This window comes from Devosia sp. Root635 (assembly GCF_001427605.1).
In the GTDB taxonomy this organism is placed as follows: domain Bacteria; phylum Pseudomonadota; class Alphaproteobacteria; order Rhizobiales; family Devosiaceae; genus Devosia.
The window spans coordinates 57,519-102,468 of sequence record NZ_LMGZ01000020.1 but is presented as its reverse complement, the minus strand read 5'-3'; the positions used below and the strand labels follow the sequence as shown (position 1 = coordinate 102,468).

At 64.0% G+C, this 44,950-nt stretch carries 35 protein-coding genes, 1 tRNA gene and 2 pseudogenes (1 of these 38 running past the window's edge); 18 read left to right on the top strand and 20 right to left on the bottom strand.

The genetic code is table 11. From position 1 onward, the window contains the following. Positions 1-946 precede the first annotated feature (946 nt). A tRNA-Arg gene (locus tag ASD80_RS13430) sits at positions 947-1,023 on the bottom strand. Between the two features lie 565 nt (positions 1,024-1,588). Here ASD80_RS13430 and ASD80_RS19080 point away from each other — a divergent pair. Next, positions 1,589-1,927 (top strand): annotated as a pseudogene (locus ASD80_RS19080) (transglycosylase SLT domain-containing protein); the annotation flags it as partial. 52 nt (positions 1,928-1,979) lie between these two features. Here ASD80_RS19080 and ASD80_RS13420 read toward each other — a convergent pair. Further along, positions 1,980-2,354 carry a response regulator gene (locus tag ASD80_RS13420; RefSeq protein ID WP_200950321.1) on the bottom strand — a complete coding sequence of 125 codons (375 nt, stop codon included), beginning with the start codon at positions 2,352-2,354 and terminating at the stop codon, positions 1,980-1,982. Positions 2,355-2,622: 268 nt separating this feature from the next. Between ASD80_RS13420 and polA the strand changes: the two genes are divergently transcribed. The 4 genes from polA to ASD80_RS13400 all read left to right on the top strand — a co-directional run bounded on the left by polA (position 2,623) and on the right by ASD80_RS13400 (position 8,712). Then, entirely contained in the window at positions 2,623-5,538 is a 2,916-nt protein-coding gene (polA, locus tag ASD80_RS13415; protein WP_056233664.1) for a DNA polymerase I, read from the top strand. Positions 5,539-5,817: 279 nt separating this feature from the next. After that, positions 5,818-6,396 (top strand): aminoglycoside phosphotransferase family protein, encoded by a 579-nt coding sequence (locus ASD80_RS13410; RefSeq protein WP_056233663.1) that lies wholly within the window; start codon positions 5,818-5,820, stop codon positions 6,394-6,396. A gap of 276 nt (positions 6,397-6,672) precedes the next feature. Beyond that, positions 6,673-8,100, top strand: coding sequence for an RNA-directed DNA polymerase (locus ASD80_RS13405; protein WP_156460450.1), 1,428 nt, complete (start codon positions 6,673-6,675; stop codon positions 8,098-8,100). A 141-nt stretch (positions 8,101-8,241) separates the two neighbouring features. Then, on the top strand, positions 8,242-8,712 hold the full coding sequence (locus ASD80_RS13400; protein ID WP_056233659.1) for a methyltransferase family protein: 471 nt from the start codon (positions 8,242-8,244) through the stop codon (positions 8,710-8,712). 114 nt (positions 8,713-8,826) lie between these two features. Here the strand turns inward: ASD80_RS13400 and tsaE are convergent, their stop codons facing one another. From tsaE to ASD80_RS13355, 9 genes are all read right to left on the bottom strand, one after another. Beyond that, a complete protein-coding gene (gene tsaE / locus ASD80_RS13395) occupies positions 8,827-9,243 on the bottom strand; it encodes a tRNA (adenosine(37)-N6)-threonylcarbamoyltransferase complex ATPase subunit type 1 TsaE (RefSeq protein WP_056233658.1) in 417 nt (138 codons plus the stop codon). Next, the gene (locus ASD80_RS13390; RefSeq protein WP_056233656.1) at positions 9,243-11,630 is read right to left on the bottom strand and encodes a sensor histidine kinase; all 2,388 of its coding nucleotides are present in this window, start codon (positions 11,628-11,630) and stop codon (positions 9,243-9,245) included. Before ASD80_RS13390 ends, tsaE begins: the two co-directional genes overlap by 1 nt. 418 nt (positions 11,631-12,048) lie before the next feature. Further along, the gene (ahcY, locus tag ASD80_RS13385; RefSeq protein ID WP_056233655.1) at positions 12,049-13,446 is read right to left on the bottom strand and encodes an adenosylhomocysteinase; all 1,398 of its coding nucleotides are present in this window, start codon (positions 13,444-13,446) and stop codon (positions 12,049-12,051) included. Positions 13,447-13,544: 98 nt separating this feature from the next. Further along, the gene (locus tag ASD80_RS13380; RefSeq protein ID WP_082555274.1) at positions 13,545-14,051 is read right to left on the bottom strand and encodes a DUF2937 family protein; all 507 of its coding nucleotides are present in this window, start codon (positions 14,049-14,051) and stop codon (positions 13,545-13,547) included. 539 nt (positions 14,052-14,590) lie between these two features. After that, the gene (locus ASD80_RS13375) at positions 14,591-14,902 is read right to left on the bottom strand and encodes an HPr family phosphocarrier protein (RefSeq protein WP_056233653.1); all 312 of its coding nucleotides are present in this window, start codon (positions 14,900-14,902) and stop codon (positions 14,591-14,593) included. Positions 14,903-14,921: 19 nt separating this feature from the next. Further along, a complete protein-coding gene (locus ASD80_RS13370; protein WP_056233651.1) occupies positions 14,922-15,323 on the bottom strand; it encodes a PTS sugar transporter subunit IIA in 402 nt (133 codons plus the stop codon). A 175-nt stretch (positions 15,324-15,498) separates the two neighbouring features. Then, positions 15,499-15,969 (bottom strand): HPr kinase/phosphorylase, encoded by a 471-nt coding sequence (locus ASD80_RS13365; RefSeq protein ID WP_056233650.1) that lies wholly within the window; start codon positions 15,967-15,969, stop codon positions 15,499-15,501. A gap of 9 nt (positions 15,970-15,978) precedes the next feature. Then, a complete protein-coding gene (locus ASD80_RS13360; protein WP_244489005.1) occupies positions 15,979-17,790 on the bottom strand; it encodes a stimulus-sensing domain-containing protein in 1,812 nt (603 codons plus the stop codon). Positions 17,791-17,799: 9 nt separating this feature from the next. After that, positions 17,800-18,510, bottom strand: coding sequence for a response regulator transcription factor (locus ASD80_RS13355; RefSeq protein WP_056233925.1), 711 nt, complete (start codon positions 18,508-18,510; stop codon positions 17,800-17,802). A 246-nt stretch (positions 18,511-18,756) separates the two neighbouring features. Between ASD80_RS13355 and pckA the strand changes: the two genes are divergently transcribed. Then, on the top strand, positions 18,757-20,349 hold the full coding sequence (pckA, locus tag ASD80_RS13350; RefSeq protein WP_056233647.1) for a phosphoenolpyruvate carboxykinase (ATP): 1,593 nt from the start codon (positions 18,757-18,759) through the stop codon (positions 20,347-20,349). Positions 20,350-20,758: 409 nt separating this feature from the next. Here the strand turns inward: pckA and ASD80_RS13345 are convergent, their stop codons facing one another. Beyond that, the gene (locus ASD80_RS13345) at positions 20,759-21,631 is read right to left on the bottom strand and encodes a cell wall hydrolase (RefSeq protein ID WP_162247362.1); all 873 of its coding nucleotides are present in this window, start codon (positions 21,629-21,631) and stop codon (positions 20,759-20,761) included. 358 nt (positions 21,632-21,989) lie between these two features. Then, positions 21,990-22,673: an HAD family hydrolase gene (locus ASD80_RS13340; RefSeq protein ID WP_056233643.1), complete on the bottom strand. Its 684-nt coding sequence runs from the start codon at positions 22,671-22,673 to the stop codon at positions 21,990-21,992. Positions 22,674-22,992: 319 nt separating this feature from the next. Here ASD80_RS13340 and ASD80_RS13335 point away from each other — a divergent pair, with 319 nt between their 5' ends. Continuing rightward, positions 22,993-24,402 carry a protein adenylyltransferase SelO gene (locus ASD80_RS13335; RefSeq protein ID WP_056233641.1) on the top strand — a complete coding sequence of 470 codons (1,410 nt, stop codon included), beginning with the start codon at positions 22,993-22,995 and terminating at the stop codon, positions 24,400-24,402. A 10-nt stretch (positions 24,403-24,412) separates the two neighbouring features. Then, entirely contained in the window at positions 24,413-24,967 is a 555-nt protein-coding gene (locus tag ASD80_RS13330; RefSeq protein WP_056233639.1) for a gamma carbonic anhydrase family protein, read from the top strand. Positions 24,968-25,104: 137 nt separating this feature from the next. On the opposite strand, the gene ASD80_RS13325 is transcribed toward ASD80_RS13330, so the two are convergent. Then, a complete protein-coding gene (locus tag ASD80_RS13325) occupies positions 25,105-26,517 on the bottom strand; it encodes a helix-turn-helix domain-containing protein (protein ID WP_056233636.1) in 1,413 nt (470 codons plus the stop codon). Between the two features lie 119 nt (positions 26,518-26,636). Between ASD80_RS13325 and ASD80_RS13320 the strand changes: the two genes are divergently transcribed. The 8 genes and pseudogenes from ASD80_RS13320 to ASD80_RS13290 all read left to right on the top strand — a co-directional run bounded on the left by ASD80_RS13320 (position 26,637) and on the right by ASD80_RS13290 (position 37,486). After that, positions 26,637-28,169, top strand: a complete 1,533-nt coding sequence (locus ASD80_RS13320; protein WP_056233635.1) for an acyl-CoA carboxylase subunit beta — start codon at positions 26,637-26,639, stop codon at positions 28,167-28,169. 91 nt (positions 28,170-28,260) lie between these two features. Continuing rightward, positions 28,261-29,689: pseudogene (locus ASD80_RS13315) on the top strand (acetyl/propionyl/methylcrotonyl-CoA carboxylase subunit alpha); the annotation flags it as partial. After that, positions 29,689-30,258: a biotin/lipoyl-containing protein gene (locus ASD80_RS19285; protein WP_413813379.1), complete on the top strand. Its 570-nt coding sequence runs from the start codon at positions 29,689-29,691 to the stop codon at positions 30,256-30,258. The pseudogene ASD80_RS13315 and the gene ASD80_RS19285, both read left to right, overlap by 1 nt. Beyond that, positions 30,258-32,378 carry a methylmalonyl-CoA mutase gene (gene scpA, locus ASD80_RS13310; protein WP_056233632.1) on the top strand — a complete coding sequence of 707 codons (2,121 nt, stop codon included), beginning with the start codon at positions 30,258-30,260 and terminating at the stop codon, positions 32,376-32,378. Before ASD80_RS19285 ends, scpA begins: the two co-directional genes overlap by 1 nt. Positions 32,379-32,397: 19 nt before the next feature. Beyond that, positions 32,398-32,802: a methylmalonyl-CoA epimerase gene (mce, locus tag ASD80_RS13305; RefSeq protein WP_056233630.1), complete on the top strand. Its 405-nt coding sequence runs from the start codon at positions 32,398-32,400 to the stop codon at positions 32,800-32,802. Positions 32,803-32,809: 7 nt separating this feature from the next. After that, a complete protein-coding gene (locus ASD80_RS13300) occupies positions 32,810-33,574 on the top strand; it encodes a DeoR/GlpR family DNA-binding transcription regulator (RefSeq protein ID WP_056233628.1) in 765 nt (254 codons plus the stop codon). Positions 33,575-33,745: 171 nt separating this feature from the next. Continuing rightward, entirely contained in the window at positions 33,746-36,370 is a 2,625-nt protein-coding gene (locus ASD80_RS13295) for an EAL domain-containing protein (protein ID WP_200950319.1), read from the top strand. Positions 36,371-36,448: 78 nt separating this feature from the next. Beyond that, complete coding sequence (locus tag ASD80_RS13290; protein ID WP_056233627.1) at positions 36,449-37,486, top strand: Gfo/Idh/MocA family protein; 1,038 nt, start codon at positions 36,449-36,451, stop codon at positions 37,484-37,486. Between the two features lie 24 nt (positions 37,487-37,510). On the opposite strand, the gene ASD80_RS13285 is transcribed toward ASD80_RS13290, so the two are convergent. The 5 genes from ASD80_RS13285 to ASD80_RS13265 all read right to left on the bottom strand — a co-directional run bounded on the left by ASD80_RS13285 (position 37,511) and on the right by ASD80_RS13265 (position 42,902). Continuing rightward, positions 37,511-38,341, bottom strand: a complete 831-nt coding sequence (locus ASD80_RS13285; protein WP_056233625.1) for an ABC transporter ATP-binding protein — start codon at positions 38,339-38,341, stop codon at positions 37,511-37,513. Beyond that, positions 38,338-39,186 carry an ABC transporter ATP-binding protein gene (locus tag ASD80_RS13280; RefSeq protein WP_056233623.1) on the bottom strand — a complete coding sequence of 283 codons (849 nt, stop codon included), beginning with the start codon at positions 39,184-39,186 and terminating at the stop codon, positions 38,338-38,340. The genes ASD80_RS13285 and ASD80_RS13280 overlap by 4 nt, the downstream gene beginning before the upstream one ends. 3 nt (positions 39,187-39,189) lie before the next feature. After that, positions 39,190-40,092: an ABC transporter permease subunit gene (locus tag ASD80_RS13275; protein WP_056233622.1), complete on the bottom strand. Its 903-nt coding sequence runs from the start codon at positions 40,090-40,092 to the stop codon at positions 39,190-39,192. 1 nt (position 40,093) lies between these two features. Then, positions 40,094-41,101 carry an ABC transporter permease subunit gene (locus ASD80_RS13270; RefSeq protein WP_056233620.1) on the bottom strand — a complete coding sequence of 336 codons (1,008 nt, stop codon included), beginning with the start codon at positions 41,099-41,101 and terminating at the stop codon, positions 40,094-40,096. Between the two features lie 205 nt (positions 41,102-41,306). Further along, positions 41,307-42,902 (bottom strand): ABC transporter substrate-binding protein, encoded by a 1,596-nt coding sequence (locus ASD80_RS13265; RefSeq protein WP_056233618.1) that lies wholly within the window; start codon positions 42,900-42,902, stop codon positions 41,307-41,309. Between the two features lie 224 nt (positions 42,903-43,126). Here ASD80_RS13265 and ASD80_RS13260 point away from each other — a divergent pair, with 224 nt between their 5' ends. Both ASD80_RS13260 and ASD80_RS13255 read left to right on the top strand, forming a co-directional pair. After that, a complete protein-coding gene (locus ASD80_RS13260) occupies positions 43,127-43,519 on the top strand; it encodes a VOC family protein (RefSeq protein ID WP_056233616.1) in 393 nt (130 codons plus the stop codon). Positions 43,520-43,524: 5 nt separating this feature from the next. Next, positions 43,525-44,040, top strand: a complete 516-nt coding sequence (locus ASD80_RS13255) for a hypothetical protein (RefSeq protein WP_056233614.1) — start codon at positions 43,525-43,527, stop codon at positions 44,038-44,040. 113 nt (positions 44,041-44,153) lie between these two features. Here ASD80_RS13255 and ASD80_RS13250 read toward each other — a convergent pair whose 3' ends face one another. After that, positions 44,154-44,950: the 3' portion of a Gfo/Idh/MocA family protein gene (locus ASD80_RS13250; protein WP_056233612.1), read on the bottom strand. Its footprint extends 142 nt past the window's final position; the window shows 797 of its 939 coding nt (coding positions 143-939); its start codon lies off the right edge, out of view — the gene reads right to left on this strand; it ends in the stop codon at positions 44,154-44,156.

Genomic DNA, 44,950 nt, shown 5'->3' with positions numbered 1-44,950 from the left:
TTGCCGGGCGCAATGTAGTGCCAGTCGATCTACCGGTCCTGCGACCAGCGCAGGATGGCCATGCTGGTGAACTCGGTGCCGTTGTCGCTGACCACCGTCCGTGGCCGACCGCGTCGGGCGATGATGGCGTCGGGCGATGATGGCGTCGAGCTCGCGCGCCACCTCCTCTGGCACTGGATGTACTGAGACGGCATCGGCAACAGGACTAGCGCGACCGCGCCTATCGTCGGTTCGTTGTTCTGAAAAGGCGGGAGCGGAGCCGCCGCAGGCGCGGAGGTTCCAAGTTTGGTTGAAATTAATCTTGAATCTCAGTGGGTTGAGTGCGAATTTAGCGCAAATTAACCACGTCATTTGTTTGGTTTTGACTTTTCCAGCGAGGATCCGGCAGGCTAAGAAAAGATGCCAATCCCGGCATCGACTGGTTGAAACCGCCCTCTGCAAAAGGGCGGCCGACGGTAGGTCTGCAAACCCGCCGTCGACCTGACCAGCACCATACTGTAAGAGGCAGTACGATGATGGCTAACGCCACTAATAGCGGCCCCGCGGCCGCACGCAACTCTCATCTTCCTTCCAACGAAGCCACCAGGGTGGTCGATTGCGGCCCGGTTCATCCGGGTCTGGTCGGACACATCCTGCTTACGCCCAGCGTCCAGGTGCAGATTCTGTCCGTCGTCGACGCTACCGGAGCTGCAAGCATCGGCGACATTATCGCCGAACTGCCGAGTCACACGGATCCCGTCGGCACTGCCCTCGTGGGCAGCGGTCACGCAACTACGATCTTTGCGGGCGCATAGTTTGCGAGCGGAATCAGGGGGTTGGCGACTTTTTCCATCAGGATCAGTGCCTCGATTTTGGCAAAGTACCGACGCCTGGCGCTTACGCGGAGCTTGCCACGAACGCACCGCTCGCCACCATGGCCTCTAAGTAACTGAAATATCGAAACTTTTGGCGCACCCGGCGAGATTCGAACTCACGACCTCTGCCTTCGGAGGGCAGCGCTCTATCCAGCTGAGCTACGGGTGCATCCGTTGCGCGGGGCGGGCCCGGGCTGAACAGGGCGCAACCTAACCAAAGCGGGTGATCCGCGCAACGGGCGTTTTGCGCTCCCGCCGCGCGCCGGGACGATCCGCCGGTCGCCGTACGGGTCGTCCGCGGCGGCGCCCCTGGACGGATTGACGACGATGCCACCAAATCGCCATCAGGTTGCCGCGATTGGCTCCTATCGCGCCACAACGGTTCCTTGCTGAAGCGCGGCGCGATCCTTCCGATTCGCTCCGGGCGCTTTGGTTCTTGTTTAACGCATGTCCTGTCCCCAAACCGGTGCCCGCTTTGGGGAGACATGCTGTAGAGTGACGGCATGGCAAGAGTGACGACAATCGGCGATGGCGCAAGACTGCTTGGCGCGGCCGCAATGCTGGCCGTGCTGGTCTCGGGCTGTTCGATGAGCTCGTTCAAACCGGCGCCCGGTCCGGCCACTGCGGCCCTGGCCTCCTTCGCGACGCCGTCGGCGACCCCGGCCGGGCATGTGCCCGATGCGGCCGTGGTGCCGGCCGCCCCGCTGGCGCTGGGCTATGCCGGCAATGCCTATGACGGGCTGATCGCCCATTATGCCCAGCAATACAGCGTGCCCGAAGCCCTGGTCCGCCGCGTCATCGTGCGCGAAAGCGGCTATAATGCCGCCGCCCGCAACGGCCCCTATTACGGCCTCATGCAGATCAGCCACGCCACGGCGACCGGCATGGGTTATCGCGGCGCGCCCGCCGGCCTGCTCGATGCCGAAACCAACCTGCGCTATGCCGTGCGCTACCTGGCCGGCGCCTATATGACGGCCAGAGGCAATTCCGACCAGGCCATCCGCTTTTATGCCCGCGGCTATTATTACGATGCCAAGCGGGCCGGCCTGCTCGACGCCGCCGGCCTGCGCTAGCGTTTCCGAACCGCAAACCCGTCGCCACTTTTGCTGGAAACGCGCTAGCGCCTCAGGCTTCGGCCAATACCGATTTGAGATAGGCGACGAGGTCGGCCTGCAGGAAGGGCTTGTCGAGCCGTGGCAAGTCGCTGACCTCCCCATTGGGCAGGTCGCCATAGCCGGTGGCCAGCAGCACATGCAGGTCGGGCCGCAGCGTCCGGGCGCGGTCGGCCAGTTCCAGCCCGGTCATGCCGGGCATGGCATAGTCGGTGATGAGGATGCTGACCTGGCTGTTGCTGGCAAGAATATCGAGGGCCTCGGGGCCGGAATAGGCGTCCAGCGCCTGGTAGCCCAGGTCCTTCACCATGTCGACGGTGCCGATATTGATCAATGCGTCGTCGTCCACAACCAGCACCATTGCAGGCTTCATAGCGGGGAAGTCCATGCTCGGATTTTCATCAAGACGGATGGAGTCCAGCCAACAACAAACGCCGTCATCGCGTGCCATCATATCTGGCTTGGGGCCCGACCTGCTCTGACCAGCAAATGAGCCACGCCGCCACCGTATCGTGTTGTGACCGCGCTGCCTATCCTTGGAATGCAAACAAGGCGGAGGTGAGACGGGCGGGCCGCATCGTCTTCGCGCAAAACCGGTTCCCACTTTTCCGCACGATGCTTTAAAGTCGGCCTTCGTTCACGACGGAATCGGTTTCATGCATCTGCTGCTTGTCGATGGCTCGGGCTATATCTTCCGCGCCTTTCACGCTTTGCCCCCGCTCAACCGCAAGTCCGACGGGCTGCCGGTGGGGTGCGTGCAGGGCTTCTGCAACATGCTGTGGAAGCTGATGGAAGACCTCAAGGGCGAAGACGAGCCGACCCATATGGCCGTCATCTTCGATGCCAAGGGCAAGACATTCCGCGACGAATTCTTCGCCGAATACAAGGCTCAGCGGCCGCCGGCGCCGCCCGAGCTGGTGCCGCAATTCCCGCTGACCCGCGCCGCCACCCGCGCCTACAATATCGAATCCATCGAGATGGAGGGCTGGGAGGCCGATGACATCATCGCCACCTATGCCTGCATGGCGCGCGATGCCGGCGGCAAGGTCACCGTGGTCTCCTCCGACAAGGATTTGATGCAGCTGGTCGAGCCCGATGGCTCCATCCGCCTGCTCGATACCATTCCCCGCCCCGGCCAGCCGCCGCTCCGCTGGATCGGCGTCGAGGAAGTGTTCAACAAGTTCGGCGTCACCCCCGACAAGGTCATCGACGTGCAGGCGCTCTGCGGCGACAGCGTCGACAATGTCCCCGGCGTGCCCGGCATCGGCGTCAAGACCGCGGCCGAGCTGATCAACACCTATGGCACTGTCGAAAACCTGCTCGCGCATGCCGGCGAGATCAAGCAGAATGCCCGCCGCGAAAAGCTCATCGCCAATGCCGATCTGGCGCGCCTCTCCAAGCGCCTCGTGACCCTGGCGCAGGATGTGCCGGTCACCCTCGATCTTGCTGCCCTGGCCCGCCAGCCGGTCGAGCCGGGCAAGCTGTTTCCCTTCCTCAAGGCGATGGAATTCGCCACCATCACCAAGCGCCTGGCCGGGCTGATCGGCGCCGATCCGGACGCCTGGGAGCCCGATCCGGCCATTGCCGCCGTGCCCGCTTCCCCCGTCGGCTTCAACAATGAAGCCCGCGCCGAAGCCCGCGCCGCCCGCCAGGAGGCCGAGGGCCGCGCCACTTCGCCCGTGGTGCTGCATGCCGCCGCCATGCACGAGGCCACCAAGGCCATTGCCTGGACGCCGGAAAACTACGAGATCATCCGCGACGCCGCCCATCTGCAACGCTGGATCGACATGGCCTATCGCGAAGGCCTCGTCGCCGTGGATGCCGAGAGCACCGGCCTCGACAACCAGACCGCAGATCTCGTCGGCCTCAGCTTTTCCACCCAGCCCGGCAACGGCGCCTATCTCCCCCTCGGCCATTCCGTGGGCGAAGGCGACATTTTCGGCGGCGGCAAGGCCGAGGGCCAGATGGATATCCGTCTCGCCCTCGACATGTTGCGGCCGCTCCTGGCCGACCGTTCCATCCTCAAGATTTTCCACAATGGCAAATACGATCTCGGCCTGCTCGCCCGATACGATATCGTGGTCAATGCCCTCGATGACACTTTGCTGCTGAGCTATTCGCTCGATGGCCCGCAATTCAACACCATGTCCGAACTGGCCGATCACTGGCTGGGCGTGCCCGGCCAGTCGATCAAGGACCTGATCGGCTCGGGCAAGAGCCAGATCACCTTCGCCCAGGTCGATATCGACAAGGCGGCCCGCTATGCCGCCGAAGACAGCGACATGACCCTGCGCCTCTGGCGCATCCTCAAGCCCCGCCTCGCCGCCGAGGGCATGACCACGCTTTACGAAACCATCGAGCGGCCCCTTGCCCCGGTCCTCGCCCGCATGGAAGGCCGTGGCATCAATGTCGACCGCCAGATTCTCGCCCGCCTCTCGGGCGATTTCGCCCAGCGCGCCGCCGCCCTGGAGGCCGAGGCCTACGAGCTGGCCGGTTCCAATTTCAACCTCGGCTCGCCCAAGCAGCTCGGCGAAATCCTCTTCGATCGCATGGGGCTAGAAGGCGGCACCAAGACCAAGACCGGCGCCTGGTCCACCGGCGCCGATGTGCTCGAAGACCTCGCCCTCAAGGGCGTGCCCCTGGCCCGCACCATTGTCGACTGGCGCCAGCTCACCAAGCTCATGGGCACCTATACCAATGCCCTGCCCGAATATATGAACCAGCGCACCGGCCGCGTTCACACCACCTATTCCCAGCATTCGGTGCTGACCGGGCGCCTCAGCTCCAACGATCCCAACCTGCAGAATATCCCGGTTCGCACCGAAGACGGTCGCAAGATCCGCACCGCCTTCGTCGCCGCCCCCGGCAAGGTGCTGATCAGCGCCGACTATTCCCAGATCGAGCTGCGGGTCCTCGCCCATATCGCCGATATCGGGGCCCTCAAGGACGCCTTCGAGGAAGGCCTCGACATTCACGCCATGACCGCGTCCGAAATGTTCGGCGTCCCCGTCGAGGGCATGCCGTCAGACGTTCGCCGCCGCGCCAAGGCGATCAATTTCGGCATCATCTACGGCATTTCCGCCTTTGGCCTGGCCAACCAGCTCGGCATAGAGCGCTCCGTCGCCGGCGACTATATCAAGACCTATTTCGAGCGCTTCCCCGGCATCAAGGACTATATGGACGAGCAGCGCCGGCGGGTAAAAGTCGATGGCTATGTGATGACCATCTTCGGCCGCAAGATCAACTTCCCCAACGCCAATTCCAGCCACGCCGCCGAGCGGAGCTTCGTCGAACGCGCCTCCATCAACGCCCCCATCCAGGGCTCTGCCGCCGACATCATCCGCCGCGCCATGATCCGCATGGAGCCCGAACTGGCAAAGGCGGGCGTGGAAGCCGACATGCTGCTGCAGGTGCATGACGAACTGATCTTCGAAGTCCCCGAAGGCACCGAAGAGACCGCCATGCCGGTCATCAAGCGCGTCATGGAGGGCGCGGCAGAGCCGGCGGTGCGGCTAACCGTACCGATCCAGGTGGACGCGCATGCCGCGCGGGATTGGGATGGGGCGCATTAGCGCTCTTCACCTCTCCCTTTGGGGGAGAGGTCGGCGCGCAGCGCCGGGTGAGGGGGCCTTCCCACGCACCGTGCCAGGAGAAGGTCGGCTTCGCCACCGACGTTTCGCCCCCCACCGGACCCACCCTCCCCCTTGCGGGGAGGGCAGCGAAGCTTGGCCCAAAGGGCCTAGCGCAGCTGGGTGGGGGTGCGAGAGCCTCGATATCCGGGCCAAACATCCCCCACCCTTGATCCCTCCCCGCAAGGGGGAGGGTGTCGACTGGAACACCGGAGGACCACCATGTCCGATACCGAAATCCCCCTCACCGGCGGCGGCCGCACCGAAGTCAGCCGCATCGGCGACGTGGTCCACCGCCAGACCGGCCCCTGGGCGCCTGCCGTCCATGCCCTCCTCCGCCACCTCGAAGCCGAAGGCTTTGCCGGTGCGCCTCGTGTGGTTGGCAGCGGCTTCGACGCGCAGGGCCGCGAAACCCTCACCTACCTTCCCGGCGCCTCACCCCATCCCGGTCCCTGGCCCGAGGAGGCCCACTTCGCCCTCGGCCAGATGCTGGCCACTTTCCACCGCCTCAGCCGCACCTTCACCCCGCCGCCCGACGCCATCTGGCGCGACTGGTTCGGCCGCGCCCTGGGCGACGGCGCCCGCATCATCGGCCATTGCGATCTGGGCGACTGGAACATTCTCGCCCAGGACGGCCTGCCCACCGGGTTCATCGACTGGGAACAGGCCGGCCCCGTCGATCCCCGACGCGGCCAACGAAGCGGTCGAAGCCGCGCTCACCCCGGACAGCACCGCGCCGGTCGAGGCCCTTTGGGCCATGGCCTGGCGGGCGAGGAGTGCGGCTTGGATGGGAAGGCGTAGGGAAGTGTTGGAGGCGGTGCTTTTATAAGTATAGGCCGCTATGATCGCTTCTGGCCGAAGTTTTGGGGGGCAATCTTGGCACTAGACCGATTAAGCTTGCTGTGCGGAAAAGGATATTTTCCAACTGCGCTTCCCCCAACGTTCACCACTCGCGACTTTGGGACCCATGTTAGGGACATACTTGGTGACTGGAGTTCAACGGGTGTGCTTCATGCGGAGTACCGTAAGCCACCAAAATTGAAGTCCGTTGCGGAGACGGAACCCGAGACGTTTTCCATGCCCAAAGGCCATCGAGAGCGGCGACTTCTTCAAATAGTTCACCCGCTATCTCAAGCGGTGTTAAACGACCTAATTTCACGCAATTGGACTACAATATCTTCATGGATTTCAAGAAGTAAGTATGCCTTCGACGCGCTTGATCTGAATGACTCAAACGTAAGAGCAATTCCAACTCCTGATTTCGCGTTACACCGGTCGCATCAGGAAGCCATTGCATCTGTATGCAATTGGATTACCGAAACCGACATTGCTCGGTTCTATCCTTCGATTTACACACACTCCATCGCTTGGGCGGCGTATGGAAAGAATGTCTACAAACGGAATCCTAAGAAATACATCCTATCGCTCGGGGATCAATTGGACATTGCGGTAAGGAAGTGCAACCGAAGTCAAACCGTCGGGATACCAATTGGGCCAGACTCTTCTCGGATAATTGCTGAAATCATTTCGTCTTACGTCGATGAGAACGTGCAGGCTGCGACAGGCCTGACTAGCGATGAAGCAGATAGGCTTCAGGATGACTGGCTTATTGGCAGTAAGACCTTAGAGGACGCCGAGGCACGCCTGGCTGCCGTAATTAGGGCCTACCAGGAGCTCGGCCTTGACATCAATGGCAGAAAGACCGGGATACGGCATGTGTCGGAGAGTTCGTTCCCAGAATGGCGGTCGCGCCTCATCAACCTGAAGTCTGGGCGCGCTTTGACCGGTGATCGCCTTCAGGAATACCTTAAGATCGCGATCAATGAGCAGATACGATCTCCGGCCGATTCAGTGTTGGCGTATGTCTATGCGGTGTTAATAGCTTCGAGATTCAACTGGGACGACATTCCCGCCATTCAGTCGTTCGTAACCAGATCGGTTGCGGTCGATCCACGCATCATCGACAGCGCATGTATTCTGCTTCTCAACCTGAATCACGAAGGCTTCAAACTCGATAAGGACCGAATAGCGTCCCGGTTCGTGCCGATGCTTGAACAGTCGCTTGAATCTGGCCATACCTTTGAAGCCATCTGGTCCCTTCACTTACTGCGGGGCTTGCGACATGACTTGGCTCAGACTCGCGTAAGCGATCTAGCTGACGTCAACGATGGGTCAGCGCTCAAGATCGTCCTGCTGGATTTGCGCCACCTCGGCTTGCTGCCGAAGCTGCCAGAAAAATCTTGGTTGAAGCAACTCGGTACATCTCAGTTTCACGACCCGAGTTGGTTGCTTGCTTATGAGGGCGTCAGGCATGGGTGGCTCCCAGATGCCGGAGGTGTCATCAAAACCAATCCACTATTTGTGCCTATGTTTTCGCGAAATGTGCAGTTCTATGATCCTAAGCGTAACGTACAGCCTCGCGCGAATTTGCGCAGGCTCCGTTTGGCACGTGCCAAGGCTACACACAGGGCTCGTCTTGTCGATTGGTTCGGCGACTACCCGTGACAATCAATGAACCGGGGAGTAATCCCGCCCCGTAAACCGAGACAAGCATGGCGCCACCGCGCCGGCAACACCGGCTTATCCCCGCGCCCGCAATCCCGCCTATCATTGCCCCCGGCGTCCCGCCGCGCCTATCATGGAGCCATGCCCGAGACACCGCGCCAACCACTTATCCCCGATGCCTATGCCGCCATGGTGGTTGCCGGCGTGCTGCTGCTCGATTTCGTCGTGCCGGTGCCGCTGCTGCCACCGGCCGGGTTCACCGCGCCGCTCACCTGGGCCGGCATTGCCCTCGCCCTCTGTGGTTTCGCGCTCGAAATGCGGGCGGCGCAGGCGCTCACGGCGGCGGGGACGACCACCAGGCCCAATGCGGTGCCGCAGGCGCTGGTGACATCGGGCCCATTCGCCTGGAGCCGCAACCCGTTCTATATCGGGCTGCTGCTGGTATTGGCGGGCGCGTGCCTCGCCCTCAGCCTCGAATGGGCGCTGCTCGGCCTGCCGCTGCTCTGGCTACTGCTCGACCGGCTCGTCGTGCCGCATGAGGAGGCCAGGCTGGCGCAGGGTTTTGGCGCCGAATGGTTCACCTATGCCGGCGCCACGCGCCGCTGGCTCTGAAATCCCGTTCGGATAGTACAAGCCCTTGCCTCTTCCGGCAGGCGCATTTGCATTGCCAATGCGCCGATCGGCGGTGCTCGATGCTAACAGTGTGTTAACGCGAAGGCTGCAGCGCTAACGCGCCACCGTCACCCTGCGCCCCACCCCGCCGGGTGGGATATCGAGGCTCACGGTAACCGTCGCCGCCGCCACGATTTCGGGCGCCCGCGCCGCCCATTCGACCAGCACGATGGCTTCGGGATTGTCTGTCAGCCCCAGTTCATCCACCTCGCGCGGATCGCCCAGCCGGTAGAGATCGGCATGCAGCACCGGGCCCTTTGCCGTCTCATAGGGCTGCACCAGGGCAAAGGTCGGCGAGGGCACCTCCAATAGCGGATCGCCCGCCAGAGCGCGGATGATGGCGCGCGCCAGAGCTGTCTTGCCGGCGCCGAGATCGCCTTCGAGCACCACCAGATCGCCCGGTTTCAGGGCCTCTGCCAGCTCCACCCCCAGGGCTTCCGTCGCGGCATCGTCGGCCAACAGGCGAGTCATTACTCCGCCACGCCGGCCATGGCGCTGTCGCGCGGCAGGTTGACGATGATGCGGCTGCCGCGCGGCTCGCGCTTTTCGGCCGAGATGGTGCCGCCATGCAGGTTGACGAAGGTCTTGACGATGGCCAGCCCCAGCCCCGCCCCGCGCTGTCGCCCGCTGGGCGTATCGATCCGCGTCTGGATGGCGGCGCGCATTTCATCAGTGATTCCAGGGCCTTCGTCCTCGATGACGAAGAGCATGCGGTCGGCCCGCTGGCTCACCGCCAGCCTTATTTCGCCGCCCGGCGGGGAGAAGCGGGCGGCGTTGCTGAGCAGGTTATAGAGCACCTGCACGATGCGGGTGCCGTCGGCGATGAAGGGCGGCATGCCGTCCTCGATATCGACCGCCAGGTTGATCGGCTTTTCGCCCGATATTTCGGGGAAAGTGGCCGAAAGCCCGGCCCGTGCCTTGTCGACAAGCGTTGGAATATCAAGCAGTTCCGGCCGAAGCTCGGCAATGCCGGCATCGACCGAGGCCAGGTCGAGAATATTGTCGATCAGCACGCCCAACGTCACCGACGAGGCCCGGATATAGTCGATATAGGCCCGCTGCCGCTCGTTGAGGCTCCCGCCCTCGCTGCCGGCCAGCAGGTCGGCAAAGCCGATGATATTGGTCAGCGGCGAGCGCAATTCGTAGGAAACATTCTCGACGAAGGCATCCTTGAGCAGGTCGGCGGCCACCAGGGCATCGTTGCGTTCCTTGAGCACCTTGGAATAGCTGGCGCTCTCGGTCACATCGAGAAAGGTCATCATGGTCTGCCCGTCGGGCAGGCGGGTGATGGCATAGTCGAGCAGCCGACCGTCCGAGCGATTGAGCCGTCCGGTCTGGTCGGAGCGGGTGGGGTTGAGGTCGATGATGCCGCGCTTGAGATCCCGCCAGATACTGGCGCCGTCTTCGGGAATGGCGCGGCCGCTGACTTCGGCGATCTGGTCGATATGGGGGTTCTGCCCCAGTTCGTTGACCGGCAGTTTCCACAGGGCCGAAAGGCGCGGATTGCTGAGGGTCAGCCGCCCGTTGGTGCCGAACACCGCCACGGCCTCGCTCAGCGCATTGATGGTTTCGCGCTGCACGTTGGAAAAGGCCTTGTTGCTGCTTTCCAGCTTGAGCCTTTCGGTAATGTCTTCAAAGACATAGATCACGCCGCCCTGTGGGCCCGACGGGGCCGAGATCACCTTGATGGTGCGCCCGTCCGGCAGGTGCCAGGGCTCGTTCTCGTGCGGCTCCTTGCGGGTGTAGCTCTGCAGATGCTGGCTGCGCCAGGTCTGGTAATCGACCTGGCTGGGCAGCATGCCATCGGTGCGCAGCTTATCGAGGATGGCCCGCTCATCCAGCCCCGGTACCAGGAATTTGCGGCTGAGATTCCACAGCTTGGCGTAGGCCTCGTTGAACTGGATCAACTCGCGGCGGGCGTTGAAAATGGCGATCGGGGTGGCCAGGGCGCCGATAATGCCGCCGATATGGGCAAGGCCGCTTTCGGCAGGTTTGGCGTCTTCCAACGGCCGCAGGTAGCCGGCGCGACCGCCGGCTATGGCGAATTCAACCAGCTCGAACCCACCCTGCCCCGGCCAGGCCACGTTCACGGCTTCCGGCTTGTCGGTCCTTGCGCAGTTGAGCAGGTGCTGGCGCAACTGGGCCGTATCGAGCAGTTCGGGCGGCGCCCCTTCGGTGCCGGATTTACCCAACGCCTTGGCGAGCTGCAGATAGGCCTGGTTGGCGTAGATCAGCCGGTCGTCAAGATTGCGGGCGAAAGCGGGGTTGGACAGGGCCGAGAGAATGGCGCGGACGCTGGCGACATCGCCCGTGGCCGCCGCCGCGACCAGGCCCGGCTCGGCTTCCGGCTGCAGAAAGGCCGGCCGCAGCCGCATCGCCGCGCCGCCGCCCAGCACCCAGCCATTGGCCCGGATCAGCCGTCCATCGAGCGCATTGAGGCTCACCGCAAAGGCATGGCCATGCACACGCAAATCTTCGAGCAGCCGCGCCAGCTTGTCGGCATCGCCATGCGACAGCCAGCTCGGGAAATTGAGTACGCTTTCGGGCTGACGGCCCGGCGGCAGCACCGAGGCGGCCTGGCCGAGCAGGCGCGGCGCGCCTTCACCATTCTCCGCCCACAGGATGGTGACTTCGCGCGTGCCCGAGAGCAAGGCCTCATATTCATCGACCATGGCCCGCAGGCCGGCGATCTGACCGGCGGCGCGGTGGCGCGCGGCCTTGCCATCGACCAGCATGGTGCGGATCACGGCCATGGCCAGCAGGGCGAAAGCCCCCGCGCCAACGGTAATGGCGAGTGGCGCGGCGCTGACGAAGCTTGCCGCATTGAGCCCCTGGCCGAGGGCGGGGACCGCCGTCATCAGGGTAAGAGGGGCTGCCGCAAGTGGTGCGAATCCCCAATGCTTCCGGAATCGATCCGGCGCCATGCGCGGCCCTCTAGGTCAAAATCATTGTTGCCAGCCCGGTTCTCGATGAACCGGTACGCCTCAACTCAAGCGAAGGGGCCAAACGCGGAGTCCTCAGGGAATCCGGCCCTCTTCGAACCGGCTGCGTGTCCCCCAGCAACCGAATCACCATGACCATACCGGCCCAGGGAATCGGCTAAAAGAGTCTTAATGGCTGTGCATTATGGGCAAAGTATCGATATCGGGGATTGACGGAGAACGAAGCAGAAACATCCGCTTGCTATCGATCGGCCCCCACTCCCCACGCGCACCGGCCCAAAGAAAAGCGCCCGCAGCCAAAGCCACGGGCGCCCAAATTCATAATTCCGCCAGCCTAGTACCGGTATTCGCCCGACTTGAACGGCCCGTTGGTCGAGACGCCGATATAGTCGGCCTGTTCCTTGGTCAGCTTGGTCAGCTTGGCGCCCAGCTTGGCCAGGTGCAGCTCGGCGACCTTCTCGTCGAGATGCTTGGGCAGCACATGCACCTTCTTTTCCAGCTTGTCGCCATTGGTCCACAGCTCGATCTGCGCCAAGGTCTGGTTGGAGAAGCTGGCCGACATGACGAAGCTGGGGTGGCCGGTGGCATTGCCCAGGTTCACCAGGCGCCCTTCGGAGAGCAGGATCAGGCGCTTGCCGTCGGGCTTTTCGACCAGGTCGACCTGCGGCTTCACATTGGTCCACTTGAAGTTGCGCAGGGCGGCGACCTGAATTTCATTATCGAAATGGCCGATATTGCAGACGATGGCCATGTCCTTGAGGTTGCGCATGTCGTCGAGCGTCAGCACATCCTTGTTGCCGGTGGCGGTAACGACGATGTCTGCGCGCGGGGCGGCCTCTTCCAGCGTCACCACCTCGAAGCCTTCCATGGCGGCCTGCAGGGCGCAGATCGGATCGACTTCGGTCACCAGCACGCGGGCGCCGGCACCGCGCAGCGATTCCGCCGAGCCCTTGCCCACATCGCCATAGCCGCAGACCACGGCGACCTTGCCGGCCAGCATGACGTCGGTGCCGCGGCGGATGGCGTCGACCAGCGATTCACGGGTGCCGTACTTGTTGTCGAACTTGGACTTGGTCACGGAGTCGTTGACGTTGATGGCCGGGAAGGGCAGTTCGCCCTTGGCATGGAGCTGGTAGAGCCGCATCACGCCCGTCGTGGTCTCCTCGGACACGCCGCGGATGGCGGCGCGGATGGTCGAGAAGAAGGTCGGGTTCCTGGCCAGGCGCCGCTTGATGGTGGCGAAGAAGATTTCCTCTTCCTCATTGCCCGGCTTGTCGAGGATGGAGATGTCCTTCTCGGCCTTGGCGCCTGTGAGAATATACATGGTGGCGTCGCCGCCATCATCGAGGATCATGTTGGGCGTGGTGCCCGGCCAGTCCATCATGCGATCGGTGAATTCCCAGTATTCCTCAAGGCTTTCGCCCTTGTGGGCGAAGACCGGGATGCCGGCGGCGGCAATGGCGGCCGCGGCATGGTCCTGGGTCGAGAAGATATTGCACGAGACCCAGCGCACCTCGGCGCCCAGCGCCACAAGCGTCTCGATCAGCACGGCGGTCTGGATGGTCATGTGCAGCGAGCCGGCAATGCGTGCACCCTTGAGCGGCTGGGCAGCGGCATATTCAGCGCGGATGGCCATCAGGCCGGGCATTTCGATTTCGGCGATATCGAGTTCCTTGCGGCCGAAGGCGGCGAGGGAAATATCGCGGACCGCATAGTCGGTCGATTGGCTCATCAGAATGCTCCGGCAATGACAATTGGGCGTGGTTACACCTGCTATACGCAAGGGCGCGCCCTGGATCAACATAGATATAAAGGAATGTTTATATCCGGCTACCGATAGGCGGCGTAGCGTCGGCGCCTGAACGGCAGCGTCACGAAGCGCCACAGGCCCGACAGCGCCAGGTAACCGAGGATGAAGCCGCCGCCGGCATAGAGAATGCCCTCCAGGGTGACGGGCACGGCCGGCTTGTAGCTTTCCAGCGTCCGCTGCCCGATATCGCTGTCGAGATAGGCCGGCAGCGCCTGGAAGCGCTCGATGGCATCGGCATTCTCGATACGCGCCAGCGTGGCGCTGAGCTGTTCATAACGCTGGAAGGTGGCACTCATCGAGGTGCCGCGTCCAGCGAGGAAATCGTCGTTGGAGGCCTCGTAGCGTCCCAGCGCCGTCGCCCGGTCCAGCCCACCCTCGGCTGCCGCCCGGTCGAAATCCTCGGTAATGACGCGCAATTCATCCACCGCGCCGCCCAGGCGCTGGGTATATTGCTGGGCATATTCGGGAAACTGGCTCAGCACCAGCGCCAGCCCCAGCCCGCCGATACCGGCAATCATCCGCCGCATAGATGCCTCCGCCTTGCGCAGGGTCAATGTAAGCAGAGCAGGCGAGTTCCACCACCTCTGCGATCATCGTCGCCATTGTTGATGCGTTCCGCAGCGACGCACAGTAAGCTGCGTCGGTCCAACACGCGGAGATCGCCGTGCGCTCGGATCGCGCCCGCCGTATCCGGCGGCCGTCGCCAAGACGAGGATGGAGCCTGAGCGCCGGCATCGCGGGACGGTCTCCTTTCACGTGGCCTCGCTCCAGTCCAGCCTCAATCACCGGCCAGGCTTCCCCCTCCACACGGGGCGAGTGCTAYAGCGGCGCTTCATGCGTTGGGACCCTCGGTTCCTTCGCCTCCCTCCCCCTTGAGGGGAGGGATTGRGGGAGGGGGTCCTTCAGTCACCCACGGAACCACCCCTCCCCAGCTCTGCTACGGCCCTGCGGGCCGAGCGACGCTACCCTCCCCTCAAGGGGGAGGGTGGGCGCACGCCCATGGCACAGTGCCGCCTCCCAGCGCCTGAGGAGGGCGAGGGAGTGGGGTGGGGTTCTCGGATGGCCCCTACCCCGACGCGCCCTCAACATCCTCATCAAACCCGTTATTCACCAGTTCCACGATCGCCTCCAGCGCTTCGCGGGCCTGTTTGCCGCTGGCCTGCACCAGGATGGTGCTGCCCGGCCCGGCGCCCAGCATCATCAGGCCCATGATCGAATTGCCCTCGACCGATGTGCCGTCCTTGATGACGTGAATAGTGGCGTCGAAGCACTCGGCGGTGCGCACGAAGCGGGCCGAGGCGCGGGCATGCAGGCCCTTGCGGTTGACGATGGTCAGTTGCTGGGCAACGGCCCGGCTGCCGCCGGCTGCGCCATCCATCACGGTGCCCTCCGCATGTTCAGCCGGCCCCCAGGATGGAATTGGCGACGGTGATGTATTTGCGGCCTGCCTCCTGGGCCAGGTTCACCGCATCCTTGATGTCCATGTCGGCGCGGACGCGGCCGAGCTTGACCAGCATGGGCAGGTTCACCCCGGCAATCACTTCCACATCGCGGTTCTGCATCACCGAAATGGCCAGGTTGGATGGGGTGCCGCCGAACATGTCGGTGAGGATGATGACGCCGGCGCCATCATCGACCTTGTCGATGGCGGCAAGGATATCGTTGCGGCGATTTTCCATATTGTCGTCGGGACCGATGGCGATGGTCTCGCAGAAGTCCTGCGGCCCCACGACATGTTCAAGGGCCGACTTGAATTCATTGGCAAGCGCGCCGTGCGTCACCAGAACCAGACCAATCATGCAACGTCCCCAGCCTGCCGGGCCGCGCCAACCCGTTGGCGCGCGCGGCATTCCAGTAAATCCTGCCCCCTGCCCGCATCCCAGGAACAACGCCGATGCGAACGCGAACCCAGCCCCGAAGGACGAGCATGGTGCAGTCTCGGCCCGGATGGGCGGTGATTCAAGTTGTTTTTTGTCACAGCGCGGCCGTGTCGCCGCCCAGGGCGGCAATGGCTTCGATGACCAGCAGCATCTGGTGGCCGACGCTCACCACGTCGGCCGACGGCACCGGCGCCCGCGCCAGCTTTGTCCCGGAAATTTCGGTGACCATGGTGTCTTCCTCGAGCATGCGCACCAGGTCCGGCACCAGGTCGATCACCAGGTTCAGCGTCACCAGGCTCTTGTGCGGCCGCTTGACGATGCCGCGCCCGCGCAGCTCGATGAGACCGGCAAGCGTGTCGGGTGCCTTCATGCTGAGATCGCGCCCGGTCTGCACCAGATCGACGCGGTCGTCGGAAACCAGAAAGGCCGGCAGGCCCCGCCCCTCCCAGCGATCCAGCAGCGACAGCGCCAGCACCGACTTGCCCGCGCCCGAAGGGCCGCGCAGCAATATGCCGGTCGAACCCAGTAACAGTCCCGTGCCATGCACGTTTTTAGGCTTGCTCATGGCGCCAATCTATTTGCGCGCGCGCGGCAAGACAATCGTGAACACGGCCCCCGAGCGATCGGGGCGGTTGCCGGCCCGGATCGTGCCCTTGTGGGCCTCCACGATCTGCTTGGAAATGGAGAGGCCCAGCCCCGAATGGTCGCCGAAACTCTCGGTGTCGGGCCGGTCGGTATAGAAGCGCTGGAAGATCTTGCCGACATCGCCGGAAATGCCGCGCCCCTCGTCGGCCACGGTCACGGTGATGGTTTCGGGGTCGATGGACAGGGCCACGCGCACCACGCCACCCTCGGGCGAGAAGCTCACCGCATTGTCGATGAGATTGGCGAAAACCTGCGCCAGCCGGCTTTCGTGGCCGGTGACGATGGCGGCGCCCTTGCCGCTGCGCTTGACCATCTCCACTGTCACGCCGCGACCCTGCGCCACATCCTCCTGGATCGCCACCATGGCTTCGGCCAGCTTTTCCACATCGACCCGCTCCGAGCTTTCGCGGGCCAGTTCGGCATCGAGACGGCTGGCGCTGGAAATGTCGGTTATCAGCCGGTCGAGGCGTTTCACATCGTGCTGGATGATGGCGTTGAGCCGCTCGCGATCCTCCGGGCGCTTGGCCAGCGGCAGGGTTTCGACGGCGCTCCGCAGGCTGGTCAGCGGGTTTTTGAGTTCGTGGGCCACATCGGCGGCAAAGCGCTCGATGGCTTCGATGCGGTTGTAAAGCGCGTCGGTCATGCGCCGCAACGCGCCCGACAGGTGCCCGATCTCGTCGGGACGGTCGGAGAAATCGGGGATTTCGGCGCGGGCATTGCCGGCCGTCTGCACCCGCTCGGCCGCGGCCGACAGGCGCCGCATCGGCCCGGCAATGGTGCCTGCCAAGGCCAGCGACAGGGCCACCTGCACCGCCGCCGCAATCAGCGCGATGCGCAATATGCCCCAGCGCTCCTGCGCCACGATGGAATCGATGTCGCCCGGCGCGGTCGAGAGCAGGATGGCGCCGACCGTGGCGCGCAGGCGCTGCACCGGAACGGCGACCGAGACGACGAGCTGGTTCTGCCCGTCGACGCGCACGAAATCGGCCGGCGCTCCGGCCAGCGCCGAGGCCACTTCGGGATAGCGGCTGCCTTCGTCGACGCCATGCTCCTGGTATTTGGGGTAATTGTCGCCCGGCACCCAGGAGAGGATGGCGTTCCACCAGTCCCACAGGAAGAAATCGCCGCCCTGCTTGGTTTCGATGATCTGCCGCATCACCTCGCCGCGGGCATAGATATTGTCGCTGTCGAGGATCATCAGCCCGCCCTGGTCGTAGATGCGGGCACGGGTGCGGGTCGGGGTGATGAGGTTGCGCAGCAGTGGCGCCACCCGCTCGGGATTGATCGGAAATTCGAGCATCGGATCGAAATAGGAGAGCGAGGATACCGTGCCGTCGCCCTGCAATTGCAGCAGGCGTTCGGGGTTGATCGAGATCACGTCGCTATCGACCGTGGCCGAGGCCGCAATGGCGGCGGCGATGATTTCGCCCTGCACGCGCAAGGATTGCACCCGCGCGTCGATCAGCCCGGCACGCCACTGATTGAGGTAGAGGATGCCCACCACCAGCACCAGCAGCCCCACCAGGTTGAGCACGATGATGCGGCGGGTGAGGCTGGAAAAGATGGTGAAGTCGAGAAAGCGGAAGATCGCCCCGACCACCTTGGCGAAGGGTGTCACCACCAGCCGCCAGCGGCTGCGCGGGGTGCGCGCGGGCTTGGCGCCGCTCTCGTCCGGCCCCGGCGCGCGCCAGTCCTGCGTCGCGTCGGGTTTGTGCTCGGTCTCCGGGTCGAGAATGGCCACTTGTTGTGCTTACTGCTCCTTGAAGCGATAGCCGACGCCATAAAGCGTCTCGATCATCTCGAAGTCGTCGTCGGTCGCCTTGAACTTCTTGCGCAGCCGCTTGATGTGGCTGTCGATGGTGCGATCGTCGACATAGACCTGGTCGTCATAGGCGGCGTCCATCAGCGCATTGCGCGACTTGACCACGCCGGGCCGCAAAGCCAGCGCCTGCAGGATCAAAAATTCGGTGACGGTCAGGGTCACGCGCTGGCCCTTCCAGGTGCAGGTGTGGCGCTCTTCGTCCATCACCAGCGAACCGCGCTCGATCAGCGCCTTGCCGCCCACTTCCTGGGTGCCGGGGGGCGTCGAGGGATCGCGCGGCGCGGCGCGGCGCAGGATGGCCTTGACCCGCTCGACCAGCAGGCGCTGGCTGAACGGCTTGGTGATGAAATCGTCGGCGCCCATCTTGAGGCCGAACAGCTCGTCGATTTCCTCGTCCTTGGAGGTGAGGAAGATCACCGGCACGTCGGATTTCTGCCGCAGGCGGCGCAGCAGTTCCATGCCGTCCATGCGCGGCATCTTGATGTCGAGAATGGCCAGGTCCGGCTTGTCGGTGGTCAGCCCCTCCAGTCCCGAGGCTCCGTCGGTATAGGTGGCGACCTGATACCCCTCGGCCTCCAGCGTCAGGGACACTGAGGTCAGGATATTGCGGTCGTCATCCACCAGGGCGATCTTGGGCATGGTCTGCCTTTCTTGTTCGGACGCTTGCAGGCATGCGGCCATCTTGGCCGTGAACCCTGCTTGCAGGCGACAATTACGCGTTAAATAAGGCGCGGCCAAGGGAAGCACAACGGGTGGTGCGACCTTCCGGCGCGATGCAACTTCCGTCTTAAGACCGATTTCGGGATGGTTGTACGACGAGTTCACCCCGTATTTTCCGCCCCATAGCCGGTGGCGCCATGCTGCCGGGCGACGGAGCACAGCGTAATGACCCTCTTCGACCACGACGCTCTCAGGAGCCAGATTGCCGCACGGGCCGGCTCGGTATCGCTCAACGACATCGCCCCGGTGCTGGTTGCACGCTCGCTGATGGGCGAGGAATCCGAATTGACCGCCGACGGCGCCGTCTCGGTGCGCACCGGCGCCTTTACCGGCCGCTCGCCCAAGGACAAGTTCATCGTGCGCGACGGCCTTACCGAGGACAGCGTCTGGTGGGACAATTCGGGCGCCATGAGCCCCTCCCATTTCGATGTGCTGCTGGGTGATGCGGTGGCGGCCCTGGGTGGGCACGGCGTCTATCGCCAGGACCTCCTTGCCGGTGCCGATCCCCGCCACCAATATGCCGTTACCGTCATGACCCCCAGCGCCTGGCATGCGCTGTTCATCCGCAATCTGCTGATCCGCCCCGGCGAGATGGTCGAGGCCGGGGCCGATCCGACCCAGGTCACCATCGTCCATGCCCCCCATTTCCGGGCCGACCCGGCCCGTCACGGCAGCCGCAGCGATACGGTGATCGCGCTCGACATGAGCCGCAATATCGTGGTCATCGCCGGCACGTCCTATGCCGGCGAAATCAAGAAGAGCGTGTTTTCTCTGTTCAACTTCCACGCCCCGCGCCAGGGCGTTCTGCCGATGCACTGCTCGGCCAACCTCGGCAAGGATGGCGAGGCCGCGCTGTTCTTCGGCCTGTCGGGCACCGGCAAGACCACGCTTTCCAACGATCCGGACCGGCCGCTGATCGGCGATGACGAACACGGCTGGAGCGAAGACGGCGTCTTCAATCTCGAAGGCGGCTGCTACGCCAAGACGGTCAAGCTCAGCGCCAGTGCCGAGCCGGAAATCTTCGCGGCCACCAGACGTTTCGGCACGGTGCTGGAAAATGTCGTCATCGACAGCGGCAAGGTGCCCGATTTCGACGATATCTCGCTCACCGAAAATACCCGCGCCGCCTATCCCATCCATGTGCTGCCGGCCATCGCCAAGGGCAGCGTCGGCGGCACGCCCAAAACCGTGGTGTTCCTCACTGCCGACGCCTTCGGCGTGCTGCCGCCGATTGCCCGGCTTACCCCCGAACAGGCGGTCTACCACTTCCTGTCGGGCTATACCGCCAAGGTGGCCGGCACCGAGCGTGGCGTCACCGAGCCGCAGGCCACGTTCTCGGCCTGCTTCGGCGCGCCGTTCATGCCGCTGCACCCCACTGTCTATGGCGACATGCTGGCCGAAAAGCTGCGCAAGACCGGCGCAGCCACCTGGCTGCTCAATACCGGCTGGACCGGGGGCGGGCATGGCGTGGGCAAGCGCATCGACATCGCCTCGACAAGGCGCCTGCTGACCGCGGCGCTCGATGGGAGCCTCGACACGGCCGAGACGCGGATCGACGAACTGTTCGGCTTTGCCGTGCCGCTCTCGGTTCCGGGCGTCGACACGCGCCTGCTGACCCCGCGCCTCACCTGGGCCGATGCCGAGGCCTATGACAACCAGGCCCTGCATCTGGCCGGCCTGTTCCGCCGCAATTTCGAAAAATTCGGCACCGAAGCCAATGCCGAACCCGGCCCGCGCCTGGCGCAAGCCGCCGAATAACCGTCTCCTCCCGAGACGCCAAGGGCGCCCCACCGGGCGCCCTTTTTTTTTGTGGGGCGGCGATCGCCGATGCGCCGCATTAGGGGCACATCCCGCCCACCCTCGATGTCATCCCGGCCTTGAGCCGGGATCCATCCCGAGGTCAAGCCGCAGCCGCAAGGTGGTTAGGGCTCACCCCCGGGCGCTCGCGAACTCGATAGCCGCTCCACCCACCGGCCGTCATCCTCGGGCTTGACCCGAGGACACTGTACTTGCCGAGTGGCCCGCCAGTGCAGAGCCCTCGGGTCAAGCCCGAGGGTGACGATCGATGGCTAGGGAATGATGTAGCCGTCACGGGGGCCGCTCGCTGCCATCCCACCGCGAGGCACGAGCCATGGCGCCGTTCAGCACGAAACTAAGGAATCCCGCCTCAGTTGGGCGAATAGAAGATATGCGAGCCGATCCGGGCGACGGCATTGTAGGTGTTGGACCAGGACGGGTTCACATTGGTCGTGTGGTAGTAGAGGGCGGAGCCCGGTACGGCGCCCACCTGTTCGCCCAGCGCGAATTCGGCATAGACGTCCTGCGCCAGTGCGGCCGAGCGGGCCCAGGCGCGGCGTTCGCCCGGCGCATCGGTGCGGCCGTCGCAGGCAAAGGTGAACTGGCAGCGGTGGTAGCCCTTGTCGGCATTCTGGTAGACGACGCCGCACAGCGTGGACGGGAACTTGCCGGAACGAGCGCGGTTGACGATGACATTGGCCACCGCGAGCTGGCCCACTTCACTCTCGCCGCGCGCCTCGTGATAGATGGCCTGGGCCAGGCAGTCGCGTTCGGCATTGGCGTGTTGGAGACGCTGCGCCAGCGGCTGGTAGCCGGTTTCGACATAGGCGGCGAGCGAATGCGGGTTGAGCGCCGGCTCGGGGTTGGAGACCGGGCTGGTGAAGCTGGCAATGGCGGAGACGGCGCTGTTGCCGCCGATCGAGCCGCGGGCAATGTAGCCCATCAGCACGTCGGAGGTGAGTTCACCCCCCACTTCGTTGCCGAGCACGTCGATGGCCCGCAGCGCCTGCTGGCGCGCCACATAATTGGCGAGCAAAGCGGGCGTCAGCTTCTGCTGGCCAGGAGCCAGCGGTACGGCCGTCGGGCCGATGGCCGGCTGGGCGCGCAGGGCAATGAGATCGGCCGGCACCGGCAGCGGGGTTACATCGGCAACGCGGATGGTTTCGGCATGGGCAGGTGCGAGCGTAACGAAGAGCACGAGCGCGACAGCGCCCAGGGCAAGCACATGCGAAATCGCACGCACAGCAATCTTCTGCCAGCTCTGCCCCAATGCCCCGTCCTTACCCCTGAGCCCGTCCAGCCATATCCGGCGGGCCTTCGTTTTGCCGGGGGCCGTCATTGCGGTCCCAGGTCACTTCCCGGCCGGCACCCTATCCAAGGTCACCGGGCGATGGAAGCCGAAATTTACGGCTGGTTAACTATGCCGGTTAGCTTCTTAAGTTAGGGTTAACCGAGGGGACGGCGAATGAAAACCCTGTAAATTGAAGCACTTGCCCCTTGGTGAAGGAGGCCTTTCGGGGATAGATAAAAGTTTACGAAGCAAGGCCGGCGCGCTGCGCTTTGCTGTGGAGATGTGGCCGGGATACCGCGGTCCCTTCGCCTCAGCTTTTGTGGAACGCCGCCAGCCGCACATGGTCGAGGCTTTCCATCACCGCAATGCCCAGGGCGCGGATGGCGTCGTCGGGGCGCACCAGGTCGGGCACCATGACGGTCTGCATGCCGGCGGCATGAGCGGCGCGCACGCCCGAATGGCTGTCTTCGAGCGCCAGGCAGGCCAGCGGATCGACGCCCAGCCGCCGCGCCGCCGTCAGGTAGGGCTCGGGATGGGGCTTGGGATTGACCACGTCGTCGCGCGTCACCACCGTCTCGAACAGGTCGAGCAGGCCCGCCGCGCCCAGGTGATGGGTGGCATGGGGATTGCGCGACGAGGTCGCCACCGCTGTCGGAATGCCGCGCGCGCGCAGCTCGCCGATGAATTCCCGGGCGCCGGGCTTGACCGGCACGCCGGCATGGCTGCGCTCGCGCATGATCACCCGGCAGCGCTCGTCGAACAGGGTATAGGGAAAGGTCACGCCATAGGCTTCGATCAGCAACTGGCTAGTCCGCTCATGGCTGGAGCCGACCATGGACATATGCACCGCGTCGGTCATGGCAAAGCCAAGCTCGGTGCAGACCTCGAAAACGATGGTCTTGAAGACGCTTTCAGTGTCGAGCAGAGTGCCGTCCATATCGAAGATGACGGCCTGGAACGGCGCGAGGCGCAGGATGTCGCTGTGGGATTTCATCTCGCTCGATATAGGGCGATTTGCGCTTGTGCGCTAGGCGGGCAGCGAAAGGCTGGGTTGCGCAGCGGCCTCATCCATCCTTGGCAGCCTTACCCCATCGCCTTCTTCGCCTCTCTCCCCCTTGAGGGGAGGGTAGCGGCGCCCGGCCCGCAGGGCCGTAGCAGAGCTGGGGAGGGGGTGGTTCTGTGGGTGACTGAAGGACCCCCGCCCTCATTCCCTCCCCTCAAGGGGGAGGGAGGCGATGAACACGGACACCGCAACCTGAACATTCCCCGGCGGTTATTTCCACCGCATTGGAAATTGCTCTAGCATCACCGCCATGTCAGCCTTCCAGCCTGCCCGCAGCCACGAAAGCTTGGGCGACGCCTTCTTCGATCGCGTCGTGCCGGCCGATTTCCCCAAAACCATATTGCGCCACCGTGACCAGCGCTGGGCCGCCCGCATGGGGCTGGCCGATCTCGGTGACGAGCAATGGCTCGCCCATTTCGGCCGCTTTACGCCCCTGCCCGGCTCGCTGCCCCAGCCGCTGGCGCTGCGCTATCACGGCCACCAGTTCCGCAGCTACAATGCCGATCTCGGCGACGGCCGCGGCTTCCTTTTCGCCCAGGGCTATGACCTGTCAGATGGGCGCCTGATGGATTTCGGCACCAAGGGCGGCGGCAAGACGCCGTGGTCGCGTGGCGGGGACGGCAGGCTGACGCTCAAGGGCGGCGTGCGCGAAGTGCTGGCCACCGAAATGCTCGAAGCGCTGGGCGTCTATACGTCCAAGAGTTTTTCGCTGATCGAAACCGGCGAAGAACTGTATCGCGGCGACGAGCCTTCGCCCGCAAGATCGTCGGTGCTGGTCCGGCTCAGCCACAGCCATATCCGCATCGGCACCTTCCAGCGCCTGGCCTATCTCGAAGACAATGAAGGGCTCGCCCAACTGCTCGATTATGCCATCGCCAATTACTATCCTGGTCTGGCCGAGGCGCCCGACAAACCGGCTGCCTTCCTCGAAGCGGTGGTCGCCAAGGTCGCGCGGCTCGGGGCGCAATGGATCGCCGCCGGGTTCGTGCATGGCGTGCTCAATACCGACAATATCAATATTACCGGCGAGAGCTTCGACTACGGCCCCTGGCGGTTCATCCCGACCTACGACCCGGATTTCACCGCCGCCTATTTCGATGAAACCGGCCTCTACAGCTTCGGCCGCCAGCCCGATACCCTGGCCTGGAACCTCACCCGCCTCGCCGAATGCCTCCTGCCCCTCTCCAGCATCGAAAAGCTGGAGCCGGCGCTTAACACCGTCTGGCCCGCCTTCCGTACCGAACTGCCCCGCCAGGTGCTGGCTCGCCTCGGCCTCAAGCCGCGCGATACCGAAAGCGACGGCGCCTTCGTCACCGAGCTGTTCGGCTTCCTCGCCGCCAGCAAGGCGCCCTATGAACAATTCTTCTTCGATTGGCGCGGCGGCGCGCTCAGCGCCGAACGCGCCGCAGGCAGTCCCTCGGCCGGGTTCTATGCCAGCGAAGCCTTCCGCCCCATTGCCGATGCGCTGGAGCGGTACGAACCGGCGGCAGGCGTCAACCTCGATCGCCCCTATTTTGCGCGGGAAACGCCGCGCACCATGCTGATCGAGGAGATGGAGGCGATCTGGGCACCCATCGCCGAAGCCGATGATTGGGGCCTGTTCGAAAGTACGCTGGCGGAAATCGCCGAGATGCGCGATGCCTATGGCATCATTCCCTGAGGAGGCCCCCATGCCCATCTACGCCCTTGACGGCATCGTCCCGCAGATCGACCCCGATATCGGCTGGATCGCCCCAAGCGCCGTGCTGGTCGGCGATATCGTGGTCGGCGCCGAGGCCGGCATCTGGTTCGGCGTGGTCGCCCGTGGCGATATAGAGCGGATTACCATCGGCGCCCGCTCCAATGTGCAGGAAAACACGGTGCTGCACACCGACAAGGACTATCCCCTGACCATCGGGGAAAACTGCACGATCGGTCATTCGGCCATCGTCCATGGCTGCACCATCGGCGACAATACGCTGATCGGCATGGGTGCCACCGTGCTCAACGGCGCCAAAATCGGCAAGAACTGCCTGATCGGCGCCAATGCCCTCATCACCGAAAACAAGGTGATCCCCGACAATTCCATGGTCGTCGGCGCGCCGGGCAAGGTCATCCGCGAGATCGACGAAGCGGGCGTCAGGAACCTGGCGGCCTCGGCCGACCGCTACGTGAAAAACGCCAGGCGCTTCGCTGCCGGCATGGTGGAGGTCGGCACCAGACCCGGCGATTTCGATCCGGCGTGATGATCGGCCACCGAATTTCGCCGCCTGCCCTCCCTCCCCCTTGAGGGGAGGGTAGCGTCGCTCGGCCCGCAGGGCCGTAGCAGAGCTGGGGAGGGGGTCATCCTATGGGGCACCCAAACGCCCCCGACTGAGACACCTCACCCGATCTCATACGGCACAATGCTGCGTCGATCGGCCGGCACGCTGATCGCTGATGCCAGCGGCGGCACCGAGCGTTGCGGACAGTTCCGCCGCTCGCAGATGCGGCAGGAAATGCCGATCGGATCGAACGCCGCCCGCGTCGGATCGATATCGGCGCCATAAACGGTGCGCCCGGCATGGCTCACTTCACAACCCAGGGCATAGGCATAGCGTCTGACGGTGCCGTGATAGCCGCCCGAGCGCTTTTCGGATGACCAGGCGAGGCACAGATAGCGGTTACCGTCAGGCGTCTCAGCCAGTTGCCTGATGATCTCTCCCCGACCCTCGAAGGCGCGATGCACATTCCACAGCGGACAAGCCCCGCCGAAGCGGGCGAATTGCAGGGCCGTGGCCGAATGGCGCTTGGTGATCGTCCCCGCCGCATCCACCCGCGCGAAGAAAAACGGCACACCCCGCTCGCGGGGTCGCTGCATGGTCGACAAGCGATGGGCCACCTGTTCCAGGCTGGCACCGAACAGATGCGCCAATTCCTCGATATCATAGCGATGCGCCTCGGCCGCCCCCAGGAAAGCGCCATAGGGCATCTGCAGGGCGCCGGCGAAATAGTTGGCCAGCCCCATGCGGGCAATGTCGCACGCCTCCACTGTCTTGAAGCTGGCGCCGTCGAGCAACTGCCCCAGCAAGGTCGCCTGCTCCAGCCCGGCCAGGGTCACCGCGATCTGGAAGAACTGCGTCGACGGATCGAGCCGGCTGTTGACCAGCAGGTCCCTGTTGGCGCGGTCGAACTGGGTGATGGTATCGCCGGCCAGCGGTTGAGTCAGCGTCACCTTGATATTGTGCATCTCGGCGCAATAGGTGATGAGCCGCCGCAGCCGATCCGGCCCGAATTCACCCAGTTCCGTCGCCAGCGCCTCGGCCGCCCGGTCGAGCGGGTCGATATAGTTGTCGGCATAGTGGAAAAAGTCGCGCACTTCCTCATAGGCCGTCTGCATCGACGATTGCGGATCGCGCGTCAGCGCCGCATCCACCCCGGCCAGCCGCTCATTGGTTTTCCGATAGCTCTCGTAGAGCTGCAGCATGGCCCGCGCCATATCAGGGGCATTGGTGGCGACGGTCTTGAGTTCCTGCAGGTTCGGCACCGCCTCGCCGAAGACCGGATCGGCCAGCGCCTCGCGCAGATCGGCCACCAGCCGGTCGGACGCGTCGGTCATCAGCTCGCTGAGATCGAGATTGAACCCGTCGGCCAAAGCCAGCATCACCGAGGCGGTCAGCGGCCGCTGGTTGGATTCGAGTTGGTTGACATAGGAGGCCGAAATATCGAGCCGCGTTGCCAGCTCGCTCTGCGTCAGCCTGTGCTGGCTGCGCAAAGCCCGCAATCGCGCCCCGGCAAAGACCTTGCGTGCCGCCATCTTCACAAATCCACAAAATCACAAAACTAATCTTGTGTGACTGTAACACGCTTGCCCTTTCCCGTCTTGGGCAAGATGGCGCAAAGCGCTAGTCTGCTGCCTGATAACAGGGTGCGAGCATGCAGAAAATCATCGGCGAACTGGAAGAAAAGCGCATGCAAGCTCGCCTCGGCGGCGGGCAAAGACGCATCGATACCCAGCATGGCAAGGGCAAGCTCACCGCCCGCGAACGGCTCGATGTCCTGCTCGATCCCGGCTCATTCGAAGAATACGACATGTTCGTCACCCATCGGGCGACCGATTTCAACATGGCCGATACCATCATTCCCGGTGATGGCGTGGTCACCGGCTGGGGCACGATCGAGGGAAGGATGGTCTATGTGTTCAGCCAGGATTTCACCGTCTTCGGCGGCTCGCTCTCGGAAACCCATGCCAAGAAAATCTGCAAGATCATGGACTTGGCGCTACAGAATGGCGCCCCGGTCATTGGCCTCAATGACAGCGGCGGCGCCCGCATCCAGGAGGGCGTAGCGTCACTGGGCGGCTATGCCGACGTGTTCTGGCGCAACGTGCAGGCCTCCGGCGCGGTGCCACAAATCTCGGTCATCATGGGCCCCTGTGCCGGCGGCGCGGTTTATTCCCCCGCCATGACCGACTTCATCTACATGGTCAAGGACACGAGCTACATGTTCGTCACCGGCCCGGACGTGGTGAAGACCGTCACCAACGAAACGGTGACGCAGGAAGAACTCGGCGGCGCCTCGACCCATACGAAAATTTCCTCGGTGGCCGACGCCGCCTTCGACAACGACATCGAAACCCTGCTCGAAGTCCGCCGCCTGTTCGCCTATCTGCCCCTCGCCGCCGGCCAGAAGCCCCCGCGTCTCACCACCCATGACCCGGTGGACCGGCGCGACGACAGCCTCGACACCATCATCCCCGACAGCGCCAACAAGCCCTACGATATGCGCGAGGTGATCGAAAAGGTCGCCGACGAGGGCGAATTCCTGCAAATCCAGCAGGACCATGCCGGCAATATTCTCTGCGGTTTCATCAGGCTCGACGGCCACACGGTCGGCATCGTCGCCAACCAGCCTTTGGTGCTGGCCGGATGCCTCGACATCAACGCCTCCAAAAAAGCCGCCCGCTTCATCCGCTTCTGCGACAGCTTTGAAATCCCCATCCTGACCTTCGTGGACGTGCCCGGCTTCCTGCCCGGCGTCGCGCAGGAATATGGCGGCATCATCAAGCATGGTGCCAAGCTGCTCTTCGCCTATGCCGAGGCCACCGTGCCACTGGTCACCGTCATCACCCGCAAGGCCTATGGCGGCGCCTATGACGTGATGGCCTCCAAGCACATCAAGGCCGACGTGAATTACGCCTGGCCGTCAGCCGAAATCGCCGTCATGGGCGCCAAGGGCGCGACCGAAATCCTCTACCGGTCCGAACTGGGCGACAAGGACAAGATCGCCCAGCGCACCGCCGATTACGAAGCCCGCTTCGCCAACCCCTTCGTCGCCGCCGAGCGCGGCTTCATCGACGACGTCATCATGCCGCATGGGACGAGAAGGCGGGTGATCCGGGCTTTTTCGACATTGCGGCACAAGACGCACAGCATGCCGAAGAAGAAGCACGACAATATTCCGCTGTGAGGTTGGACATGCACGGAGCGGACTCCCTCCCCCTCGCGGGGAGGGTTGGGGTGGGGGGCGACACACGTTCGAAATCTGATGAGGACCACGAATGACCATCACCAAACTCCTCATCGCCAATCGCGGTGAAATCGCCTGCCGAGTCATCAAGACGGCGCAGAAGATGGGCATTGCCACGGTCGCGGTCTATTCCGATGCCGACCGGGAGGCCCTGCATGTCCGCATGGCCGACGAGGCCGTGCATATCGGGCCGTCGCCCGCCAAGGACAGCTATCTCCAGATCGACAAGATCATCGCCGCCTGCAAGCAGACCGGCGCGCAGGCCGTGCATCCCGGCTATGGCTTCCTGTCGGAAAATCCGAAATTCGCCGAGGCGCTGGACGCCGCCGGCATCATCTTCGTCGGCCCGCCGGTCAAAGCCATCGAGGCGATGGGCGACAAGATCGCCTCCAAGAAGATCGCCGCCGAGGCCGGCGTCTCCACCGTGCCCGGCCATATGGGGCTGATCGATGACGCCGAGCACGCCGTCACCATCGCGCGGTCCATCGGCTATCCCGTCATGATCAAGGCCTCGGCCGGTGGCGGCGGCAAGGGCATGCGCATTGCCCATAGTGATGCCGAGGCGCGCGAGGGCTTCGAGCGCTCCAAATCCGAGGCGGCATCATCGTTTGGCGACGACCGCATCTTCATCGAGAAATTCGTCACCGAACCGCGCCATATCGAAATCCAGCTCATCGCCGACGCGCATGGCAACGCGCTCTATCTCAACGAGCGCGAATGCTCCATCCAGCGGCGCAACCAGAAGGTCATCGAGGAAGCGCCCTCGCCCTTCCTCGATGACGCCACGCGCCAGGCCATGGGCGAGCAGTCCGTCGCTTTGGCCAAGGCGGTGGGCTATCAGAGCGCCGGCACGGTGGAATTCATCGTCGACAAGGATCGCAATTTCTACTTCCTCGAAATGAATACGCGGCTGCAAGTCGAACATCCGGTGACCGAACTGATCACCGGCCTCGACCTGGTGGAGCTGATGCTGCGCGTCGCCAATGGCGAAAAGCTGCCGCTGACTCAGGGTCAGGTGCAGCGCAATGGCTGGGCTATCGAAAGCCGGCTCTATGCCGAAGACCCCTATCGCAATTTCCTGCCGTCCACCGGAAGGCTCACCCGCTACAGGCCACCGGCGGAAACCGACACCGTGCGCAACGATACCGGCGTGTTCGAGGGTGGCGAGATTTCCACCTTCTACGACCCGATGATCGCCAAGCTCTGCACCTGGGCGCCGACTCGCATCGCGGCCGTGGACGCGATGGCGGCGGCGCTCGACAGTTTCGAGGTGGAAGGCGTGGGCAATAACCTGCCGTTCCTGTCGACGGTGATGGGGCAGGAGCGCTTCCGCGCAGGGCGGCTTACGACGGGCTATATTGCCGAGGAATTTCCCGACGGGTTCCGCAACCCTGTTCCCGATGAAACGCAGCGTATGAAAATCATCGCTGCCGCAGCCATTATCCGACTCAAGGCCGGTATGCGGCACGGTAACCTCGACCGCGCTCCCTACCTTGATGAGGATTACGGCCAATACGACGTCATCTTCAATGACGAGCAGGAGAAAGTTTCCATCGAAGTTTATGGCGAAGGCTATGAACTCGCCATCGGCAACGATCATTGCCCCCAAGTCGAGCACTTCGATTGGCAGTTCGGCGACACCGTGGCGTCGATGCAGATCAAGGGTTATGGCCGGGACCGGCTCAAGGTCTACCCAACGACGATGGGATGCCGCATCAAATTGGGCGGCGTCGATATCGACGCCAAGGTTCTGCCTTGGCATATCGCCGATCTTTGGCATCACATGCCGGTGAAAGTCCCGCCCGACATGAGCCGCTTCCTGCTCTGCCCCATGCCGGGCCAGGTCGTGCGCGTCGATGTGGCCGAAGGCGATATCGTCGAGGACGGCCAGACCCTGGCCATTGTCGAGGCCATGAAGATGGAAAACGTGCTCAAGGCCGAAAAGCGGGCGCGGGTCGGCAAGGTCCATGTCGTGCCCGGCGCCGTGCTGGCGGTAGACCAGGTCATGATCGAATTCGAGGCGGTGTGATGAGCCAGACGCCCAATTTCGCCCACTGGGCCGCCCTGGCCCAGAAGGAACTCCGTGACACCCCGCTCGCGTCCCTCGACCGCGACTATGGCGGCATTCCGGTCAAGCCGGTCTATCTCGGGCCCGATGCCGAAATTCCCGGCGTCGAACCCTTCACCCGTGGCGTGCGTGCCACCATGTATGCCAACCGCCCCTGGACCATCCGCCAATATGCCGGCTTCTCCACCGCCCGCGAATCCAATGCCTTCTACCGCCAAGCGCTGGAGAAGGGGCAGAAGGGGCTCTCGGTCGCCTTCGACCTGGCCACCCATCGCGGCTATGACAGCGACCATCCGCGCGTGGTCGGCGATGTCGGCAAGGCGGGCGTTGCCATCGACAGTGTCGAGGACATGAAAATCCTCTTCGACGGCATTCCGCTCGATCAGATGAGCGTCTCCATGACCATGAATGGCGCGGTTATCCCGGTGCTGGCCATGTTCATCGTTGCGGCCGAAGAGCAGGGCGTGAAGCAGGCCCAGCTCGACGGGACCATCCAGAACGACATCCTCAAGGAGTTCATGGTCCGCAATACCTATATCTATCCGCCCGAGCCCAGCATGCGCATCGTCGGCGATATCATCGCCCATACGGCGCGGCACATGCCCAAATTCAACTCGATCTCGATTTCCGGCTATCATATGCACGAAGCCGGGGCGACGGCGGTGCAGGAGCTGGCCTATACGCTGGCCGACGGCATGGAATATGTCCGCGCCGCCCAGGCGCGCGGACTCGATATTGACGCCTTTGCCGGGCGGCTGAGCTTCTTTTTCGGCATCGGCATGAACTTCTTCCTCGAAGTCGCCAAGCTGCGCGCCGCGCGCCAGCTTTGGAGCGAGATCATGACCGGGCTGGGCGCCAAGGATGCCCGCTCCAAGATGCTGCGCACCCATTGCCAGACTTCGGGCGTGTCCCTCACCGAGCAGGACCCGCACAACAATATCGTGCGCACCACGATCGAGGCGCTGGCCGCGACATTGGGCGGCACGCAGTCGCTGCATACCAACAGCTTCGACGAAGCCATCGCCCTGCCCACCGAGTTTTCCAGCCGCATCGCCCGCAATACCCAGCTTATCCTGCAGCATGAATCGCGCATCACCGACGTCGTCGATCCACTGGGCGGCTCCTATTATGTCGAGGCTTTGACCAGCCAGCTGGTCGCAGAGGCGAAACGACTGATCGGCGAGGCCGAAATGGCCGGCGGCATGACCCAGGCAGTGCAGTCCGGCGGCCCCAAGCTCGAAATCGAAAAGGCCGCCGCCCTGCGCCAGGCCCGCGTCGACCGCGGCGAGGATGTCATTGTCGGCGTCAATCGCTACCGGCTCGACGTGGAAGATGCCATCGACGTGCGCGAGATCGACAATGCCAAGGTGCGCGCCGAACAGGTGGCGCTGCTGGGCAAAGTCCGCGCCAGTCGCGACGAAAGCAAGTGCCAGTCGATGCTGGCGGCCTTGCGCGAATATGCGGCCAAGGACGAGGGGAACCTCCTCGAAGCAGCCATCGAAGCGGCCCGCGCCCGCGCCACTCTGGGCGAAATTTCCGCCGCCATGGAAGACGTGTTCGGCCGCCACTCGGCCGTGACCCGCGTCATTTCAGGCGTCTATGCCGGCGGCTATGGCGACGATCCCGAACTCGCCGCCATTTCCGCCCGCATCGACAGCTTCAAGGCGGCGCGCGGCCGCGCACCCTCCATCTTCATCGCCAAGATGGGGCAGGATGGGCATGATCGCGGCGCCAAGGTCATCGCCTCGGCCTTTGCCGATCTCGGCTTTGCCGTGCATATGGGCGACCTGTTCGAAACCGCGCCTGAAGTCGCCGCCCATGTTGACGAGCTCAGGGTCGATGCCGTCGGCGTCTCCTCGCTGGCCGCAGGGCACAAGACGCTGGTGCCCGAGCTGATCGCGGCGCTGAAGGATCGGGAACTGGGCGAGGTCACCGTTATCGTCGGCGGCGTCATTCCCGAGCAGGATTACGACTTCCTGTTCGATTGCGGCGTGGCCGGCATTTTCGGCCCGGGGACCAATGTGCTGAGCGCGGCGTTTTCAGTGCTGAATGAGATCGAGGGAAGGCTGAGCAATCGATGACGAAGCAAAGAGCCCCCTCATGATCGGCCGCCTCAACCACATCGCCATCGCCGTCCCCGACCTCGCCGCGGCATCGGCGAAATACCGCGATCTGCTCGGCGCCCATGTCGGCCAGCCCCAGGCTCTGCCCGAACACGGCGTCACCGTGGTCTTCATCGACACCGGCAATACCAAGGTGGAACTGCTCGAGCCGCTGGGCGAGCGCTCTCCCATCGCCGCCTTCCTCGACAAGAACCCCTCCGGCGGCATGCACCATGTCTGCTTCGAGGTGCCCGATATCCTGGCGGCTGCCGCCAGTCTCAAGTCCGGCGGCGCCCGTGTGCTGGGGGACGGTACCCCCAGCACGGGTGCCCATGGCCGGCTGGTGCTGTTTTTGCATCCGAAAGATTTCGATGGCACGCTGATCGAACTCGAAGAGGTTTGATCTGCCCATGAGCGACACTACCGAACGGCACCAGGCCATTCTCGAACTGGCTCGCGTCGAAAATCGCGTTACCGTCGAGGCGCTGGCCAGCCATTTCGGCGTTTCGGTGCAGACCATCCGCAAGGATCTCAACCAGCTCTGCGACCAGCGGCTGCTGAGCCGCGTGCATGGCGGCGCCACCATGCCGTCGGGCGTGGAAAACCTCGAATACGAAGCGCGCCGCCGCATCGCCGCCGAGGCCAAGGACGCCATCGGGCGGGCCGCCGCGGCGCTCATTCCCAACGATGCCTCGCTCTCCATCAATATCGGCACCACGACCGAAGCGGTCAGCCAGGCGCTGCTCGATCATGCCGGCCTTTTGGTCGTCACCAACAATATCAACGTCGCCAACCGCATGCGGGTCTATCCGCGTTTCGAGGTGGTGATTGCCGGCGGCGTGGTGCGCCCCTCCGATGGCGGCATTGTCGGCGAGGCGGCTGCTGGGTTCTTCAGCCAGTTCAAGGTCGACTATGCCATTGTCGGCGCCTCGGCGCTGGACGAGGAAGGCGCGCTGCTCGACTATGACTATCGCGAGGTCAAGGTGGCGCAGGCCATCATCGCCAATGCCCGCCATGTGATCCTGGTGGCCGACCAGGGCAAGTTCGCCCGCTCGGCCCCGGTGCGCATTGCCCGCATCGACCAGATCGACACCTTCGTCACCGACCATTGCACCTCGGAGCGCTTCCGGGCGCAGTGCGAAGCGGCGGGTGTTGCGCTCGTCGAAGCGCGGTGAACCCGGCAGCGTTAGCCCGGCGCTAACCACGCGATCAGTTCGCCGGACGGATAAGCCAAACATAAACTCTGCGGGGTCCAGGGTAATTGCTCGCTGGCCAGAAGGCCGGCAAGTGGATGGCGGGCCTTGAGTTCAAACGCGGCACATAAAGCGGAACATAGTCTGAGCTGGATGAAGCCCATCCTGCTGCCGGCGCTGGTGGCGCTTGCCGTGCTGATCGCGGGCGGGGTCTTCCTCGACCGGCAGAGCAGCGTGCTCAACGAAGAGCGCTTGCGCACGGCCGTCCTTGCCGAAGTCTCACTGATCCGCGCCAAGCTCGAAGGTAATATCAACGGCAATATCCAGTTGGTGCGTGGCCTGGTCTCCACTATTTCCACCGAACCGGAAATGGACCAGACGCGGTTCTCGGCGCTGGTCGCTAACCTCTTCGAAGAACAGAGCCAGTTGCGCTCGATCGCCGCCGCGCCGAACCTCGTCATTGCCATGACCTATCCGCTCGTCGGCAACGAGGCCGCCATCGGGCTGGATTACCGCACCAACGCGGCCCAGAGCGAAGCGGCCTTGCGGGTCCGCGATTCTGGCCGGCTGGTGCTGGCGGGGCCGGTCGAGCTGGTGCAGGGCGGCCGCGGCTTCGTCGGCCGTTTTCCGGTCTATGTCGATACCCCGCTCGGCCGCGAATTCTGGGGGCTGGTCTCGGCCGTGGTCGATGTCGACCAGCTTTATGCCGATAGCGGGCTGATCGATCATTCGCACGACCTCAATATCTCGATCACCGGCAAGGACGCGACCGGCGCCCATGGCACGCGCTTCTTCGGCGAGGACATCAGCGCGCTCAATCCGGTAACGGCCGAGGTGATCCTGCCATCCGGCTCATGGGAAATCTCCGCCGTGCCGCGCGGCGGCTGGTCGGTGGCGCAGGGCAATAGCGGGCTGATGCGGGCGCTGATGGTCATAGCCGGCACGCTGATCCTGCTGCCCATTGGCATTACCGGGCGGCTGGTTGGCGAACGGCAACAGCATTTCCGCGAGCTCAAGGCGCGCGAAAGCGAGCTGGTGCGCCTGTCGCGCCGGCTCGGGCTGGCGCTGGATGTGTCCAAGGTCGGTGTCTGGGAGCTTGATCTGGCCAGCGGCCGGGAAACCTGGGACGACCACACCAACGAGCTTTTCGGCTGGCCGGCCGATGACGGCCCACGCAACCACGACGATTGGTCCGCCGCCGTGCATCCCGATGATCGCGAGCGCGTCGAGCGCGAATTCCGCCGCATGAGCCAGGCAACGGGCGGATTTGAGGCGGATTATCGTGTGCTGCTGGCCGATGGCACGCTGCGCCATGTGCGGTCCATCGGCGCGCTTTATCGCGAGCCCGGCGCACCTGACAGGATGGTCGGCGTCAACTGGGACATGACAGCCGATGTAACGCTCAACGAGGAATTGCGCCGCGCCACGCAACTGACCGAAGCGCGTAACCACGAACTCGAGCTGGCCCGCGTCCGCATCGAGCATAATGCGCTGCATGACAGCCTGACCGGCCTGCCCAACCGGCGCTATCTCGACGAAATGCTCAAGCGCCATGCCGCTACGGGTTACCAGGAAAGCCGCAGCATGGCGCTGCTGCATATCGATCTCGACCGCTTCAAGCAGATCAACGACACGCTCGGCCATGCGGCGGGCGATGCCATGCTGGTCCATGCCAGCGCCGTGTTGCGCGACAATTGCAGCGCTGCCGATTTCGTTGCCCGTATCGGCGGCGACGAATTCGTAGTGCTCACCACCGCCAGCCAGGGCGATATCTACCTGGCGAGCCTGGCCGAGCGCATCGTGCTGCAGATGCGCCAGCCGGTGACCTATGAGGGGCATGAATGCCGCTTTGGCGTCAGTATCGGCATCGCCGCCGATCGTGGGGCGCCGGTCGATGTCAAACGCCTGCTGATCAATGCCGATATCGCGCTATACCGGGCCAAGGCCCGCGGCCGCAACCGTTTCGAGTTCTTCTCGGAGGCGTTGCAGGCCGAAGTGGTCAAGACCAAGCGGGTCGCCGACGAAATCCTCAGCGGGCTGGAACGCAATGAATTCGTCGCCTGGTTCCAGCCGCAGTTCGACGCCCACACGCTCGATCTGGTGGGCGTCGAGGCGCTGGCGCGCTGGCAGCATCCGAGCGAGGGCATCAAGGCGCCCGATGCCTTCATGCCCATCGCCGAAGAGCTGAACGTGGTCGCCACGGTCGACCGGCTGATCCTCGAACAGTCACTCGCCGCCCTCGCCCGCTGGGACGAAATGGGGCTGGGCGTGCCGCGCGCCTCGGTCAATGTGTCGCTGCGCCGGCTCAATGACGAAGATCTCATCAACGGGCTGCGCCGGCTCAATATCGAGCCGGGACGGCTATCGTTCGAGCTGGTGGAATCGATCTATCTCGACGAGGGCGACGCCGTCGTCGGCTGGAATATCGACCAGATCAAGGACCTGGGCATCGATGTCGAGATCGACGATTTCGGCACCGGCTATGCCTCGATCGTGTCGCTGCAGAAACTGCGTCCCAGGCGCCTCAAGATCGACCGGCAACTGGTCAATCCGATCCTGGTCGATCCGGGCCAGCGCCAGTTGCTTGCCTCCATCGTCGATATCGGCAAGTCGATGGGCATCGAAGTGGTTGCCGAGGGCGTCGAGAGCATGGCGCATGCCGCCATCCTGCGCGACCTGGGCTGCGATATTCTGCAGGGTTATGCCTTCTCCCGGCCATTGAGCGCCGCCGATCTCGAAACCTTCCTCAAGTCCAACGCCTGGCGCCAGGCCTCGTAGCATTCCACCCCATCTTTCCGCTTTCGCGGCGGCGGCCCGGTGGGTACAAGGCCATCTTGTATGGAACGGAGAATGGCAATGAGCGATGAACAGGGACGCTTCGGCATTGGCGTGGTCGGGGCCGGCATGGGGGCCAAGCCGCATGCGCTGGCACTGCAGTCGTTGAACAAGGACATTGCCGTGCTCGGCGTCTATCGTCGCGACGCGGCGCTGCGCGCCCAGTTTTGCCAGACCTATGGGTTCCCCGAGGCCGAAAGCTACGCGGCGCTGCTGGCCGATCCGCGGCTCGACGCGGTGCTGGTGGTTACCCCGCCCAATGCGCGCGAGACCATCGTCGCCGCCGCCGCCAGGGCGGGCAAGCATGTGCTGCTGGAAAAGCCGGTGGAGCGGACGCTCGCCGCCGCCGAACGGATTGTCAGTCTCGCCGATGAGGCCGGCATCAAGCTGGGCGTGGTCTTCCAGCACCGCTTCCGCCGCGCTTCGCGCTATCTGGCTGAAGCGGTTGCCGAGGGTCGATATGGCCGGCTCGAAGCCGTGCATCTGGTGGTGCCGTGGTGGCGGCCGCAGGCGGGCTATTACGATCAGCCCGGACGCGGCACGGTCGCCCAGGACGGCGGCGGCGTGCTCATCACCCAGGCCATCCACTCGCTCGACCTGATGCTCAGTCTGTGCGGCGAGGTCAGCGCCGTCACCGCCATGGCCAGGACGACACGCCTGCACCAAATGGAAACCGAGGACTTCGTCTCGGCCGGGCTCGAATTTGCCAATGGCGCGGTCGGCGCCGTCATGGCCACCACGGCCAGCTTTCCCGGCGGGCCGGAAAGCCTGACGCTCAACTTCGCCCAGGCCACGGCCACGCTCACCGCCGGCAATCTCACTGTCCGCACCATGGCCGGCGAAACCATTACCGAAGGCGAAGCCAGCCAGGGCGGCGGCGGCGCCGACCCGATGGCCTTCCCCTTCGACTGGCACGCCGCCCAGATCGCCGACTTCGCCGACGCGGTGCGCCATGATCGTCAACCGCTCAGCAATGGGCACACTGCATTGCAGGTGCATCGGCTGATCGACGCGATGATGGTTTCAGCGGAAGAGGGGCGGCGGGTGGAACTTTCCTGAAGGGACACCGCCGCAGGCGCTCGCCTACCCCGCCAGCGCCGCCTTTTTCGCCAGCCGCGCCTTGATGCTCTCGACGCTCGAATTGGGCGTCGCCGCGAACAGCGTGCGGGTGTATTCATGCTGCGGGTTGCTGAACACTTCGTCGCGCGTGCCGTGTTCGACGACATCGCCGAAATACATCACCATCACCTCGTCGGCAATGTAGCGCACGACGCTGAGGTCGTGGCTGATAAACACATAGGTCAGCCCGAACTCATCCTGCAGATCCTTGAGCAGGTTGAGGATTTGCGCCTGCACGCTGAGGTCCAGCGCCGAGACCGGCTCGTCCAGCACGAGGAAGCTCGGATTGAGCATCAGCGCCCGCGCAATGGCGATGCGCTGGCGCTGTCCGCCCGAGAACATGTGCGGGTAGCGGTTGAAATGCTCGGGGCCGAGGCCGACCTTGAGCAGCATGGCCATGGCCTTGTCGCGCCGCTCGGCCGCCGACATCGATGTGTTGAGCAGCAGGGGCTCGGCCAGCACATCGCCGATCTTCTGGCGCGGATTGAGCGAGCCATAGGGGTTCTGGAAGACGATCTGCACCTTCTGGCGCAGTTCGCGCGTCACATGCGCGGCGTTGGCCGAAATGCCGTCGATCAGGATTTCGCCCGAGGTCTGCGGATCGATCAGCGTGATCATGCGGGCGAGGGTCGACTTGCCGCAGCCGCTTTCGCCGACCACGGCCAGGGTCTTGCCCTTTTGCAGGGTGAAGTTCACCCCCTTGACGGCGTGAACCACCTTGGCGGGGCGCAGGAAGCCGCCGGAGGTAACATAGTCGCGCGTCAGCTTGCGGACTTCGAGAACGGGTGTCGTCATGCTCGGGCCCCCGGCGCCGGTTCGAACACGAAGTCGGAGACCGTGGGCAGGCGATCGCCCACCGCGTTTTCCGGCAGCGCTGAGAGCAGCGCGCGCGTGTAATTGGATTTGGGGTTTTCGAACAGGGAGAGCACGTCGGCTTCCTCCATCTTGTGCCCCTTATACTGCACGATCACCCGATCGGCGGTCTCGGCCACCACGCCCATGTCATGGGTAATCATGATCAGCCCCATGCCGGTATCGAGCTGGAGCTGCACCAGCAGGTCGAGGATCTGCTTCTGGATGGTCACGTCGAGCGCCGTGGTCGGCTCGTCGGCAATCAGCAGCTTGGGATTGCATGAAATGGCCATGGCGATCATCACCCGCTGGCACTGGCCGCCACTCATCTGGTGCGGATAGGCGCCAAGCCGCTCGGCCCCGTCGGTGATGCCCACCAGGTGGAGCAGTTCAACCGCCCGCTCGCGCGCCGCGCGGCCATGCAGTCCCAGATGCTTGCCCAGCACTTCCTCGAGCTGGAAGCCCACGGTGAAGCACGGATTGAGGCTCGCCACCGGCTCCTGGAAGATCATGGCAATGTCCTTGCCGATGATCTGACGCTTGTCGTGCGGGCTCATCTTGAGCAGGTCAATGCCTTCGAATTCCATCTTGTCGGCGGTCACGGTGGCGGTCGCGGGCAGCAGGCCCATCACCGCCAGCATGGCAACGGACTTGCCGGAACCGGATTCGCCGACAATGGCCAGCACTTCGCTGTTGTCGACCGCCACGTCGATGCCATCGACGGCCTTGAACAGGCCAACGGAAGTATCGAACGAAACGGTGAGGTTCTTGATATCAAGCAGGGGCATGGATCAGCTCCTCTTGAGCTTGGGATCGAGGGCGTCGCGCAACCCGTCGCCGATGAGATTGATGGCCAGCACGGTGATGAGAATGGCGAGGCCCGGGAAGGTCACGACCCAGGGTGCCTTGAGGATGAATTCGCGCGCCGTGGCCAGCATGGTGCCCCATTCGGGCGTTGGCGGCTGCGCACCCATGCCCAGGAACCCGAGCGCCGCCGCATCGAGGATGGCGTTGGAAAAGCTCAGTGTCGCCTGGACGATGATGGGGCCCAGGCAATTGGGCAGGATGGTGATGAGCATGAGCCGGAAGTGGCTGGCGCCGGAGAGCTTGGCCGCCGTCACATATTCGCGGTTCTTCTCGGCCATCACCGCCGCGCGCACCAATCGCGCAAAGTGCGGCTGCAGCACGATGGCGATGGCAATCATGGCATTGAACAGGCCGGGCCCGAGAATGGCCACCAGCACCAGCGCGAGCAGCAGCGACGGGAAGGCCAGGATGATGTCCATGACACGCATGATGGCCACATCGACCCAGCCGCGGAAGTAGCCCGCCAGCACGCCCAGGATGACGCCGACGAATAGGGCGCCGATCACCACGAAGAAGCCGATGAACAGCGAATAGCGCGCGCCATGGATGAGGCGGCTGAGCATGTCGCGACCGACCGGATCGGTCCCGAGGATGAAGCGGGGATCGCTGCCAGCCTCCCATATCGGCGGCTTGAGCAGGGCGTCGCGATACTGGATATCGGGCGAATAGGGCGCGACCCAGGGCGCGAAGATCGCCATCAGCACGAGCAGCGTGAAAACGGTCAGGCCGATGACGGCACCGCGATTGACCGAGAAATAGTACCAGAATTCGCGCAGGCCCGAGGCCGGCTTGCTGGTGGTGGCGACGGGTTCGGTGCTGGGAGCCATGCTACTGTACCCGGATACGTGGATTGATGAAGGCATAGAGCAGGTCGACCAGCAGATTCACCGCCATGACGATGAGCGCGATGATCAGCAGCCCCGACTGCACCACCACATAGTCGCGCTTGAAGATGGAATCGATCATCCATTTGCCGATACCGGGCCAGGTGAAGATGGTCTCGGTGAGGATGGCGCCACCCATCAGCAGCCCCACCTGCAGGCCGATGGTGGTGATGACCGGGATCAGCGCGTTGCGCAGGGCGTGGATGTTGACCACGCGGCGTGGCGACAGGCCCTTGGCGCGCGCCGTGCGGACATAGTCCTCGCCCAGCACTTCGAGCATGGCCGAGCGGGTCTGGCGGGCGATCACGGCCAGGGGGATGGTGCCGAGCACGACGGCGGGGAGGATGAGGTGGCGCAGGGCCGAGACGAAGGCAGGCCAGTTGCCATAGAGCAGCGTGTCGATCAGCATGAAGCCGGTAATCGGCCTCAGGAAGAAGCTCAGCGCGATGCGACCCGAAACCGGTGTCCAGCCGAGATAGCCGGAAAAGAAGATGATGAGCAGCAGGCCCCACCAGAAGATGGGCATGGAATAGCCGGTCAGGGCTACGCCCATCGTGGCCTGGTCGAACCAGGAGCCGCGCTTGACCGCGGCAAAGATGCCGGCGGGAATGCCGATGAGCACGGCCAGGAACATGGCGGTAAGGGCCAGTTCGATCGTGGCCGGGAACAAGGCCAGGAATTCGTTGATGACCGGGCGCTTGGTGGCGAGCGAAATGCCGAAATCGCCCTGCAGCACGCTGCCCAGATAGTCGAAATACTGCTGCCAGATGGGCAGGTTGTAGCCGAACTGCTCCTTGAGGATTTCGTAGCGCTCCGGCGTCACGCCGTGCTGGCCGGCCATGGCGAGAATGGGGTCGCCCGGCAGGACGCGTACGAAGGCGAAGGCGCAGATGGAAATGCCGATGATGGTCGGCACGATCAGCGCCAGCCGGCGCAGCAGGTAGTTGAGCATGTGCGGGTCTTTACCCTTGGCCACCCGGACTGCCATGCGGGCCGGATCGCGACGTTTCCTGTGATGGCGGGACTTTTGCCGGACGCCGCTGACCGGCGCCTCGTGATCCTGCTCTCGAATGGGCGCCTGACGCGGCACCGTTAATGCGGGGAGCCCCGTTCCGGTCTGGCCGGATCGAGGCTCCTGTTTGCGGTAAGGCCGAGCCTTACTCCTCGATGTCCACGCCCTTGAAGCTGTGGTTGCCGAGCGGGCTCATGTGGTAGTTGAGCACGGTCTTCTTCATCGGCATGAACACGCGGCTATGGGCCAGGGTGATCGCGGGCTCTTCGGCCTTGAAGATTTCCTGGGCCGTCGTGTAGAGCGCGGTGCGCTCGGCCGGGTCGGAGGTTGTCTTGGCGGCCTGGATGGCTGCCTCGAAGTCTTCGTTGCACCAGCTCGAATAGTTGCTCACGCCGATGGCCGAGCACGAGAACAGGGTGGCGAAGAAGTTGTCCGGATCACCATTGTCGCCGGTCCAGCCGATCATGAACGGCCCCTTGCGGTCGGGCTGCTTGCCGCGCTCGCGATATTCGGTCCATTCATAGGTCACGATATTGGCGGTGACGCCGACCTTGGCCCAGTCGGCCTGGATCAGTTCGGCGACGCGCTGACCGTTCGGATTGTACGGACGCGACACCGGGATGGCCCAGAGGTCGGTGGTGAGATCGGTGACGCCGGCAGCTTCGAGAGCGGCCTTGGCGGCTTCCGGATCGTAGACGTCGGCGGCGGTCGCATCGTCATAGGACCACATGGTGGGCGGGATCAGGTTCTTGGCGTCCTGGCCGGCACCCTGGTAGACCGCCTCGATGATGGCCGACTTGTCGATGGCCATGGTCAGGGCCTTGCGCACGTCCGGATTGTCGAACGGGGGCTCGGTGGTGTTGTAGGAGATATAGCCGATATTCAGGCCTTCCTGCTCCATCACCGTCAGGTTTTCATCGGCCTTGAGGATATCGATGTCGGCCGGAGCCGGATAGGGCATGATATCGCATTCACCGGCGATCAGGCGCTGGGCGCGCACCGAAGCGTCGGTGGTGATGGCGAAGACCAGGTCGTCGATCGGCTGCTTGCCTTCCCAATAGTCGGGGAAAGCGGCATAGCGGATGACGGTGTCGAGCTGGTAGTCGACGAACTGGAACGGGCCAGTGCCGACCGGCTGGGTCGAGAAGGCTGCCAGGTCGCCCGAGGCTTCGAGCTGGTCGGCATATTCCTTGGAAACGATCGAGGCGAAGTCCATCGCCAGGTTCGCCAGCATCGGGGCATTGGGTTCGGTCAGCACGAACTTGACCGTCAGGTCATCGACCTTCTCGATGGACGAGAGGTATTTCGGCATATCCATGCCCTGGAAGTAGTCCCAGGTCATGCCTTCGAGATAGGCATGCCACTTGTTGTCTTCCTTCCACTGGCGCTCGAACGTGAAGATCACGTCGTCGGCGGTCAGGTCACGCGTGGGCGTGAAATAGGGCTGGGTGTGGAACTTGACGCCGGGGCGCAGGTGGAAGGTGTATTCCTTGCCGTCCGCGGACACTTCCCAGCTCTCGGCCAGGGCCGGGATGACCTCGGTGGCGCCGGGAGCGAATTCGACGAGGCGGTTGTAGATGGTGTGCGACGATGCGTCGAAGTCGTTACCGCCGGTCAGCGGACCGGGATCGAAGTGGGCGGGCGAGGCTTCCGAGCAATAGATCAACTGCTTGGCCTGGGCCGCACCGGCGGCGAGCGCCAGGATGGCGGTCGCTGCCAGCAGCGTTTTCATCAATTTCATGATTGTTGTCTCCCGAAACTATTATGCGCACCGGCTTGCCGACCGGGGCTTGGGCGTCAACAAAGCCTAGAATCCAGGGGAGCGCAAGCCGGCAGTTTGACCATTTGGTCAATCTGATGACAGCCAGAACGTCCTTCCACAGGATTGGACGGTTTTGGAATGAACCGTTCGGCGGGCGGTTCGCAGCTTGACCCGCCCATGCCGCTGGTGATCCATAGGCTCCCATGAGCCAATCCATCGCCACCGTCTCCCTGCTCGTCGCCGATTATGACGAGGCCATCACATTCTATTGCGATACGCTGGGCTTCGACCTGGTGGCCGACAACGAGCTGGGCGGCGGCAAGCGCTGGGTGGTGGTTGCCCCGCCGGGCCGCACCGGCGCCCAGCTGCTGCTGGCGCGGGCCGATGGCGAAAGCCAGCGCGCCGCCATCGGCAACCAGGGCGGCGGGCGGGTGATGTTCTTCCTTGAGACCAATAATTTCGCCAAGGACCACGCCGCCATGCTCGAACGCGGCGTCACCTTCCTCGAAGAACCGCGCCACGAAGCCTATGGTTCGGTTGCCGTGTTCGCCGATCTTTATGGAAACAAATGGGATCTCATCCAGCCCAAGCGCTAGGTCTCGTGCTGGTCCTGTGCACACCCGTCGCTGCGCAGGAGACCGGCTGGCATTATTCGCCGCTGCCGGGCGAGGGTGACCGAGCCACGCTGGGCTGCGCGCTCGGCTCGACACCCGAAGCCTATGCCTGCATCGCGGTGCGCTGCGAGGACGACTTCACTACCGGTGTCCACATTCATACCAGCCGGGCCAGCGGCGATGCGGGACGCTGGGCCATCACCATCGACAAGGAAACCCGCGCCTTCGACGCGGAGGCGGCCGGGCCCTACGGCGCCAGGCTGATCGGGGATTTTTCCTGGGTCCTCGACAATCTTGCCAATGGCGCCGTCGCCTATCTGGCGCCCGAGGACGGCTCGGACTTGCCGGCCAACCATATCCCGCTCGATGGCTCGCTCTATGCCATCAACGCCGCTCTCGCCTTCTGCGCGCCGCGGACGCCGGCGTTCGACAGCCCGCCGCCCGCCCGGCCGCAGGGCAGTACGACTGAAACATTGCGGCCTGCCCGTTTTCATATGCGATAGCCCTGCTGCGGGAGGAACCAAGGTAGGGATGTTTAGCCCCGACATCGTGGCTCCCAACACCCAATCCTAGCCTCCCCCGTCAGGAGTCGCCGCAGGTTCGGACGCCTCTCGGCCTACCACGCGAAGTCCGGTCCGTTCACCCGCGCGCCCATCAGAAACACATCGCTCATCAGCCGCAGCGGCGCGGCGTCGACGTCGCTTTCGTGCCGCTCCAGCAGCCCCGCGAAATGGTCATACATGGCCGCATACTCCCCGTCGCCATGCTGCAACACCGGTTTATCGTTGATGGTCAGCGAACGTCCGCCGCCTTCGAGCTTGATGATGTCGCCGGTGCCGGTTTCGACCCGGATGGTCCAGATCTCGCCGCTCTCCTCGAGCCAGTTGAAGCCGGCCGACAGCTGGGGCCGGTGCAATTGCCCCGACTTGAAGGCGATCTCGACATCGACAGGGGTCTGCCGGTTGGCCGGGAAGGTCAGCGTGGAGCGCTCGACGAAAACCGGAAAGGGCATGATCTTGGTGAAGATGGAGAGCGCATTGATCCCCGGATCGCAGACGCCGAAGCCGCCCGGCTCCCACACCCAGTCCTGCCCCGGATGCCACTTGCGCACGCTTTCGCGCCAGTCGATGCGCACCGAGCGTACGCCATCCTGGGCCAGGATGGCCTTGGTGCGATCCACCGCCGGGTTCCACTGGCTGTGCCAAGTCTGGTACAGCACCCGGTCGAGCCGCCGCGCATGGGCGATCAGGTCATCCAGTTCCGATATCGTCGTGGTGGGCGGCTTTTCCATCATCACGTCCTTGCCGGCGTCGAGCGCCTCGCGGACATATTGGTGGCGAATGCCGGGCGGGGTGCAGATCGAGACCAAAGCCAGTTCCGGCATGGCGGCATAAAGCTCGGCCGGCGTCCTGA

Bases quoted from the DNA above. Each gene is read 5' to 3' on its own strand.
- ASD80_RS13420 (WP_200950321.1), bottom strand. From the start codon at position 2,354: ATGGACTTCCCCGCTATGAAGCCTGCAATGGTGCTGGTTGTGGACGAC.
- polA (WP_056233664.1), top strand. From the start codon at position 2,623: ATGCATCTGCTGCTTGTCGATGGCTCGGGCTATATCTTCCGCGCCTTT.
- ASD80_RS13410 (WP_056233663.1), top strand. From the start codon at position 5,818: ATGTCCGATACCGAAATCCCCCTCACCGGCGGCGGCCGCACCGAAGTC.
- ASD80_RS13405 (WP_156460450.1), top strand. From the start codon at position 6,673: ATGCCCAAAGGCCATCGAGAGCGGCGACTTCTTCAAATAGTTCACCCG.
- ASD80_RS13400 (WP_056233659.1), top strand. From the start codon at position 8,242: ATGCCCGAGACACCGCGCCAACCACTTATCCCCGATGCCTATGCCGCC.
- tsaE (WP_056233658.1), bottom strand. From the start codon at position 9,243: ATGACTCGCCTGTTGGCCGACGATGCCGCGACGGAAGCCCTGGGGGTG.
- ASD80_RS13390 (WP_056233656.1), bottom strand. From the start codon at position 11,630: ATGACGGCGGTCCCCGCCCTCGGCCAGGGGCTCAATGCGGCAAGCTTC.
- ahcY (WP_056233655.1), bottom strand. From the start codon at position 13,446: ATGAGCCAATCGACCGACTATGCGGTCCGCGATATTTCCCTCGCCGCC.
- ASD80_RS13380 (WP_082555274.1), bottom strand. From the start codon at position 14,051: ATGCGGCGGATGATTGCCGGTATCGGCGGGCTGGGGCTGGCGCTGGTG.
- ASD80_RS13375 (WP_056233653.1), bottom strand. From the start codon at position 14,902: ATGGATGGCGCAGCCGGCGGCAGCCGGGCCGTTGCCCAGCAACTGACC.
- ASD80_RS13370 (WP_056233651.1), bottom strand. From the start codon at position 15,323: ATGATTGGTCTGGTTCTGGTGACGCACGGCGCGCTTGCCAATGAATTC.
- ASD80_RS13365 (WP_056233650.1), bottom strand. From the start codon at position 15,969: ATGAGCAAGCCTAAAAACGTGCATGGCACGGGACTGTTACTGGGTTCG.
- ASD80_RS13355 (WP_056233925.1), bottom strand. From the start codon at position 18,510: ATGCCCAAGATCGCCCTGGTGGATGACGACCGCAATATCCTGACCTCA.
- pckA (WP_056233647.1), top strand. From the start codon at position 18,757: ATGACCCTCTTCGACCACGACGCTCTCAGGAGCCAGATTGCCGCACGG.
- ASD80_RS13340 (WP_056233643.1), bottom strand. From the start codon at position 22,673: ATGAAATCCCACAGCGACATCCTGCGCCTCGCGCCGTTCCAGGCCGTC.
- ASD80_RS13335 (WP_056233641.1), top strand. From the start codon at position 22,993: ATGTCAGCCTTCCAGCCTGCCCGCAGCCACGAAAGCTTGGGCGACGCC.
- ASD80_RS13330 (WP_056233639.1), top strand. From the start codon at position 24,413: ATGCCCATCTACGCCCTTGACGGCATCGTCCCGCAGATCGACCCCGAT.
- ASD80_RS13325 (WP_056233636.1), bottom strand. From the start codon at position 26,517: ATGGCGGCACGCAAGGTCTTTGCCGGGGCGCGATTGCGGGCTTTGCGC.
- ASD80_RS13320 (WP_056233635.1), top strand. From the start codon at position 26,637: ATGCAGAAAATCATCGGCGAACTGGAAGAAAAGCGCATGCAAGCTCGC.
- ASD80_RS19285 (WP_413813379.1), top strand. From the start codon at position 29,689: ATGCGGCACGGTAACCTCGACCGCGCTCCCTACCTTGATGAGGATTAC.
- scpA (WP_056233632.1), top strand. From the start codon at position 30,258: ATGAGCCAGACGCCCAATTTCGCCCACTGGGCCGCCCTGGCCCAGAAG.
- mce (WP_056233630.1), top strand. From the start codon at position 32,398: ATGATCGGCCGCCTCAACCACATCGCCATCGCCGTCCCCGACCTCGCC.
- ASD80_RS13300 (WP_056233628.1), top strand. From the start codon at position 32,810: ATGAGCGACACTACCGAACGGCACCAGGCCATTCTCGAACTGGCTCGC.
- ASD80_RS13295 (WP_200950319.1), top strand. From the start codon at position 33,746: ATGAAGCCCATCCTGCTGCCGGCGCTGGTGGCGCTTGCCGTGCTGATC.
- ASD80_RS13290 (WP_056233627.1), top strand. From the start codon at position 36,449: ATGAGCGATGAACAGGGACGCTTCGGCATTGGCGTGGTCGGGGCCGGC.
- ASD80_RS13285 (WP_056233625.1), bottom strand. From the start codon at position 38,341: ATGACGACACCCGTTCTCGAAGTCCGCAAGCTGACGCGCGACTATGTT.
- ASD80_RS13280 (WP_056233623.1), bottom strand. From the start codon at position 39,186: ATGCCCCTGCTTGATATCAAGAACCTCACCGTTTCGTTCGATACTTCC.
- ASD80_RS13275 (WP_056233622.1), bottom strand. From the start codon at position 40,092: ATGGCTCCCAGCACCGAACCCGTCGCCACCACCAGCAAGCCGGCCTCG.
- ASD80_RS13270 (WP_056233620.1), bottom strand. From the start codon at position 41,101: ATGCTCAACTACCTGCTGCGCCGGCTGGCGCTGATCGTGCCGACCATC.
- ASD80_RS13265 (WP_056233618.1), bottom strand. From the start codon at position 42,902: ATGAAATTGATGAAAACGCTGCTGGCAGCGACCGCCATCCTGGCGCTC.
- ASD80_RS13260 (WP_056233616.1), top strand. From the start codon at position 43,127: ATGAGCCAATCCATCGCCACCGTCTCCCTGCTCGTCGCCGATTATGAC.